Source organism: Caenimonas terrae (assembly GCF_042655405.1).
GTDB classification, from domain to species: Bacteria; Pseudomonadota; Gammaproteobacteria; order Burkholderiales; family Burkholderiaceae_C; genus Ramlibacter; species Ramlibacter terrae_A.
In genome coordinates this window covers 383,578-441,248 of the sequence record NZ_JBHSMF010000002.1, presented here as the reverse complement: position 1 = coordinate 441,248, position 57,671 = coordinate 383,578, and the positions used below count along the sequence as shown (strand labels likewise).

Annotated in this window: 42 protein-coding genes and 1 tRNA gene (1 of these 43 running past the window's edge); 24 read left to right on the top strand and 19 right to left on the bottom strand. The window is 61.8% G+C overall.

Annotation, left to right across the window (positions count from 1 at the left end; translation table 11 throughout):
• The 13 genes from rplA to ACFPOE_RS02050 form a co-directional block, all read left to right on the top strand.
• Positions 1 to 557 carry the 3' portion of a 50S ribosomal protein L1 gene (gene rplA / locus ACFPOE_RS02110; protein WP_376848343.1) on the top strand. The gene continues 139 nt to the left of window position 1, outside the view, so only the last 557 of its 696 coding nucleotides appear in the window; its start codon lies off the left edge, out of view; it ends in the stop codon at positions 555 to 557.
• Positions 558 to 798: 241 nt separating this feature from the next.
• Positions 799 to 1,326, top strand: a complete 528-nt coding sequence (gene rplJ / locus ACFPOE_RS02105) for a 50S ribosomal protein L10 (RefSeq protein WP_376848342.1) — start codon at positions 799 to 801, stop codon at positions 1,324 to 1,326.
• A gap of 80 nt (positions 1,327 to 1,406) precedes the next feature.
• Positions 1,407 to 1,784, top strand: a complete 378-nt coding sequence (gene rplL / locus ACFPOE_RS02100) for a 50S ribosomal protein L7/L12 (RefSeq protein WP_376848341.1) — start codon at positions 1,407 to 1,409, stop codon at positions 1,782 to 1,784.
• Positions 1,785 to 2,064: 280 nt separating this feature from the next.
• Positions 2,065 to 6,177 (top strand): DNA-directed RNA polymerase subunit beta, encoded by a 4,113-nt coding sequence (gene rpoB, locus ACFPOE_RS02095; protein WP_376848340.1) that lies wholly within the window; start codon positions 2,065 to 2,067, stop codon positions 6,175 to 6,177.
• A 60-nt stretch (positions 6,178 to 6,237) separates the two neighbouring features.
• On the top strand, positions 6,238 to 10,461 hold the full coding sequence (rpoC, locus tag ACFPOE_RS02090; protein ID WP_376848339.1) for a DNA-directed RNA polymerase subunit beta': 4,224 nt from the start codon (positions 6,238 to 6,240) through the stop codon (positions 10,459 to 10,461).
• Between the two features lie 86 nt (positions 10,462 to 10,547).
• Positions 10,548 to 11,120 carry a LemA family protein gene (locus ACFPOE_RS02085; protein WP_376848338.1) on the top strand — a complete coding sequence of 191 codons (573 nt, stop codon included), beginning with the start codon at positions 10,548 to 10,550 and terminating at the stop codon, positions 11,118 to 11,120.
• 17 nt (positions 11,121 to 11,137) lie between these two features.
• Entirely contained in the window at positions 11,138 to 12,487 is a 1,350-nt protein-coding gene (gene rsmB / locus ACFPOE_RS02080; protein WP_376848337.1) for a 16S rRNA (cytosine(967)-C(5))-methyltransferase RsmB, read from the top strand.
• Positions 12,441 to 13,073: a DUF4390 domain-containing protein gene (locus ACFPOE_RS02075; RefSeq protein WP_376848336.1), complete on the top strand. Its 633-nt coding sequence runs from the start codon at positions 12,441 to 12,443 to the stop codon at positions 13,071 to 13,073. Before rsmB ends, ACFPOE_RS02075 begins: the two co-directional genes overlap by 47 nt.
• Positions 13,074 to 13,084: 11 nt before the next feature.
• Positions 13,085 to 15,361, top strand: coding sequence for an ATP-binding protein (locus tag ACFPOE_RS02070; RefSeq protein ID WP_376848335.1), 2,277 nt, complete (start codon positions 13,085 to 13,087; stop codon positions 15,359 to 15,361).
• 39 nt (positions 15,362 to 15,400) lie between these two features.
• Entirely contained in the window at positions 15,401 to 16,087 is a 687-nt protein-coding gene (locus tag ACFPOE_RS02065) for a response regulator (protein WP_376848334.1), read from the top strand.
• A 17-nt stretch (positions 16,088 to 16,104) separates the two neighbouring features.
• Positions 16,105 to 16,180: transfer RNA gene (locus ACFPOE_RS02060), tRNA-Phe, on the top strand.
• A gap of 500 nt (positions 16,181 to 16,680) precedes the next feature.
• A complete protein-coding gene (locus ACFPOE_RS02055; RefSeq protein ID WP_376848333.1) occupies positions 16,681 to 18,306 on the top strand; it encodes an integrase in 1,626 nt (541 codons plus the stop codon).
• A gap of 129 nt (positions 18,307 to 18,435) precedes the next feature.
• Complete coding sequence (locus ACFPOE_RS02050) at positions 18,436 to 19,074, top strand: hypothetical protein (RefSeq protein ID WP_376848332.1); 639 nt, start codon at positions 18,436 to 18,438, stop codon at positions 19,072 to 19,074.
• Positions 19,075 to 19,293: 219 nt separating this feature from the next.
• Here the strand turns inward: ACFPOE_RS02050 and ACFPOE_RS02045 are convergent, their stop codons facing one another.
• From ACFPOE_RS02045 to ACFPOE_RS02035, 3 genes are all read right to left on the bottom strand, one after another.
• Positions 19,294 to 19,533: a helix-turn-helix transcriptional regulator gene (locus tag ACFPOE_RS02045; RefSeq protein ID WP_376848331.1), complete on the bottom strand. Its 240-nt coding sequence runs from the start codon at positions 19,531 to 19,533 to the stop codon at positions 19,294 to 19,296.
• A gap of 415 nt (positions 19,534 to 19,948) precedes the next feature.
• Positions 19,949 to 20,587: a plasmid replication initiator TrfA gene (gene trfA, locus ACFPOE_RS02040; protein WP_376848330.1), complete on the bottom strand. Its 639-nt coding sequence runs from the start codon at positions 20,585 to 20,587 to the stop codon at positions 19,949 to 19,951.
• A 42-nt stretch (positions 20,588 to 20,629) separates the two neighbouring features.
• The gene (locus ACFPOE_RS02035) at positions 20,630 to 20,971 is read right to left on the bottom strand and encodes a hypothetical protein (RefSeq protein ID WP_376848329.1); all 342 of its coding nucleotides are present in this window, start codon (positions 20,969 to 20,971) and stop codon (positions 20,630 to 20,632) included.
• 201 nt (positions 20,972 to 21,172) lie between these two features.
• Between ACFPOE_RS02035 and ACFPOE_RS02030 the strand changes: the two genes are divergently transcribed.
• Positions 21,173 to 21,334, top strand: coding sequence for a type II toxin -antitoxin system TacA 1-like antitoxin (locus tag ACFPOE_RS02030; RefSeq protein ID WP_376848328.1), 162 nt, complete (start codon positions 21,173 to 21,175; stop codon positions 21,332 to 21,334).
• Positions 21,335 to 21,814: 480 nt separating this feature from the next.
• On the opposite strand, the gene ACFPOE_RS02025 is transcribed toward ACFPOE_RS02030, so the two are convergent.
• Positions 21,815 to 22,081, bottom strand: coding sequence for a BPSL0761 family protein (locus ACFPOE_RS02025; protein ID WP_376848327.1), 267 nt, complete (start codon positions 22,079 to 22,081; stop codon positions 21,815 to 21,817).
• Positions 22,082 to 22,213: 132 nt separating this feature from the next.
• Positions 22,214 to 22,753 (bottom strand): HAD domain-containing protein, encoded by a 540-nt coding sequence (locus ACFPOE_RS02020; protein WP_376848326.1) that lies wholly within the window; start codon positions 22,751 to 22,753, stop codon positions 22,214 to 22,216.
• An 831-nt stretch (positions 22,754 to 23,584) separates the two neighbouring features.
• On the opposite strand from ACFPOE_RS02020, the gene ACFPOE_RS02015 reads away from it, so the two are divergent.
• Complete coding sequence (locus tag ACFPOE_RS02015) at positions 23,585 to 23,782, top strand: DNA-binding protein (RefSeq protein WP_376848325.1); 198 nt, start codon at positions 23,585 to 23,587, stop codon at positions 23,780 to 23,782.
• Positions 23,783 to 23,918: 136 nt separating this feature from the next.
• Here the strand turns inward: ACFPOE_RS02015 and ACFPOE_RS02010 are convergent, their stop codons facing one another.
• A complete protein-coding gene (locus tag ACFPOE_RS02010) occupies positions 23,919 to 25,901 on the bottom strand; it encodes a hypothetical protein (protein WP_376848324.1) in 1,983 nt (660 codons plus the stop codon).
• Positions 25,902 to 26,933: 1,032 nt separating this feature from the next.
• On the opposite strand from ACFPOE_RS02010, the gene dndB reads away from it, so the two are divergent.
• The 4 genes from dndB to dndE are packed head-to-tail and all read left to right on the top strand — an operon-like array spanning position 26,934 to position 31,969.
• Positions 26,934 to 28,037 carry a DNA sulfur modification protein DndB gene (gene dndB, locus ACFPOE_RS02005; RefSeq protein ID WP_376848323.1) on the top strand — a complete coding sequence of 368 codons (1,104 nt, stop codon included), beginning with the start codon at positions 26,934 to 26,936 and terminating at the stop codon, positions 28,035 to 28,037.
• A 16-nt stretch (positions 28,038 to 28,053) separates the two neighbouring features.
• Positions 28,054 to 29,643 carry a DNA phosphorothioation system sulfurtransferase DndC gene (gene dndC / locus ACFPOE_RS02000; protein WP_376848322.1) on the top strand — a complete coding sequence of 530 codons (1,590 nt, stop codon included), beginning with the start codon at positions 28,054 to 28,056 and terminating at the stop codon, positions 29,641 to 29,643.
• A gap of 2 nt (positions 29,644 to 29,645) precedes the next feature.
• Positions 29,646 to 31,622, top strand: coding sequence for a DNA sulfur modification protein DndD (gene dndD / locus ACFPOE_RS01995; protein WP_376848321.1), 1,977 nt, complete (start codon positions 29,646 to 29,648; stop codon positions 31,620 to 31,622).
• Positions 31,619 to 31,969, top strand: coding sequence for a DNA sulfur modification protein DndE (gene dndE, locus ACFPOE_RS01990; protein ID WP_376848320.1), 351 nt, complete (start codon positions 31,619 to 31,621; stop codon positions 31,967 to 31,969). The genes dndD and dndE overlap by 4 nt, the downstream gene beginning before the upstream one ends.
• Here the strand turns inward: dndE and ACFPOE_RS01985 are convergent.
• The 4 genes from ACFPOE_RS01985 to ACFPOE_RS01970 form a co-directional block, all read right to left on the bottom strand.
• Positions 31,929 to 32,579, bottom strand: coding sequence for an HNH endonuclease (locus ACFPOE_RS01985; protein WP_376848319.1), 651 nt, complete (start codon positions 32,577 to 32,579; stop codon positions 31,929 to 31,931). The genes dndE and ACFPOE_RS01985 overlap by 41 nt on opposite strands.
• Positions 32,580 to 32,688: 109 nt before the next feature.
• The gene (locus ACFPOE_RS01980; RefSeq protein WP_376848318.1) at positions 32,689 to 33,972 is read right to left on the bottom strand and encodes a hypothetical protein; all 1,284 of its coding nucleotides are present in this window, start codon (positions 33,970 to 33,972) and stop codon (positions 32,689 to 32,691) included.
• On the bottom strand, positions 33,947 to 36,046 hold the full coding sequence (locus ACFPOE_RS01975) for a DEAD/DEAH box helicase (RefSeq protein ID WP_376848317.1): 2,100 nt from the start codon (positions 36,044 to 36,046) through the stop codon (positions 33,947 to 33,949). The genes ACFPOE_RS01980 and ACFPOE_RS01975 overlap by 26 nt, the downstream gene beginning before the upstream one ends.
• 477 nt (positions 36,047 to 36,523) lie before the next feature.
• A complete protein-coding gene (locus ACFPOE_RS01970) occupies positions 36,524 to 39,142 on the bottom strand; it encodes a DNA phosphorothioation-associated putative methyltransferase (protein ID WP_376848316.1) in 2,619 nt (872 codons plus the stop codon).
• A 413-nt stretch (positions 39,143 to 39,555) separates the two neighbouring features.
• Between ACFPOE_RS01970 and ACFPOE_RS01965 the strand changes: the two genes are divergently transcribed.
• The 3 genes from ACFPOE_RS01965 (at position 39,556) to ACFPOE_RS01955 (ending at position 47,210) form a co-directional block, all read left to right on the top strand.
• Positions 39,556 to 45,048 carry a sacsin N-terminal ATP-binding-like domain-containing protein gene (locus ACFPOE_RS01965; protein WP_376848315.1) on the top strand — a complete coding sequence of 1,831 codons (5,493 nt, stop codon included), beginning with the start codon at positions 39,556 to 39,558 and terminating at the stop codon, positions 45,046 to 45,048.
• Between the two features lie 541 nt (positions 45,049 to 45,589).
• Positions 45,590 to 46,792 (top strand): hypothetical protein, encoded by a 1,203-nt coding sequence (locus tag ACFPOE_RS01960; RefSeq protein WP_376848314.1) that lies wholly within the window; start codon positions 45,590 to 45,592, stop codon positions 46,790 to 46,792.
• Between the two features lie 97 nt (positions 46,793 to 46,889).
• A complete protein-coding gene (locus tag ACFPOE_RS01955; RefSeq protein WP_376848313.1) occupies positions 46,890 to 47,210 on the top strand; it encodes a hypothetical protein in 321 nt (106 codons plus the stop codon).
• A gap of 783 nt (positions 47,211 to 47,993) precedes the next feature.
• Here the strand turns inward: ACFPOE_RS01955 and ACFPOE_RS01950 are convergent.
• Genes ACFPOE_RS01950 through ACFPOE_RS01940 form a run of 3 tightly spaced genes read right to left on the bottom strand, consistent with a single transcriptional unit; the run spans position 47,994 to position 49,133 of the window.
• Positions 47,994 to 48,206: a hypothetical protein gene (locus ACFPOE_RS01950; RefSeq protein ID WP_376848312.1), complete on the bottom strand. Its 213-nt coding sequence runs from the start codon at positions 48,204 to 48,206 to the stop codon at positions 47,994 to 47,996.
• A gap of 47 nt (positions 48,207 to 48,253) precedes the next feature.
• Entirely contained in the window at positions 48,254 to 48,490 is a 237-nt protein-coding gene (locus ACFPOE_RS01945) for a hypothetical protein (protein WP_376848311.1), read from the bottom strand.
• A gap of 43 nt (positions 48,491 to 48,533) precedes the next feature.
• Positions 48,534 to 49,133, bottom strand: coding sequence for a hypothetical protein (locus tag ACFPOE_RS01940; RefSeq protein WP_376848310.1), 600 nt, complete (start codon positions 49,131 to 49,133; stop codon positions 48,534 to 48,536).
• 177 nt (positions 49,134 to 49,310) lie between these two features.
• Between ACFPOE_RS01940 and ACFPOE_RS01935 the strand changes: the two genes are divergently transcribed.
• Positions 49,311 to 50,462 (top strand): hypothetical protein, encoded by a 1,152-nt coding sequence (locus ACFPOE_RS01935; RefSeq protein ID WP_376848309.1) that lies wholly within the window; start codon positions 49,311 to 49,313, stop codon positions 50,460 to 50,462.
• A 149-nt stretch (positions 50,463 to 50,611) separates the two neighbouring features.
• Complete coding sequence (locus ACFPOE_RS01930; RefSeq protein ID WP_376848308.1) at positions 50,612 to 51,445, top strand: DUF2971 domain-containing protein; 834 nt, start codon at positions 50,612 to 50,614, stop codon at positions 51,443 to 51,445.
• Positions 51,446 to 51,888: 443 nt separating this feature from the next.
• On the opposite strand, the gene ACFPOE_RS01925 is transcribed toward ACFPOE_RS01930, so the two are convergent.
• From ACFPOE_RS01925 to ACFPOE_RS01900, 6 genes are all read right to left on the bottom strand, one after another.
• Positions 51,889 to 53,046, bottom strand: coding sequence for a hypothetical protein (locus tag ACFPOE_RS01925; protein WP_376848307.1), 1,158 nt, complete (start codon positions 53,044 to 53,046; stop codon positions 51,889 to 51,891).
• Positions 53,047 to 54,005: 959 nt separating this feature from the next.
• Positions 54,006 to 54,368, bottom strand: a complete 363-nt coding sequence (locus ACFPOE_RS01920) for a tyrosine-type recombinase/integrase (RefSeq protein WP_376848787.1) — start codon at positions 54,366 to 54,368, stop codon at positions 54,006 to 54,008.
• On the bottom strand, positions 54,268 to 54,786 hold the full coding sequence (locus ACFPOE_RS01915; protein WP_376848306.1) for a hypothetical protein: 519 nt from the start codon (positions 54,784 to 54,786) through the stop codon (positions 54,268 to 54,270). The genes ACFPOE_RS01920 and ACFPOE_RS01915 overlap by 101 nt, the downstream gene beginning before the upstream one ends.
• 414 nt (positions 54,787 to 55,200) lie before the next feature.
• Positions 55,201 to 55,512 (bottom strand): hypothetical protein, encoded by a 312-nt coding sequence (locus ACFPOE_RS01910; protein ID WP_376848305.1) that lies wholly within the window; start codon positions 55,510 to 55,512, stop codon positions 55,201 to 55,203.
• 181 nt (positions 55,513 to 55,693) lie between these two features.
• Positions 55,694 to 56,647 carry a DUF3037 domain-containing protein gene (locus ACFPOE_RS01905; protein ID WP_376848304.1) on the bottom strand — a complete coding sequence of 318 codons (954 nt, stop codon included), beginning with the start codon at positions 56,645 to 56,647 and terminating at the stop codon, positions 55,694 to 55,696.
• Positions 56,644 to 57,360 carry a HipA family kinase gene (locus ACFPOE_RS01900; RefSeq protein ID WP_376848303.1) on the bottom strand — a complete coding sequence of 239 codons (717 nt, stop codon included), beginning with the start codon at positions 57,358 to 57,360 and terminating at the stop codon, positions 56,644 to 56,646. The genes ACFPOE_RS01905 and ACFPOE_RS01900 overlap by 4 nt, the downstream gene beginning before the upstream one ends.
• Positions 57,361 to 57,671 lie beyond the last annotated feature (311 nt).

Genomic DNA, 57,671 nt, shown 5'->3' with positions numbered 1-57,671 from the left:
AGCTGGGCATCGACCCGAAGAAGTCGGACCAGGTGGTCCGCGGCGCCGTCGTGATGCCCAACGGCACCGGCAAGACCAAGCGCGTGGCCGTGTTCGCCCAGGGCGCCAAGGCTGAAGAAGCCAAGGCCGCCGGCGCCGACATCGTCGGCATGGACGACCTGGCTGCCCGCGTGAAGGCCGGCGACATGCCCTTCGACGTGGTGATCGCCGCGCCGGACGCCATGCGCGTGGTCGGTACGCTGGGCCAGATCCTGGGCCCGCGCGGCCTGATGCCCAACCCGAAGGTCGGCACCGTGACGCCGGACGTGGCCCAGGCAGTTCGCAATGCGAAGGCCGGCCAGGTCCAGTTCCGCGCCGACAAGGCCGGGATCATCCACGCCACGCTGGGCCGCCGCTCGTTCGATGCGGACAAGCTGCAAGGCAACCTGGTCGCCCTGATCGACGCGCTGACCAAGGCCAAGCCGGCTACCAGCAAGGGTGTGTACCTCAGGAAAGTGGCGGTTTCGTCGACGATGGGTCTGGGTGTCCGGGTGGACACGCAAACCATCTCGGCGTAATCGCGAAAGAATCGGCCGGCCCGCAAGGGACGGCCGGCGTGGTGGGCTGGCGGAGCCGCAAGGATCCGCCAGGCCATCCAAGACCGTTGGTGCGCAGGCGACTGCGCTTAATAGCGAAAAACCAACGCAGATGGCGATCCCGCTGCAGATGGAATTGAGAGATTTCTGATGACAGTTGGTCGCTGCAGGTAAGGCGAGCTGGAAGGGTCCCCGGACCCCAAGGCTCTTTAAGGAGTAGACCTTGAGTCTGAATCGCAGTGAGAAGGAAGCGGTCGTTACCGAAGTGACCGGCCTCGCAGCAAAAGCTCAAACGCTGGTGATGGCGGAATACCGCGGCATCACGGTCGCCGACATGACCAAACTGCGCAACGATGCGCGCAGCAAGGGCGTCAGCCTGAGTGTTCTGAAGAACACCCTGGCCCGCCGTGCTGTCGCAGGCAGCGCGTTTGACATCGTCGCCGACCAGATGACCGGCCCGCTGATCTATGGCTTCTCCGTGGATGCCGTCTCCGCCGCGAAAGTGGTGGCAGATTTCGCGAAAACCAACGACAAGCTGGTGATTCGCGGCGGCGCCTACGGCGGCAAGGCCCTGGACGTCAACGGCGTGAAGCAGCTGGCAAGCATTCCCACCAAGGAAGTGCTGCTGGCCCAGCTTTGCGGCTTGCTGATGTCGCCGATCTCGCGCACCGCAGTGGTGCTCGGAGCGCTGGCAGCAAAACGAGGTGGTGGTGCCGAAGAGGCAGCGCCCGCAGAAGCAGCCGCGGCTTAAAGCCGTGAAACCTTGCGGGACAGACCAGATGCGCAGCGCTGCTCTGTCCTCAACTAACTAGACATCTGATTGGAATCAAAATGGCATTCGATAAAGACGCATTTCTGACCTCGCTGGACAGCATGACGGTCATGGAACTCAACGAGCTGGTGAAAGCCATCGAAGAGAAGTTCGGCGTGAGCGCCGCGGCCATGGCCGCTCCCGCAGCCGGTGGCGGCGGCGCCGCTGCCGCGGTCGCCGAAGAGAAGACCGAATTCACCGTGCAGCTGCTGGAAGCCGGTGCCCAGAAGGTCTCCGTCATCAAGGCCGTGCGCGAAATCACCGGCCTGGGCCTGAAGGAAGCCAAGGACCTGGTCGACGGCGCCCCGAAGGCCGTCAAGGAAGGCCTGAACAAGGCTGACGCCGACGCCGCCATGAAGAAGCTGGTTGACGCCGGCGCCAAGGTCGAGCTGAAGTAATTCGGCCCCGTTCCGAGGCTGGAGTGTCCGAAAGGGCCTCCAGCCTTTGGTGCTTCTAGGAAGCGCCCGAGAACACACCCGGAAAAGCTGGTCCAATCCAAGGTTCCCCAGTTTTTCCGAGTGTCTTCTGACCCCGACTGCAGAAGACGCCTTGGTTCGGGCGATGTGCAATGCATCGCCGTCCGCCATGGTTGGTAGTGGCCAACCCACCAAGAACGCCCCAGCCCGGCCCGGCTGCGGGTCAGACAGTTGCGCAAGAGCTCATTAGCCCGGAGATCTCATGGCCTATTCCTATACCGAACGCAAACGCATCCGCAAAAGCTTCGGCAGCCGCGACAGCGTGCTTGAAGTTCCCTACCTGCTGCAGATGCAGAAGGACGCGTACACCGCGTTCCTGCAGGCAGACATCGGCCCCCAGAAGCGGACCATCGAGGGTCTGCAGGCCGCGTTCGACGCCGCCTTCCCGATCGTCTCGCACAACGGCTTCGTGGAGATGAAGTTCATCGAGTACAACCTGGCCAAGCCGGCGTTCGACGTGCGCGAGTGCCAGACCCGCGGGCTGACCTACGCCTCGGCGGTGCGCGCCAAGGTCCAGCTGATCATCTATGACCGCGAGTCGTCGACCGCGCAGTCCAAGGTGGTCAAGGAAGTCAAGGAGCAGGAGGTCTACATGGGCGAAGTGCCCCTGATGACCGACAAGGGCTCCTTCATCATCAACGGCACCGAGCGCGTGATCGTCTCGCAGCTGCACCGCTCTCCCGGCGTGTTCTTCGAGCACGACAAGGGCAAGACCCACAGCTCGGGCAAGCTGCTGTTCTCGGCCCGGATCATCCCGTACCGCGGCTCCTGGCTGGACTTCGAGTTCGACCCGAAGGACGTGCTGTACTTCCGCGTCGACCGCCGCCGCAAGATGCCGGTCACGATCCTGCTCAAGGCCATCGGCCTGACGCCCGAATCGATCCTGGCGAATTTCTTCGTCAACGACAACTTCCGCCTGATGGACAGCGGCGCCCAGATGGAGTTCGTCTCCGAGCGCCTGCGCGGCGAAGTGGCCCGCTTCGACATCACGGACAAGTCCGGCAAGGTGGTCGTGGCCAAGGACAAGCGCGTCACCGCCCGCCACACCCGTGAGCTGGAAACGACCAACACCACGCACATCAGCGTGCCGGAAGACTTCCTGGTGGGCCGCGTGGTCGCACGCAACATCGTCGACCAGGACACCGGCGAGATCATCGCCAAGGCCAACGACGAACTGACCGAAGCGCTGCTCAAGAAGCTTCGCACGGCCGGCGTGCAGGACCTGCAGGTGATCTACACCAACGAGCTGGACCAGGGCGCGTACATGTCGCAGACCCTGCGCAGCGACGAGACGGTGGACGAATTCGCCGCCCGCGTCGCCATCTACCGCATGATGCGCCCCGGCGAGCCGCCGACCGAAGACGCGGTGCAGGCCCTGTTCCAGCGCCTGTTCTACAACCCGGACACGTACGACCTGTCGCGCGTCGGCCGGATGAAGTTCAACGCCAAGGTCGGCCGCGACGAGTCGACCGGCCCGATGGTGCTGACCAACGAGGACATCCTGGCCGTGGTCAAGATCCTGGTGGACCTGCGCAACGGCAACGGCGAAGTCGACGACATCGACCACCTGGGCAACCGCCGCGTGCGTTGCGTCGGCGAACTGGCCGAGAACCAGTACCGCACCGGCCTGGCCCGGATCGAGAAGGCGGTCAAGGAGCGCCTCGGCCAGGCCGAGCAAGAGCCGCTGATGCCGCACGACCTGATCAACTCCAAGCCGATTTCCGCGGCCCTGAAGGAGTTCTTCGGCGCCTCCCAGCTGTCGCAGTTCATGGACCAGACCAACCCGCTGTCCGAGATCACGCACAAGCGCCGCGTCTCGGCCCTCGGCCCGGGCGGCCTGACCCGCGAGCGCGCCGGCTTCGAAGTGCGCGACGTGCACGTCACCCACTACGGCCGCGTGTGCCCGATCGAAACGCCGGAAGGCCCGAACATCGGCCTGATCAACTCGCTGGCCCTGTACGCCCGCCTGAACGAATACGGCTTCATCGAGACGCCGTACCGCCGGGTGATCGACGGCAAGGTGACGATGCAGATCGATTACCTGTCGGCCATCGAGGAAGGCAAGTACGTCATCGCCCAGGCCAATGCGACGCTGGACAAGGACGGCAAGCTGACCGACGAACTGGTTTCCGCCCGTGAACGCGGCGAGTCCATCCTGTGCGGCGCCGACCGCGTCCAGTACATGGACGTGTCGCCGGCGCAGATCGTCTCGGTGGCGGCATCGCTGGTGCCGTTCCTGGAGCACGACGACGCCAACCGCGCGCTGATGGGCGCCAACATGCAGCGCCAGGCCGTGCCCGTGCTGCGTCCGGAAAAGGCCTTCGTCGGCACCGGCATCGAGCGCGTCTCCGCGATCGACTCCGGCACCGTGGTCACCGCCACCCGCGGCGGCGTGGTCGACTACGTGGACGCCACCCGCATCGTGGTGCGCGTGAACGACGCCGAAGCGCAAGCCGGCGAAGTGGGCGTGGACATCTACAACCTGATCAAGTACCAGCGTTCCAACCAGAACACCAACATCCACCAGCGTCCCATCGTCAAGAAGGGCGACAAGCTGTCCAAGGGCGACGTGATCGCCGACGGCGCCTCCACCGACATCGGTGAGCTGGCGCTGGGCCAGAACATGCTGGTGGCGTTCATGCCCTGGAACGGCTACAACTTCGAGGACTCGATCCTGATCAGCGAACGGGTCGTCGCCGACGACCGCTACACCTCGATCCACATCGAGGAGCTGGTGGTGATGGCCCGCGACACCAAGCTGGGCGCCGAGGAAATCACCCGCGACATCCCGAACCTGAGCGAGCAGCAGCTCAATCGGCTGGACGAGTCCGGCATCATCTACGTCGGCGCCGAGGTGCAACCCGGCGACACGCTGGTGGGCAAGGTCACGCCCAAGGGCGAGACCACGCTGACGCCGGAAGAAAAGCTGCTGCGCGCGATCTTCGGCGAGAAGGCCTCCGACGTGAAGGACACCTCGCTGCGCGTCGACCAGGGCTCGCAGGGCACAGTGATCGACGTGCAGGTCTTCACCCGTGAAGGCATCCAGCGCGACAAGCGGGCCCAGCAGATCATCGACGACGAGCTCAAGCGCTTCCGGCTGGACCTGAACGACCAGCTGCGCATCGTCGAAGCCGACGCGTTCGACCGGATCGAGAAGCTCCTGAACAACAAGGTCGCCAACGGCGGACCGCAGAAGCTGGCCAAGGGCACCAAGATCGACAAGGCCTACCTGGCGTCGGTCGAGAAGTTCCACTGGTTCGACATCCGCCCGGCAGATGACGAAGTGGCATCGCAGCTCGAATCGATCAAGAACTCGATCGAGCAGCAGCGCCACAGTTTCGACCTGGCGTTCGAGGAAAAGCGCAAGAAGCTGACGCAGGGCGACGAACTGCCGGCCGGCGTGCTCAAGATGGTCAAGGTCTACCTGGCCGTCAAGCGCCGCCTGCAACCCGGCGACAAGATGGCCGGCCGCCACGGCAACAAGGGTGTCGTGTCCAAGATCGTTCCGGTCGAAGACATGCCCTACATGGCGGACGGCACGCCGTGCGACATCGTGCTGAACCCGCTGGGCGTGCCGTCGCGCATGAACGTGGGCCAGGTGCTGGAAGTGCACCTGGGCTGGGCTGCCAAGGGCATCGGCCAGCGCATCGGCGACATGCTGCAGCAGGAGGCCAAGGTGGCCGAGCTGCGCAAGTTCATGGACGAGCTCTACAACGGCTCCGGCCGCAAGGAAGACCTCGCCAAGCTGGCCGACGAAGACGTGCTGGAAATGGCGGAGAACCTGTCCAAGGGCGTTCCGTTCGCCACCCCGGTGTTCGACGGCGCCTCGGAAGAGGAAATCCGCGGCATGCTCAGGCTGGCCTATCCGGAAGCCGCTGCCAAGGCCAAGGGCCTGACCGCAACGCGCACCCAGGCGATGCTGTACGACGGCCGCTCCGGCGACCAGTTCGAGCGTCCCGTCACGGTCGGCTACATGCACGTGCTGAAGTTGCACCACCTGGTGGACGACAAGATGCACGCCCGCTCCACTGGCCCGTACTCGCTGGTCACGCAGCAGCCGCTGGGCGGCAAGGCGCAGTTCGGCGGACAGCGTTTCGGCGAGATGGAAGTGTGGGCACTGGAGGCGTATGGCGCCGCCTACACGCTGCAGGAAATGCTGACCGTCAAGTCCGACGACGTGCAGGGCCGCACCAAGGTGTACGAGTCCATCGTCAAGGGCGAGCACGCCATCGAAGCCGGCATGCCGGAATCGTTCAATGTCCTGGTCAAGGAAATCCGTTCCTTGGGCATCGACATGGAACTCGAGCGCAGCTAACGTCCAAGTGAATTTGTGGGACAGATCTTCAGCTCTGTCCCCAACTGATTAGGAAGACACATGAAATCACTACTCGACCTGTTCAAGCAGTTCACGCCGGACGAGCATTTCGATGCCATCCGCATCGGCATGGCTTCGCCCGAGAAGATCCGCTCCTGGTCTTTCGGCGAGGTCAAGAAGCCGGAAACCATCAACTACCGCACCTTCAAGCCCGAGCGCGACGGCCTGTTCTGCGCCAAGATCTTCGGCCCCATCAAGGACTACGAGTGCCTGTGCGGCAAGTACAAGCGCCTGAAGCACCGCGGCGTGATCTGCGAGAAGTGCGGCGTCGAAGTCACGCAGACCAAGGTGCGCCGCGAGCGCATGGGCCACATCGACCTGGCCGCGCCCTGCGCCCACATCTGGTTCCTCAAGTCGCTGCCGTCGCGGCTGGGCCTGGTGCTGGACATGACGCTGCGCGACATCGAGCGCGTGCTGTACTTCGAAGCCTACGTCGTCACCGACCCCGGCATGACGCCGCTGAAGAAGTTCAGCATCATGTCCGAGGACGACTATGACGCCAAGCGCAAGGAATACGGCGACGAGTTCATCGCCAAGATGGGCGCCGAAGGCATCAAGGACCTGCTCGAAGGCATCGACATCGACATCGAGATCGAGAAGCTGCGCGGCGACCTGACCGGCTCCGAAGTCAAGGTCAAGAAGAACGCCAAGCGCCTGAAGGTGCTGGAAGCCTTCAAGAAGTCGGGCATCAAGCCGGGCTGGATGGTGATGGACGTGCTGCCCGTGCTGCCGCCGGACCTGCGTCCGCTGGTGCCGCTGGACGGCGGCCGCTTCGCCACCTCCGACCTGAACGACCTGTACCGCCGCGTCATCAACCGCAACTCGCGGCTGCGCCGCCTGCTGGAGCTCAAGGCCCCGGAAATCATCGCGCGCAACGAAAAGCGGATGCTGCAGGAAGCGGTCGACTCGCTGCTGGACAACGGCCGCCGCGGCAAGGCCATGACGGGCGCCAACAAGCGCGCGCTCAAGTCGCTGGCCGACATGATCAAGGGCAAGAGCGGCCGGTTCCGCCAGAACTTGCTGGGCAAGCGCGTCGACTACTCGGGCCGCTCGGTCATCGTGGTCGGCCCGACGCTCAAGCTGCACCAGTGCGGCCTGCCCAAGCTGATGGCGCTGGAGCTGTTCAAGCCCTTCATCTTCTCGCGCCTGGAAGCCATGGGCATCGCCACCACCATCAAGGCGGCGAAGAAGGAAGTGGAATCGGGCACGCCGGTGGTCTGGGACATCCTGGAAGAGGTCATCAAGGAGCACCCGGTCATGCTGAACCGGGCTCCCACGCTGCACCGCCTGGGCATCCAGGCCTTCGAGCCGATCCTGATCGAAGGCAAGGCGATCCAGCTGCACCCGCTGGTCTGCGCCGCCTTCAACGCCGACTTCGACGGCGACCAGATGGCCGTCCACGTGCCGCTGTCGGTGGAAGCGCAGATGGAATGCCGCACGCTGATGCTGGCCTCCAACAACGTGCTGTTCCCCGCCAACGGCGAGCCCTCCATCGTTCCCTCGCAGGACGTGGTGCTGGGCCTGTACTACACGACCCGCGAGCGCATCAACGCCAAGGGCGAGGGCCTGATCTTTGCCGACACCGGTGAAGTGCAGCGCGCGCTCGACGCCGGCGAAGTGGACCTCACCGCCAAGGTGACGGTGCGCCTGACCGAGTGGGCGAAGGACAAGGAAACCGGCGAGTTCACCTCGTCGACGTCGCTGGTGGAAACCACCGCCGGCCGCGCCCTGCTGTCCGAGATCCTGCCGCGCGGGCTGCCCTTCTCCAATATCAACAAGGCGTTGAAGAAGAAGGAAATCTCCAAGCTGATCAACGTCAGCTTCCGCAAGTGCGGCCTGAAGGAGACGGTGGTGTTCGCCGACAAGCTGCTGCAGAACGGCTTCCGGCTGGCGACCAAGGCCGGCATCTCGATCTGCGTGGACGACATGCTGGTGCCGCCGCAGAAGGCCGACATCATCGCCCGCTCCGAGAAGGAAGTGAAGGAGATCGAGCAGCAGTACGTCTCGGGCCTGGTGACTTCCGGCGAGCGCTACAACAAGGTGGTGGACATCTGGGGCAAGGCCGGCGACGAAGTGTCCAAGGTCATGATGGCCCAGCTGGGCAAGGAAAAGACCACCGACCGCCACGGCAAGGAAGTGGAGCAGGAGTCGTTCAACTCCATCTACATGATGGCCGACTCGGGCGCCCGCGGTTCCGCCGCGCAGATCCGCCAGCTGGCGGGCATGCGGGGCCTGATGGCCAAGCCGGACGGCTCGATCATCGAGACCCCGATCACGGCCAACTTCCGCGAAGGCCTGAACGTTCTGCAGTACTTCATCTCCACCCACGGCGCCCGCAAGGGCCTGGCGGACACGGCGCTGAAGACAGCGAACTCGGGCTACCTCACGCGCCGGCTGGTGGACGTGACGCAGGACCTGGTGGTGATCGAGCAGGATTGCGACACCCACGACGGCTCGCTGATGCGCGCCATCGTCGAGGGCGGCGAAGTGATCGAATCGCTGCGCGACCGGATCCTGGGCCGCACCGCCGCCGAAGACGTGCTGCATCCTGAAACCCGCGCGGTGCTGGTCAAGTCCGGCGAGATGCTGGACGAAGACCTGATCGACGTGCTGGAGGCAGTGGGCGTCGACGAGGTGAAGGTGCGCACCGCGCTGACCTGCGCCACCCGCTTCGGCATCTGCGCCAAGTGCTACGGCCGCGACCTGGGCCGCGGCGGCCTGATCAACATCGGCGAAGCGGTCGGCGTGATCGCCGCCCAGTCGATCGGCGAGCCGGGCACGCAGCTGACGATGCGGACCTTCCACATCGGCGGCGCCGCATCCCGCGCCGCCATCGCTTCGAGCGTGGAAGCCAAGTCCAACGGCGTGATCGGCTTCAACGCCACGATGCGCTACGTGACCAACGGCAAGGGCGAGCTGGTGGTGATCGCCCGCTCCGGCGAGATCGTCATCCATGACGAGCACGGCCGCGAGCGCGAGCGCCACAAGGTGCCGTACGGCGCCACCCTGGCCGTCAAGGCCGACCAGCAGATCAAGGCCGGCACGGTGCTGGCCAACTGGGATCCGCTGACCCGCCCGGTGATCACGGAATTCGCCGGCAAGGCGAAGTTCGAGAACGTCGAGGAAGGGCTGACCGTCGCCAAGCAGGTGGACGAAGTCACCGGCCTGTCGACGCTGGTGGTGATCGACCCGAAGCGCCGCGGCGCCGCCAAGGTGATCCGTCCCCAGGTCAAGCTGATCGACGCCTCCGGCAACGAGGTGAAGATCCCCGGCACCGACCACTCGGTGACGATCGGCTTCCAGGTCGGCTCGCTGGTGCAGGTGCGCGACGGCCAGGACGTGGGTCCCGGCGAAGTGCTGGCCCGCATCCCGATCGAAGGCCAGAAGACGCGCGACATCACCGGCGGCCTGCCGCGGGTGGCCGAGCTGTTCGAGGCCCGCTCGCCCAAGGACAAGGGCGTGCTGGCCGAGATGACCGGCACGGTGTCGTTCGGCAAGGAGACCAAGGGCAAGATCCGCCTGCAGATCACCGATCCGGAAGGCGGCGTGCACGAGGAGCTGGTGCCCAAGGAGAAGAACATCCTGGTGCACGAAGGCCAGGTCGTCAACAAGGGCGAGTCGGTGGTGGACGGTCCGGCCGATCCGCAGGACATCCTGCGCCTGCTGGGCATGGAAGAACTGGCGCGCTACATCGTCGACGAAGTGCAGGACGTGTACCGGCTGCAGGGCGTGAAGATCAACGACAAGCACATCGAGGTGATCGTTCGCCAGATGCTGCGCCGGGTCGTGGTCGAGAACGTCGGCGACTCGGGCTACATCGCCGGCGAGCAGGTCGAGCGTTCCGAGATCCTGGACACCAACGACAGGCTGCGCGGGGAAGGCAAGATCCCGCCGACCTACAGCAACCTGCTGCTCGGTATCACCAAGGCCTCGCTGTCGACCGACTCGTTCATCTCCGCGGCTTCCTTCCAGGAAACCACGCGGGTGCTGACCGAGGCGGCGATCATGGGCAAGCGCGACGAGCTGCGCGGCCTGAAGGAAAACGTGATCGTCGGCCGCCTGATCCCCGCCGGCACCGGCATGGCGTACCACCAGGCGCGCAAGGCCAAGGACATGATGGACGAGGCCGAGCGCCGCGCCATCGCCGAGTCCGAAGCCGCGGAACTGGCCAGCATCGGTGAGGCGACGGCGCCGGAAACCAGCGAAGGCACGCCGGCCGAGTAATCGCCCGCCGTTGCCCCGGCAACGACCAAGCCCCGGTCCGCAACGCGCGGGCCGGGGCTTTTTTCTTTCCCGTGGACAATACCCGCATGCCGAATTCGCTTGTACTCTGGGCGGTGGCCGCCGTGCTGCTGTTCTGGTCCGTCGGGGCCTACAACCGTCTGGTGCGGCTGCGCTCGGACGCGAACGCCGCTTTCACCGCGCTCGCGCACGACCTCACCCAGCAGGCGGAGCTGGTGCACGCCAGCCTGCCCGCCTCCATGATCCACACCGGCCTGACCCAGCCGGGCGACCTGCTCGATGAAGTGACCGAACTCTGGTCGGGCCTGCGGGCGGCGGCGACCCAGCTGACCGTCTCGCTGGCCGCGATGCGGCCGCGCCCGCTCGACCCCGAGGCGGCCGCTGCCTTGTCCGAGGCGCGCGACGTGCTCCTGAGCGCGTGGGCCCGCGTCTCGCAGGAAGCCAACGACCTGGCCGGTTCCTCGATCCCCGAGGGGCTGGAGCAGCAGTGGCGGCAGCTCACGCTGCAATCGCGCTCGGCGGCGGAGCGCTTCAACCAGGCCGTGCTGCGCTACAACGACGCCATCCGGCAATTCCCGGCGCTGCTGCTGGCCGGCTTGTTCGGCTTCAAGCCGGCGCGCGGCATCCGCGCCGGCGCCTGAACGACGGACTCCCCCGCTTGAACCCTCCTGTCATCCCCCTCTGGCGCCAGCTGCAGGCCGCCGCCAGCGTCGTCGCCGCCGTGCGCCAGGGCGAATCGACCACGCCGGCGCTGGCCCGCCTGGACCCGGCGTTGCGGCCGGCGGCGCAGGCGCTGGCGTTCCACGCGCTGCGCAACCTGGGGCGGGCCGAGGCGCTGCGCCACCAGCTGGCCAGGCGCTCGCCGCCGCCGGCCGCCGATGCGCTGCTGTGCACCGCACTGGCGCTGTCCTGGAACCCGCAGGACACGCCCTACGAGGCATTCACGCTGGTGGACCAGGCGGTGGAGGCGGCCAAGCGGGAGCCGGCCACCCGCGGCCAGGCCAACTTCATCAATGCCTGCCTGCGCCGCTTCCTGCGCGAGCGCGACGCGCTGCTGGCGGCCACGGACCGCGATCCCGTGGCGCGCTGGAACCATCCGCTGTGGTGGATCAAGCGGCTGCAGGCCGACCATCCGCAGCACTGGCAGGACATCCTGCGCGCCAGCAATGCGCAGGCGCCGATGACGCTGCGCGTCTTCGAGCGCAAGCTGCCGCGTGCCGAGTACCTCAAGATGCTGGAAGAAGCGCAGATGCCGGCCTCGCCGGTCGGCCGCTACGGCGTCATGCTGCACCGGCCGCGGCCGGTGCACGACATCCCGGGCTTCGACACCGGGCTGGTCTCGGTGCAGGACGCCGCGGCGCAGCTGGCGGCGCCCCTGCTGCTCGATGGCCTGGCCAGCCCCGGCCGGCGGCTGCGCGTGCTGGACGCCTGCGCCGCCCCGGGCGGCAAGACCGCGCACCTGCTGGAGATCGCCGACGCCGAGGTGACGGCGCTGGACGTCGACCCTGCCCGCTGCGAGCGCATCCACGACACGCTGCGCCGCATCGAGCTGGACGCCAACGTGGTGGCCGCCGATGCGGCGCAGCCGGCCGCCTGGTGGGACGGCAAGCCCTTCGACGCGATCCTGCTGGATGCGCCCTGCACCGCCTCCGGCATCGTGCGGCGGCACCCCGATGTGCGCTGGTTGCGGCGCGAAAGCGACATCGCGCAACTGGCGGCGCAGCAGGCCCGCCTGCTCGATGCGCTGTGGCCCCTGCTGGCGCCCGGCGGGCGGCTGTTGTTCTGCACCTGCTCGGTCTTCAGGGCCGAGGGCGAGGCCCAGATGCAAACGTTTGTTGCGCACAACAAAGACGCCTTTTTGCGGCCGGCGCCGGGTCATTTCCTGCCCCAAAGCGGGGCAAAGGGCAATGGCGTCCCGGACAATCCAGAGAGTGACCACGACGGCTTTTTCTACGCCTTGCTTGAAAAAGACTCCGCCCCACCTGGGCAAGCTCCGCAAACAGCTTGAGCGGACGGCGCGGCTGCTGGCCGCCTGCGTTTTCCTGGCGCTGGCCTGGCCGGCGCTGGCCCAGGGCCAGGGTGCCGAGATCACGCAGGCCCAGCTGGAACGGACGGAAGAGGGGCTGTTCCTGTCGGCGGCGGTGCGCTTCGACCTGCCGGCGGTGATCGAGGACGCGCTGCTCAAGGGCATCCCGATGTTCTTCGTCGCCGAGGCGGTTCTGTACCGCGACCGCTGGTACTGGTACGACCGCGAGCTCTCGCACGTGCAACGCCACATGCGCCTGTCTTACCAGCCGCTGACGCGGCGCTGGCGGCTGACCATCGCGCCCACCGTGATCGGCAATTCCGGCGTCGCGCTGGGCCAGAGCTTCGACAGCGAGGAGGAAGCGCTGGCCGCAGTGCAGCGCGTCTCGCGGTGGAAGATCGCCGATGCCGCCGACATCAGCCCGCACGAGCGCTACAACGTCGATTTCCGCTTCCGGCTGGACGTGTCGCAGCTGCCGCGGCCGTTCCAGATCGGCGCCGTCGGCCAGGCCGACTGGAACATCTCGGTGTTCCGCAACCAGCGCGTGCCTGCGGACATCACGCGCTAGCAGCGCCAGCCATGTCACCCGCCGACCAGCTCCACGCCTCGCAGCGCACCTCGCGCGCCTTCCGCTGGGCGATCGCGATCGCGGCGACGGTGATCGTCGCGATCGGCATCGTGCTGCTGTTCCTGCTGACCCAGGCCACCAACAACCGCGAGCTGTACGAGCGCAACTACGGCCGGCTGTTCGCCATCAACGTGGTGGTGGCCGCCATGCTGCTGCTGGTGATCGGCTGGATCGTCGTGCGGCTGGCGTCGCGGCTGCGGCGCGGCCGCTTCGGCAGCCGGCTGCTGGTCAAGCTGGCGGCCATCTTCGCGCTGGTGGGATTCATCCCGGGCATGCTGATCTACGTCGTGTCCTACCAGTTCGTCTCGCGCTCGATCGAGAGCTGGTTCGACGTCAAGGTGGAAGGCGCGCTGGATGCCGGCCTGAGCCTGGGGCGGGCGACGCTGGACACGCTGGCCAACGACCTGGCCAACAAGACGCGCGCCGCCGCGGGGCAACTGGGCGACACGCCCGACGCCTCGGCCGGCCTGACGCTGGAGCGCATCCGCGACCAGCTGGCGGCCACCGACGTGGTCCTGTGGAGCGGCAGCGGCCAACTGGTCGCCAGCGCCGGCATGTCGCGCTTCCAGCTCAACCCGGAACGCCCGACCCCGCAGCAGCTGCGCAACACCCGCCAGCAGCGCTCCATCGCCATCGTCGAGGGGCTGGACGACCCGACGCTGGCCTCGGTCTCCAATGCCCGCATCAAGGCCATGGCGGTGGTGACCTCGGGCGGCGTCGGCCTGCTGGCGGAGCCGCGCTTCCTGCAGGTGACCCAGAACCTGCCGGCAACGCTGGTAGCGAACGCCATCGCCGTGCAGGAGGCCTACCGCGAGTACCAGGAGCGGGCGCTGGGGCGCCAGGGGCTGCGCCGGATGTACATCGGCACGCTCACGCTCAGCCTGTTCCTGGCGATCTTCGGCGCCGTGCTGCTGGCCATCCTGCTGGGCAACCAGCTGGCCAAGCCCCTGCTGCTGCTGGCCGCCGGCGTGCGCGAGGTGGCGGCGGGCGACCTCAGTCCCAAGCCGATCCTGACGGGCAAGGACGAACTGGGCGGCCTGACCCGCTCGTTCGCCGACATGACGCAGCAGCTGGCCGATGCCCGCGACGCCGTGGACCGCAGCATGGTGCAGGTGAGCGCGGCGCGGGCCAACCTGCAGACCATCCTGGACAACCTCACCGCCGGCGTGATCGTGCTGGATTCGCAGGGGCGGATCATGACCTCCAACCCGGGCGCGACCCGCATCCTGCGCGTGCCGCTGGCCGCCTTCGAAGGCCAGCCGCTGGCGCAGGTGCCCGGGCTGGAACCGTTCGGCGCCGGCGTGCAGTCGCAGTTCGACGACTTCCTGAGCGAGCGCAAGCAGCACGGCCTGGACCACTGGCAGCAGTCCTACGAGCTCAATGCGGCGCAGCCCGGCTCGCCGCAGAACGCGATCACGGTGGTGGCGCGCGGCGCCGAGATGCCGCCCAATTCCGCCGGCGAATCGGCCCGGCTGCTGGTGTTCGACGACATCTCGGAGATCGTGTCGGCGCAGCGGGCCCAGGCCTGGGGCGAGGTGGCGCGCCGGCTGGCGCATGAAATCAAGAACCCGCTGACGCCGATCCAGCTGTCGGCCGAACGGCTGGAGATGAAGCTGGCCGGCAAGGTGGCGGAGCCGGAGCGGGCGCTGCTGGAAAAGTCGGTGCGCACCATCGTCGACCAGGTCGATGCGATGAAGCGGCTGGTCAACGAGTTCCGCGACTATGCCCGGCTGCCCGCGGCCGAACTCAAGCCGGTGGACCTCAACGGGCTGGTCGCCGACGTGCTGCAGCTCTATGCCCGCGAAGGCAGCGAGCGCACGGATGCCGCCAGCCAGGTGCCGATCAGGATGGAGCTGGAGCCGGACTGCCCGAGGATCCTCGGCGACGCGCAGCAGGTGCGGCAGGTGATCCACAACCTGCTGCAGAACGCACAGGACGCCACCGAGGGCGCCGCGACCCGCGAGGTCACCATCCGCACCCAGTACAACGCGCCCGCCAGGCGGGTGCGGCTGATCGTGCAGGACACCGGCACCGGCTTCCCGGAACACATCCTCAAGCGGGCCTTCGAGCCCTACGTCACCACCAAGGCCAAGGGGACCGGACTGGGGCTGGCGGTGGTCAAGAAAATCGCCGACGAGCACGGCGCCAGGATCGACCTGAAAAACCGGGTGGTGGACGATGCGGTCGTCGGCGCCCAAGTATCGTTATCATTCGGAGTTGCGGCCTAGCAACAGTGCTCCATTGCCGCAGAGGGCCCGCAACGAATCATGGCAAATATATTGGTGGTCGACGACGAGCTCGGCATTCGCGATCTGCTCTCGGAAATCCTGAACGACGAGGGGCACAACGTCGAGCTGGCCGAGAACGCGGCACAGGCGCGCGCGGCGCGCGGGCGCATACGCCCCGATCTGGTGCTGCTGGACATCTGGATGCCGGACACCGACGGCGTCACCCTGCTCAAGGAGTGGTCCACCACAGGGCTGCTCACCATGCCGGTGATCATGATGAGCGGCCACGCGACGATCGAGACCGCGGTGGAGGCCACCAAGATCGGCGCGCAGTCGTTCCTGGAAAAGCCGATCACGCTGCAGAAGCTGCTCAAGGCGGTGGAGGCGGGGCTGGCCCGCACCAGCGCCGCGGCCGTGCGCAAGCCGGGCATGGTGGCACCGATGCCGGTCGTCGAACTGACGGTGGAGTCGGCCATGACCGGCGGCCAGAGCCTGCCGCCGGCGGTGGAGCTCGGGCCGCAGCCGCGCCAGCTGTTCGAACTGGACAAGCCCCTGCGCGACGCCCGCGACGAATTCGAGAAGTCTTACTTCGAGTTCCACCTGGCCAAGGAAGGCGGGTCGATGACCCGCGTGGCCGAGAAAACCGGGCTCGAACGCACCCACCTCTATCGCAAGCTCAAGCAGCTTGGCGTGGACCTCTCGCGCGGCAAGCGCGGGAGCAGCTGATATATAATCACAGGCTCGGCCCGGTAGCTCAGTTGGTAGAGCAGCGGATTGAAAATCCGCGTGTCGGTGGTTCGATTCCGCCCCAGGCCACCAGTTGAAAGTCCTTGTGAATCAAGGGCTTGCAAAAATCGAAACGGCCTCCTCGTGAGGCCGTTGTCGTTTCTGAGGCTCGCCAGGTGGGTTTTCTGGCGCAGTTTCTGGCAATCGACCGTGGCCTGATTGCGCGCGAGTGCGCGTGGGTGCGCCCCAAGGGCACTTCACCGTCGTTGCTTGAGCGCTCGGGCTGAATCGCGCCAGCGGCCCAGGGTTCGTGTTTGCACGCAGCTTCCACCAAGGAGTTGCAGATGCGAAAACCTCTACCTGACTTTCTTCGGTACCGCTTGCGCCACGCCGCAGCGGCCAGCGCACGCGAGCGCCGTAATGCCCCGGCGCCAGCGAACGACCTGCTTGACGCAGCCGACGCCGAGGCGCGATGCGATGGGGCGGCCATCGAAGGCCCCCACCACGGTGTGCATCTAAACAGCCGCAGCGCGTCTGCGTCTAAAGAAGTGCGCCCCCTACACGCAGCTCCATCAACGCATCCGGAGCTGCACATGCACCCCAACGAGTCCAATCTCCATCAACCGGTGACCGACATTGCCGACCCGGCCGACGGCGTCGCCCAGACGCGGGCCGATGCGCACGCGCCGCCCGAGGTCCCCGCCCGCGGCAAGCAGCCCAAGGTGCGAACGACCGGCCAGGAGGGAGCAAGCGAGAAGGCAGCCAAAAAGCGCAAGCCGGGCCGCCCCCGCGTTGCACCCTACAAAGAGGGCAAGGTCTGGAGCTTCCGCGTGCGCCGCGGCGGCCTGGACATCTACGAGAGCGGCTTCGCCTCGCAGGAAGTGGCGTACGAAGCGATGAACGAGCTGGTCAAGCAGCTTGGCACCGGCAAGGCGCCCATGTACGGCGGGCCTGGCAAGAACAGCCTGGGCAAGTCGCTGCAACGCTTCGGCCTGGACCACCTGCCGGGCCTCAAGGGCGCTCCGCAAGCGGTACGCCGCTTCAACCGCTGGCTCAAGGCGCTTGGACTGCCGACGCTGGCCATCCTGCCCGTGGCTCAAGCGGACCAGGCGCCCAAGAACACCACCGTCCGAAAGGGCCGTTATTGGGCCGTGCACCTCGTGCCGGACAGCGCACAGGTCAGGATTCCGCGCGGGCTTAATGCCCACCGGGCAGCGCTGATGTCCAAGTCGGCCGACTCTGCACGCGTGCGGCAGGTGCTCGCGGCCAAGGACATCGCCAAAGTCGGGCGGGATGACCTGCAGCGCTATATCCAGGCGCTCGAAGCGGAGGGCTTGGCGCGCGCGACGGTCGGTCAGGAGCAGTCGCTGCTGAGCGGCCTGTTCAACCATGCCAAGGAGTTTTGGCACTGGAACAACATGGGCGGGAACGCAGCCAGCGGCCTGAACCTCACGGGCGAGCTGGTCAAGCGTGAGCGTGTCCTGTCAGAAGGAGAACAGACACGCTTCGATGAAGCCGTCATGGAGTGCCGCGTGCAGACTTCCAAGCCGGCGTTCCAACTGCTGCTTGAAACCGCGATGCGCGCCGGCGAGCCGCGCAACGCCACCTGGGGCGACGTGGACTGGGACAACTGCGTCATCGCGCTTCGCGAAACCAAGAATGGCAAGGCACGCAAGGTGCCGCTGTCGCCTGCGGCCCTGGACGCGCTGCGCGAGCTCGGACCGAGCCAGGAGAAGCAAGAGCCTATTTTCCGCATGACGTACGAGTCGCTGAAGGCGGCCTGGCGACGCATCTGCGAGCGCGCCGGCCTCGAGGACCTGCACATCCAGGACCTGCGCCACACCGCCGCGACCCGCATGGCCTTGAAGACCGGCAATGTCTTCCTGGTAAAGGCCTTGACCGGGCACGAGACATTCGAAATGGTGGAACGGTACGTGAACGTCACTGCGCTCGACGTCGTCAAGGTCATGCACGCTGCGCAGACACCGGCGCCCGCAACGCCGCCCGCACTGCCGCCTTTGCAGGCCGAGCAGCAGTCAAGCGCGCCGGCAGACGCCCTGGCGCTGATGGCGCAGCTCGCGGCCCTTTCGGCGCAGCTGTCGGCGCAACTCGCAGCCGGCGGCGGGCAGCAGCGGCCCGCACCGGGCCCCGAACATGCCCGTGCTCGTGGTCCCGCGGCCAACGAGCCCGCAACTGGCTCGCAAGCTCAGGGCGCCTGAGCGAACGACGCGACGGCCGGCCAGCACCTTGGCGGTTGCTGGCCGGCGCTTTCTTTGGGCCACAACGCAGCCGGCTATTGCCGGGGTCTCTACACAAGGAGCCCATTTCTTCGGGCTTGAAAGGAACCTATGTTGCATATCGCCGAATACGGCGCCCAGGTTGTCTCCCACATCGCCATGGCGGCTGACCGGCTCTCGCTGGGCGTTCTCATGGACCCTGCCGAAGTGGCGCGCGCAGCCCGTGCACACCACTGCGACGCAGATAGCGGTCGCTGGTGGTTGTGCGGGAACATCCATCCCCGGATGTTCGCCGCCGCGCAGACGCTCCCGCTACGCCACCTGGGCAAGGTCATCATGACGGACCAGGGAACGAAATACCTCGTTCTGGCGCAGCAGGTCGGAGCATGGCAGCACCGAGTGCTGCTGCAGGTCGCCGGACGCCAGGTGCTGGATTTCCTCGCCGTCAGCGCGCAGGCGGGGTTTGACCTGTCCCTGGGACTGGCCGGAGGCGACGAAAGCCTGCTCGTTCAGGACTGCAGGTTTGTGCAGTCGCTCGTCGGGGAGATTGACGCGTGTGGCGACGCGACAGCCAAGAACATGTCGCCGCACAAGCTGCGCGTGGAAGCCTGCTTGCTGGCGAGCAGCTTGCTGTCGCCCGCAGAGGTCACTGTGGAGGAGCTGCCTGTGCCGCAGCGCGTCTGCGTCACCATCGTCGCATCCAGGGAGCTCGTCTCCGCAGTGATGAAGCAGGACACCCATTCCCGCTGAGCGTGCAGGAACCCAGGCCCAGGCGACCGCCCGCGGCAGCTCCTGATTCGTCCCCGCAAGCTGACATCGCTTGCGGGGATTTTTTTGCCGCGAGGCAACTTGGCAGCGCCGCACGCGGTTGCCTCCTGGAACAGAAGCGCCCCGCGTTCGAGCGGGGCGTTCCTGGGGAGGGGCTATGAAAAACGAGTTGGGTAAGTCCAGCCCGGTGCCCTTCGGGCTTCAGCTCGGAATCCAGGCGCGCTGTGCGGCGAACAGTTCGTCATGCCACTTGCACACCACGTTGGCGTCCCAGAAGAGGAACCGTCCGCGGCGAACGCCGGCAGGAAGGTCCCCCGCCTTGAGCAGGCCTTCGAGACTGCGCACGGACATATGCAGGGCGCCCGCGAGTTCGGGCTTGGTCAAGACGCGGGACGGCGTCGGTTCGGACAGGGAAGCGGTGTGAGAGATGACCTGATTCATGAGATGCTCTTTGAAAAGTAGTTGCTGGAGCCTTGTGTACGCACCGCGCCTTTTTAGGTGAGGTCCTAAAACCGCCCGCACGTTTTAGGGCGAGGAAGCTGCTGCCTGCGTCAGGTCGTCGGCCGCGATGCGCGCGGCTATAGAAGTAAGGAGACGGCAGCCCGGAAAGCCAGAGCCAGCAAGGCTTTGCGGGCGGTCCGGGCACGGCAAGTGACATCCGGGCATGTCAAACGACATGAAAGGAAGCCGTTCCACGGGGTCCATGACGCTGCGAAATGGGCATCTCATTGCGCAATTGCAACGGCCAGCATCTCAAATGACACGCCAGGCACGTCAAATGACACGGCGTGACGGGCCGGCGGCAGCACCGGCTGCACGACAGCATGTCAGATGACATGCCCGGCGAAGCGGCTCGCTAGCCGTTGGGACCCTTCAGCCAGCGTACCCAGCCGGCGCCGAGCGACCAGCCTGGCGCGACCACACCCTCTAGGGCGAGCTGCTGCAGCGCGAGCCGCATGCCGTTCATGAAGGCCTTGGGCGATGCCTCGGAGCCGCATTGCTGTCGCAGCGTCTCCAGCTTCATCGGAATGAGCCTGCTCTGGCTGCGCACGTAGCCGTACAACCAGCTTGCGAGACCTTCAGGAAGCCGGATACGGGTCGCCACGTCCAGCCAGACATGCGTGTTGCCCTGAAACAGCGCCACGATGTGCGGGTCCAGGGCGACGCTCCAGCGACCCCGATTGGGGTAGTCGAAGCGAAGGCACAACTGGATGCTGAAGGTATCGAACGCGACGACGCCGCTTTGCAGCCGCTGGATATGGTCGCGAAGCTGCCGCCGGGTGTTGCCGTCGTAGCGGCCGAACAGGGTGCGGCAGACATCCTCCGCATGAAAACTGACTCCCACGTCCAGCGTAACGTCTCGCGCCATATGCACAAGGCTGGCGAACACCAGACCGTCGGGTTGCCGCAGCTCCGGGCCTCGGTAGGTGACCTGAGGCTGCGCAACAAGGACCAGATTGGTTGCGCCTTGTCGCGCGCGCTGCTTGCCTGCCACACGGAACAGGGGTGTCTGCAGGAAGGCCCTTGGCCCAATGAACTAGGTCGGGCCGTGCTGCGGCAGGAGCTGGGTCTTTAGCACCTCCTCGATGTGGTGCTCCTGCTCCGTGCAGGCACGGATTCTCCGATACAGGTCCGACTTCTCCACGCTGTCTGGTGATGCCCTTCTCAATTGCGAGGCAGCATCGTTGCGAGCGACCTCGCAGATTTCCTTTTCGGCGAGAAGACCACGGCGGACGAGCCGACTCGGGCTCAGCGTTTCAGAAAGGATGCGGACATCGGCGATGGCGCCGGTAAGCAGCCCCAATTCGGGACTTGGCGCCGCCCCCGCAGCCGCAGCCGCGGAACTCGGTTGCGCGGGCGCGATGAGTGTGTTCTCCATCCATGTGAGTAGCGGCGCGGGTTTATCCCGCCGGAGTCTGCGCGCACAGCGGCACCCGTGCATGCTGCAACCGAACGAAGTGACAGCGCCGCAGCATGTCAAGCGACGAGGACAGCCGGGCATGCTGCTTGAGGACGAAGCCTAGTCAGTACGTCGCGGGCCGGGGAGGACAGGGACGGTGTTCGGTGCCAAAATCCGCGCATGGACTTGGACCAGATACTCTTCAGCCTCGACGCAGCACGGTTCGAGCAGTTCACGGCGTTGCTCAATGCGCCGCCTGGGCCGGATGCCGGCCTGGAGAGACTACGGGCCGTCCGGCCGCCGTGGGCTGCCGACAGCGAGTCAGCCCTGGTCGACGGTTAGCCCCCTGCGGACGGATTGGCGACCGGGCCTCAGCCTCAGCAAGTCATCGGGGCCGCTTCATCGAGCTCGCGGCAGGCGGCTATCTTTCAAGCCCCTTGAGCGCAGGGATTTATTCGGCAGGTTCAGTCCGGTTGGGGTAATGCATCAACAAGCGACCTTCTGCCAAGGAGAGCCAGGACGACTCATAGCAGCCGCTGCGGTGTCCATGCATCAGGTGGACCGGTATTCTGTCCCCACGCTGAAGCGCCTCGAGTAGAGCTCGGACCTCTGCGCCGGGCAGCGCACTGACATACTGGCCGCTGTATGTCCCGGACATCAGACGGCCGTACCGTCTAAGAAGAGCCCAACCAGTTGGGCCTAGAAGCGCCTCCCCTGCCTGCGTCAGTCGCTCCCAGTCACGGGCGACAGCCATCGCCGAGCCAGGAAATGCTGCGCGTGCGAAGAGCTCTTTTAACTTTGATAGCACGCGCACCACCGGACTCATGGCTTCCCCTTGGTCGCGTCGATGACACTCTGGACATCGGCAGTTCCACTCAGCCGGCTAAACGGGGGTACCGGTCCGAAGAGGTCCGGAAGCGCCTTGTGTGCTTGTTCGATGTCGCCGTAGGACGGGTAGTGCTTAAGCAGCGCTTTGGCGTGACCGCGCAACCACCGGGGCACGCGGGGTGTTTCCTTCGGGTCCTGCAGACGTTTGAGCAGCTCGTAGGAGTGAATCAAAGCGCGAGTGCGCTCAAACGGGATGGTCACAGTTCTTCTCATTCGGGTAGGACGCACTATTTGGTGTCGGCTCCGTCGTTGAACCGGCGGTCGAAGACTGAGGCCGCTCGGTCGTCCAGGTCCGCCGGCTCTTTCGGAGGGCACCTTGGGTGGCTGGAAGTCTCATCCGTAATTCACCTCAAGTCTGGTCGCCAGAGCCAACTGCGCAGCGACGGTCCCGAGTGCGTCGAGCATGTCAGTGATGACGACGTGCCCCTCGCGCACTTCGGGCGCCCAGTCGCAGTCCTCGGAAGTGATGGCCACCCACGCGTGCGGCTTCGACCAAGCCACGTGCGCCGAGACAGCTTGCGCCTTGCTCATGCGCCTGAAATCCTCGACGGAGTAGCCCACCTCCCGTTCGTCGCCTGACCGAAGCGGAATCGTTCGCCGCACCTCGGTGATTACGTCATCGAAAAGGGTGCCGACGACGCGCGCGGCAAGCCTTCCGAGATGCTCCTTGACGCTGTCAATTCCATGAACGACGGGGGTCCAATCACTCAAGATAATGCGCACGTCAGAGTACGGGTCCAAGAGCATCTCGAGCACGGGCAGGTTCTCATATTCGCTGTGACCGTCTGCCCATGGGGACCTGCCGTGAACAAGCTGGTACGTGCTGACAGAGGGGTGAAGCACGTGGGAGACGTCGAGATAGAGGAGCTTCATGGGCGAACCTGCTTGCTACTGACTCTCGCGTGCTAACAGAGCCAATGAGGGTCTGACCGCATACCAGAACCCCAAGGTGCGACGGTCACGTTCCGAACAGGGCGCCATCGGGCCCCACGAGTTCTGTCGGTAGCACTGCGGTAACGGAAACAGACGTCGGGGGACGTCTGGGGTTCGCTGGTTTTAAGGCGTCGGGGTCAAGGAGGCTGGCCGCAGTGAGAACCACGTCGCGCAAAACGACTTCCCTGTCGAATGCCGGTTGATGCATGTTCGCGAGCGTCGCGCGCAGATGCCTCGTAACCGGAACGTGCGAATCGAGGACTGGAATGGACGGGCCCGCATCCATCAACAGATGAAGGTCCTCGCGCGACATGTCGGCTACGAGCACGGCCACGGAAGGCGCCACCAAGGGCAAAAAGAATCGGTGCTGAACCGCACGGACTTGGAACGCCAAAACCCAAAAGGTGAATCTTGGCCCTATGCCGATAGCGTCAGAAGTCATGACGGCTGAAGTCCGCTCTGCTTGAAAGAGCTCAAGCACATCGGGGGCAACCTTCGAACAGAAGTACCAGCCTGGGGCAGGCGAGTTCCCGCTTGACGCGCTGCGTACGATGTGACCATCCCAGAGCCGCTGCTGGTCTAACGCGGCATGTATGCGTTCGCTCAACCCGTTTGTGTCCGCCATAGAAACCAGTGCGCTGAAGACCCGAAAGCCTCTGATGGTCCCTGACTCAATCGCGCAGGGCAAGAAGATTCAATTACCAAATTCGTTGCGTCCGTAGCAGGTCCCTACACGGTGTGCCGGAGTTTCCCGGTGACCTCAAGGACCTTATGGGAACGCAGCGCAAGAGAGGGCGTCCGGGCGTGACGCTTGAAGACGTTCGTGAGGCATGCAAACGCCTGGCCGCTCAAGGAAGGCGCATCGGACCAACAAACGTGCGCCTTGAGCTTGGACGTGGGAGCTTTCGCACCATCGTCAAGCACCTTCGTACGCTAGGACACACGGGCACTCGCAGCAAGCGAACATGATTCACGGCGGCCACAGGCCGCCGCTTTTCTTGCCTGATGGCAGCGGTTTTAGGTAGGTCATGAAGCCTGCAGCCAAGGCGGTAGTAGCTGAGCACCTCCGCTCGGTGAAGAGCGCAGCCCTATTTGTGCTGGCCAATCAGAGCCGCGCCGCCTCCAGCTCCGAGGTAAACGCCTCGAAATGCCTGTCAAGTCCGTCCTGCACCTCTAAATGCCCGTAGTCCCGTAGGACTGTGGTCAGCTTGTCGTGCAGCAGCTTGGCCACTAACGCATATGCGCCGGGAAATCGCTTCAAGAAGTCAGTGGCGCAGATATGTCGGAAGCTGTGCGGTCCGAAGCCGGGGCGCCCTGGTCTTAAAACCGCCGTCATCTGTCGGATACGGCCGGTCATGCCTTCGCTACGCCACATGCCGTACCGTTCAGTCGCATCGCAGCCAAAAACTGAGTCGTCGGCGGAAGCCGGACCGCACGGGGCGCGTAGGAAAAAGTAGGGTGAATCAGCCGCAGCAAGATTGGGTCGGCCAACGTTCAGGTATCTCTCGATGTCAGGCCAAAGTGCTTGCGGAACGTTGGCGTTGTACGCTTCTTGTGATGCAAATCTTTCGTTCTTGAAATCTGAGGGGTCGTATCTAAGTCCCCAACCGCCTTCTGCCTTGCGGTAGATATTTCCCTTGTTGTCTCGCGTGTACTTCATGACTGCGAAGTGCTGGACGCGCAGCGGGTTCGACGAGAGCATCTTCAGGAGCAGCACGTCTCGGGTCCAGGTGGAATGCTCCATGCGCGCTGAGGAAAGCGGCTCCATGCGTTCTAACTGCGCAATCATGCGTGCCACCTCCTGCAGCGGCCGCTTTGAGCTCACGATGTCTTGAATGGCCTCCCATTTGTCTCTCGAAGGCTTGATGCTTCCCGTGCTCTCAAGCCTCGCCACACGTTCAGCGTAAGCAGAGTGAAGCTCGGCACACTTGGCACGCCAAGCGTTCTGGCGCGCTCCAGCGGTCAGGCCTATGACGTCGATGACGGCATCGCGTTCGTCCACGGACCCAATGAGCTCGTCATTAAGCCAAATCCAACCGGTTTCTGGCCGCAGCAACATGCAGCACGCGTTCAGGGTCTGCAGCAACCCCTTGTGAATGAGTCCTGCCCGACGCTGCTGCCAATTGAAGTACTCAAAGACCTTCTCCTTCCGTAACAACCATGCAAGGGAGTCGACCCTCTCCCGCTCGATGCCAGCACCACCCTTGACCTTTTCTAGGGATAACCAACCGAAGTAGCCGCCCAGAAACCCCCAGCAGGCGTCGGCAGCGGAGCACACTTTCCCCTCCCATACATTGGAATTGTTCAATCGACAACCACTTGATTTCAACGCTTTGAGACGCCATACATCGTGCCCCCGCACACCATCCCGAAGAACGTCTACTTTGTAAGCGATGAGGTCGCGCCACTGCTCAAGCAACTTGCCGTCCGGCTGTCGCGAGTACTTCAGGCATGCCAGGCTGATGGTCTTCATGCGCGCACCAAAGGCGGTACTGCAGGTTGTGCCTTCCTCGGCCATCGCCCTTAGTGCGGCCCTAATGCTCGTTGCTCGCGGGAGCCTGGAAGACAGAGTGCCGGCTTTGAGACCAAGGCCGCTCTCAAGGGCTGCAACGTCGGCGAGAGAGCCGGATGTCGGACGTTGTTTGCCGGTTTGCCAGTGGCGGATGCGTCGAAGCAGGACTCCCGTGCACCGCTCTAAGTCTCCAGTGGTCATGCCGACCCGGCGCATGCACTCGGCAAGAGCCGCTGAGAAGTCCTGTGGCAGGTTGTCTTCGCTTGCCATGTCCTTCAGCATGGTCTGCCACCGCAGCATCAGCTCGCATCTGTCCTGAATAGTGCGCGGGCTCTTGCCCTGAAGCCGAAGCTCATCCATGACGCGAGTCCAAGAACCGTCGAATGAGAGTTCCATCTCCTCGCCAACGCGCGTACCTGCGGCGAGGCCCAGCGCTTTCATCCAAGAGTTGAGGGCGGTTTGGTAGTTGTTGCGGACTCCTTTGGAGACACCGTTCTCTTCGAGTTTTTGTAGGCCAATAGACTTTAGGTCGGCGTACGAGTACGCGAATGCCGGGGAGATGTTTGTAGGATTCATGACAATGCTGCTAGTAACGCGGTGGACTCACGGGCGCGTGAAAGGCACGCTCACGGAGGAATCGCGCAAAGCCAGGTGTTTCCCCAGGAAGTCGACCTGTCGCCACTCTGGCTTCTCGTCCACGAACCCCTAGTTATCCCCGTGAGCTACCCCAACCGCGGAAGGAGTCGCACACACAGCTATGCGCTTACTTCGTATAGCAACGGCTCTTCTAAAACGGTTGGCGGCACGCGATTGCGCTTTAGGGGCGGGCTGTCGTGCCCGGGGCAGGCGGTGGTCGCAACTAGGCGAGCTAGGCACGAACTTGGTTAATGAAGTACGGCACTCAAGCCGTGAACCTCCCCGTGGACCATCAAGCAGCGCCGCTCGAGATAAGCGGCGCACTACCTTGAGTCCACTGCGTGTAGCGACGGCCGATTCCCTCTGGGTCTAAAAAGGGCTAGCACCCGTTTTAGAGTCGGGTGCTCCGTCAACAGTCCGCGCCGTATAGAGACAGGTGCTGTCCGTCGGGGCTTGGGAGAGGGCTCAAGACCGCGGTCGCCGGCCAGATGGCGCCGCCTCGAGGTGATGACGCCCTCGCTCACTCGCCTTCAGGCAGCCCTCGTGGCGACGCCGACCATCCGAGAGCTCCGCGGGCCCCGCACGCGCGAAAGGGTGCGTAGGTCGGAGTAGTCTGGGTAGGGCGATGAACGCTGTGGCTTGACCATTCGGGCTGCTGCGCCCCCCAAGCCCAGCGCTGGAATGCTTTGAATCGGCCTCACGACACGAGGCTCGGCTTCTGTTGCGGCGCGCGACGGGACTAGGGAGCCCGTGACCCGCATTCCTGGCGAGTGACTTGCAGCCCCATGGGCCGCCTAACGGGTCAGTGCCGGTCGCCCTGCGGTCGGACGATTCCCAGAACAGAGCCGTCGGCAAGTGGATTTCTTAGGGAGCTGAGCAGCGAGCAAGCGTGGCAAGAGCTCTTCCGTTTTTCACGCGTTGTGCTAGGATGACAAACGTTTGCATGTAAACAGACAAACGTTGCAGAAACAAGTGGCCAACGTCGATACAAGCTTCAGGTACGTGTTCCCAGCTATACGCGGGGTCCAGGCTGGGCGCGAGTACTACGTGTCAATGTGCCCGCTTCGGTTGTTGTCTAAGCTATTTCACTTCGACGACGAAGAGTTGCTGCCCGAGCTTCGGGCGCAGCGGTCGCTGAACAAGAGTCGAGTTCCGGAAATCGCGCGCTACATACTGGCGAACAAGACGGACTACACGTTTTCCGCCATTACGGCATCTATCGACGGGCCGATTGAGTTTTCCCCCGTAAATCCAGAGCCAGGCGTGCCGGCACGTGTCGGCTCGCTGAAAGTTGCAATGGATGCAAAGTTCATCGTCAATGATGGTCAGCATCGGCGGGCGGCCATCGAGGCAGCTTTGCTCGAGGCGCCGGAACTCGCTGATGAGACCATCGCAGTCGTGTTCTTCGTGGACCGCGGACTTGAGCGATGCCAGCAGATGTTCGCGGACCTAAATCGTCATGCCGTCAAACCTTCTGCTTCGATTGGCGTTCTGTACGACCAGCGCAGCGCTGCTGGTCGTGTCGCGAAGCATTTGAGTTTGACGTCGCCAGTCTTCAAGAACTTGGTGGAATCGGAGCGCTCGACGTTGTCGCCGAGGTCGCGGAAGTTATTCACGCTCAGCGCACTGAACTTTGCAACGTTGGAGCTCCTCCCAGAAAAAGTCTTGGTTGACTTTCCACGTGCTGCGCAGCAGTCGCAGGATTTCTGGAGCGCGGTTAGCGAACAAATACCTGAATGGACGTACGTACGCGAGGCGAAGATGACTTCAGGTGAGGTGCGACAGGACTTCATTCACTGCCACGCCATCGTTCTCCAGGCGCTGGGAAGGGCTGGTCGCTCGCTCCTCACTCATTCGCCTTCAGAAGTTCGCCGCCGTATCAAGAAGCTACGGACGCTCGATTGGGCTAGGAGCAACGCTCAGACTTGGGAAGGGCGGGCGATGGTTGGTGGCTCCATGGCAAAGTCAGGCCAAAACGTAACGCTTACGTGCAATGAAATTAAGAAGACGCTCGGATTGAGCCTAGAGCCGGATGAACAGGCTGCAGAGAATGCTTGGGCGTCCGCGCGCCGCTGACACTTAGAAGGACTACATGCCAGCAAGCGTTGAACACATTACTCGCGAGATTCAGGACTTGTACATGTCCGACTCGATGCCATGGATAGTTGGCTACAGCGGTGGCAAGGACTCCACTGCTTCCTTGCAACTGATTTGGAATGCAATTTCCAGTTTGCCTTCAGACCGTCGAAGATTCAAGCCGGTCCACGTTATAAGTACAGACACTTTGGTCGAGAACCCGGTCATCGCAGCATGGGTGGACGTATCGCTAAAGAGTATGAACCTGGCCGCCACGCGGCAAGGGCTACCGATTCAGGCGCATCGGCTCACTCCTGCGCTTGAGCATAGGTTCTGGGTAAATCTGATTGGGAAGGGATACCCGGCCCCTCGACCCAAGTTTCGTTGGTGCACTGACCGTCTCAAAATCTCCGCTTCCACCGCATTTATTCAGAGTCTGTCAGACCAATGTGGAGAGGCGATTCTTGTTCTGGGCCAGCGCCGCGGCGAGAGTTCGGCCCGTGACAAGGTTATGGATACGTATGCTTCCAGTACACGGGAAAGGCTTAGCCGTAACAAGGACCCAAAACTGTCGCGCGTTTGGGTGTATCTGCCAATCGAAACATGGTCGAGTGATGACGTGTGGGAATACATCATCTCTAACAAAAACCCGTGGGGCGTCGACAACCAGGACTTGTTCGACATCTACAGAGGCGCTACACCTGACTCCGAGTGCCCCATCGTCGTAGATAAATCGACGCCAAGCTGCGGCGATAGTCGGTTTGGTTGCTACGTGTGCACCATGGTTACTCAGGACAAGTCCATGCACGCGATGATTCAAAACGACAAGGAAAAGGCATGGATGCAGCCCATACTACATTTCAGAAACACGTATCTAGCTGTCGACGACCGTGACTTTCGCGACTTCAGGCGAATGAACGGACAGTTGATACTAATGAACGACCGGTTGGTGCACGGGCCTTACTCCCAGGAAAGGCGGAGGGAGCTACTCGAGCAACTTCTCCTCACGCAACAACAAGTGCGTGAAGCAGGGCGGGCTCAAGGGTTTGGCGACATTGAACTAATATCGTTAGAAGAGCTGGACGCAATTCGTAGTTTATGGGTAGTAGAAAAGGGTGAAATTGAGGACTGGGTTCCTGAGATTTACACCCGCGTCATGGGAGTGCCTTATCCTGGACGCGAGCTTGAGCCGATGCCACTTGAGCGAACTGACCTCGGCTTGTTGCGGACTGCGGCTACCGGCTGGGTAAATTCAGCGAAAACTAGCGCTACTGAGTCTGAGCCTCTATCTGCTGCGCGGGTTGACGAGCTATACAAAATGACTCGTTCTCTCCTTGCTGTAGGGTTTCGCGGATTGCAGAGTCGACGCCGTTCCGAGCAATTGAACGAGCTTGAGAACGTCCTTAAAGCCTACGCTTTCCTGGACGAAGCTGATGCGCTGCAATATGCGCGACAGCACTTAGTCGAGTCGGGCGACAACCCGGACCGCGGCCAGCTCAAAGAAAACGTGGACGAGGGCCAAGTTCTCGACGCACTTCTGGAGGGACACTCTGCGCAAAAAGTGATTCCAATCCGGAGCATACAAGTCTTGCCGAACGCGGATTAACGATGGCGAAAGTAACTTTTTCCCACATCGCGATTTCCAATCTTGGGCCATTCCGAGACAGGCAAGTCTTGAACTTGGCCGTTGGAAGCGGGAAACCCATCGTGTTGGTCCGTGCGCTAAACGGAAGCGGAAAGACAACACTTCTGACCTGCATTCAAGTTGCGCTATATGGAAGCCGTGCATTTTCTGCTTCGCGGGCAGGCGAGTATGAACAACTGATTTCGGGGCTACACCGAGCGGACGCAACAGGGCCGGCAGAGGTCGAACTTGGGATTCGCGTCGAAATCGAAGGCGTCGCAGAGGAACTGACACTCGTTCGAACCTGGGAGGCTCGCGGGCGCACCAGTGAACGTTTTGAAATTCTCCGAGATAAGTCTCCAGACTTTGAGCTCGCTTCCGAATGGGAGGACTTCATCGACTCTATTCTCCCAGCCGAGCTCGCCCAGCTGTTTTTGTTCGATGGGGAGCGCATAGAGTCGTTAGCTAGCCCTCGAACCCTCCCGGACATGCTGAGACGTGCGACGGAAGCGTTCTTGGGCATTGGTGGAATTGAAGCTCTAGGCAAAGACTTGATTGCCGTTGAGCGTCGCTCGATGCTCCGCTCGCGGGAACAGATGTCCAAGTATGCTGAGGCAAAGGACGAACTTGAACTGCTGGACGGTCAGCATGTTCAGGCACTTCAACGGGTCTGTACTGCAAGAGACGAGCTTGCGCGCGCACGTACTGAGCTCGACGTTGCACAAATCAACTTCCGTCGATTCAGCCAAAAGGCGAAACGGTCTGGGTTAGATGCTTACCAAAATGCGGCTGCGCTGCAGGCAAATGTGGATGCTGCAGACGCGGCGGTTAAGGAAGCACTCGCCGCGGTTCGGGAGTCTTTGGCGGACCCCTATGTACCATTCGCGAAACTCGGCGAGTTGTGGAAAACGTATACGGCGCAATGGGAACAGGAGCGAGAGACGGCAGTTGCCGAACACGTTTCACGAGAGATGGTCCGCCGTGACGAGCGCGTCCTTGCCTCTATGAAGGATGTGCTTCCTTCTAAAGCGATGGCTCACCTTCGCGGCGTACTTGATGAAGAAGGAGAGAAGTACCGAGTGCTGGGTGCATTACCGCGGCTTCTCTGTTCCAAGTCCGACCCACGTACGCTCAAGCTGCGCGTCGAACAAGCGGCAGCTAGTCATCAGGCCGCCGTTGAGGAGTTGGCGCTGGCGCGAACGAAGCTTCAAAAGGCGCAGAAGCGCGTCTCGGCAGTTCCAGAAGAGGACCGTCTCCGAGACATCCTCAGCCAGATGCAGCAAGAATCAAAGGCCTTGGCGAAGGCAGAGTCCGAGGTGAATCGCCTAGAGAAGGAACATGGGGAATGCGACGCTATTTTGAAGCGCTTGGACCTACGTCTTGAGGCATCGAGAGAGCGCCTGGGTAAGCAGTTTCGAGGCCAGGCGTTGGAAGAACGAGCTATTGCCGGAAGCCAGCGGGCACGAGTGGTTCTTTCTCAGTTCAAGGAGAACTTGTTGGCCGCCAAAGCTGAGTGGCTTTCGGACATGATTACAGCTGAGTTTAAGGCGCTCATGAGGAAGCAGCGGCTTTTCTCCCGCGTTTCCGTCCACCCTCTGACCTATCAGGTCACCATTACGGGCACCCAAGGACGCGAGCTGCCGATGGAGCGACTCTCAGCAGGCGAGCGGCAATTGCTGGCCATAGCTGTGCTTAGCGCCCTCATTCGGGAGCGGAAAGGAATGTTTCCCGTCGTAGTCGACACGCCGCTTGCGAGACTGGACAAGCAGCATCGAAAAAGTCTTGTTCAGAGATTTTTCTCCAGAATTTCACATCAGGTTATCGTTCTGTCCACAGACGAAGAAGTCGACGAAGAGCTTTTGGCGGACATGCGCCGTCATATGACTGGCGCTTACACGTTGTCCTACTCAGATGAGCAGCACAGCAGTCAAGCTCGGGTTATGGAGGAACTTGCAGCATGAGTGGTATCGACCGAGTTCGGCTGAGCGGAGCTGCCAAGCAGCAGCTCAGCACCCTTAAGCGGCGAACTGGCATTGAGCACTACAACGTCCTATGCCGCCACGCGATTTGCGCTTCGCTCGCACAATCCTTGGACATTCCAGACGAGGCACTCAGTTTCGTAGGTGGTCTGGAGATTGATTGGGATACGCTTGCGGGCGACGCGGGTCCGGTTTACGTGGACTTAATCTGCACAAAGCATTCAATTCCGAGCACTAGCCCGGAGCTCCGCAAGCTCGTGAGTCTTCACGTGCATCGTGGTTTGTCTTTCATGCTTGCCAATTCCGACGCACTTGTGCCGGCACCGTAGCTCTCCTCATCCGCGCGCTGTTAGGAGGCGCGCTCATATGGCGGGGCAAACGAACTTCCAAGCCCTCGTACTGGGAGTAGTGGGCCCGAGCCGCTGTAGACAGGCGCACCCGCCCGCACCGGTCGAAACATAGCATTCCGCAGTCGTACAGCGCATGCAAGTCCCGGCGGAGCAACACGCCATCGTCCGCTGTATTGAACCCTGACCTCCAGCTGCGTCCCGTGAGATGAGCTGCCTCCAATGCATCAGGAACGTCGCAACCAGTTATGACGCACCTGCCAGCGCATGCTTCGAAGACAGCCGACCGAAAAGCGGATTGGTGAGGGCGAGTGGCGGACCAGGCAAATCCTGACCAGGGACTTGGGCTGTGAAGCAAGTGCCGCCCCGTTGCAAGAGGTGCCGACCGATTTTCCCAGAACGCATAGCAGCTAGTTCTTTCCGAGTCTTCGTCATCAACTCGGAATCGATATCTAATCTCCTTCAACGAACGTCTCGTGCGAGTTCCTACAACAAGGCAAGGCAAGAGAGGCTCGTTGTTGGTGCGGCATTCAAGCGCGATTGCGCGGAGAGCAGACCGCGCGTCCGCAAACGTCAGCTCGAAGCGCGCCATCAGTTCCCCGTAAGTCGCGCTTGTCCGGCGTTGACTCAGTCCGATGAGCCAGCGCCGCACCGCTCCTGCCATCTGGATGCTATACGCGCTCGACACAACTCAGCTCCAGTTAGGACGTGACGGCTTTCATCATCTTCACGTACTTGCTGGCGACTGACACGATTTCTTCGAGCATAGGCTCAAGATGCTCCTGCTGCGACAATAACGCGTCGCCTTTAAGTTCCTGCAACGCCGTCCGGAGCGAATCCAGTGTGTCCACCGCTGACCGACGCGCCTTATGTGCAAGATACTGCGCTTCCACCACACGAATTGACGGGGCCTCTTCTGGAGCGTCGACATTCAGCATCTTGGAGAACGGCGTGCCCTTGCGTACGTCGTAGTTGTTCATTTTGCTCCACAACCCGACGCTCTCAGCCTTGTAAAAGACGTTTTCGTCGGCGTCGTCATCGGTGCCTGACCTGTCTCGAGGCTTGGAAAAGGCCCACTGAAAAAGCACTTCTGCACGCTCGTCAGGCAGGTCAAGAGCATCTTTTCCGAATTCAAACTGGTCTTGCGTGAACCGAGACTGAAGTATCTGCTCGAAGTAGTACTGGTCTGCATCCTGGAAGCTCTCGCCTTCGGGCAACCGGTGTTCAAACTTCCGCTTGAAGTCCGTAAACGCAGCGGCGGCCTGCATATTTCTTCGCGTAGTCAGCTCCTTTCTTGAGACCATGTCTGCGACACGTTTGACCAGTTGAGGCTCGAGCGTGAGCTTGCGACCGTCGCTGTAAGTTTCCCGATATAGCTTCTCGTACAGTGAGAGGATGTACAGGTTTGTGGCATATGGCTGCCATTGCTGTGCATGGGCAATGTGGCGTACGCCGAGTAAGCGCGGAAGCTTCTGCTGCAGTTCCTCTACGGACCCGGCTGCGAGAGGAAAGACTTTCAGGTTGTCTGTCGCCGCCCGCACAGCCTCTAAAGAGCGGACCACCTCCTCTTGCGCCTGCACAATATGTTGGGCAGGTGACGAGGACTTCTTCAGCTTCTCCAACGCCTTTTTCTCTTGGTCGAGACGCTCGCCTCTCAGGTAGCGCAGTGCAACAGTTCGTGTGTTGCCCTCGACCACTACGTAAAACCCTTTTCGTTTGGGGTGCTCCCAAACAATTATTGGGTCAATGGGAATCCAGCCCTGCTTAATTATTGAATCTTGAAGGGCGTCGACGCCCGTATAAGCTGCTCGGACTCGTTTTTCGAGATGAGCCTGATGTTCAATATCGAACAGACCAGTCGGGTCGTCGTAGCCTGGGGGATGCTCCTGAGCGATTCTTGGGTTATTCGGGTCAAGAAACAACTTCTCAAACGGGACTGGTTTTTGTTCCATGAGGTCGTCAGTGGGTGCGAGTGGTTTGGTCATGCTGGTCCTCTTTCAGAGAGATGGTCGATTCGTCAAGTGCTAGCGTCCGCTCCTTCCAAGAGGCGGGACTCACAAGGAATTCAATGCGGCGAAATAGTCGATACGGAATGAGGTCGTACGAAGAGCCCTCCAGAAAATGCGCGAGCACAGACACTTGGTCGGCAGGGGCGCAAGAACCCAGCCTAGCCTTGAGTTCCTGCATAGCGAGAACGAGTTGTTGCCACGCAGCTGAGCTTAGAAGAAAGCCCTCGGCCCCGCTTGCTGGCAAAGGTGTCTTGGCTAGTGCACACCACCTTGAGGGTTCAACGACGTACGTGTGTTGAACAGCTTCCCTGTTATGACAGTCTTGGAGGAACTCAGCGAGTTCACTGGGAACCGAGCGATGAAGTGTGAAGGTTACATATTTCAGCCAGCTTGAGGCGCCGCATTTCTTGTACTGTCGATGGCTCTCGTGCCCCGCCGTGTCCCCGCTCATCTCCCGCTTTGCCAAGTAGCTTGAGGTCAGGAGACCAGTCAACTCGCGCCATGGACTGCCGGCGGAAAGGTCGCGGCTAATGCCTAGACTCGGACCGTCGCGCAGCAAGTAGTCAGATGGGTCAGATAGGTCCGCTCCGAGTGCACAGAAGCCGTTGAAGAGCGTTCGCACGCGAGTAGAGGTTTCGTCTGTTTCGAGAGCCCCGCCCCACCTACTATCCGCCTGGAAGTCTTCTTTTGGTCCGAAATACGGGAGCCCATAAAGAAACAGACGACACGTTTCGCCCGGTTGGACGTGCCGAACCTGCTCTAGGATTCGCGCGCAAGCACCTTCATCTACGTGGTGCGCATCCAGAATCTCAGTAGCCCTTCGCACGAGGTCTTCTGAGCTTGCGTATTCGACGTCAATGAGTTGTGGCCGAAGATAGTCATCGATGTCTTGGTACAGCCACCGCTGGTCGAAGTGGTACGCAACGTCGGCATTTTTTGCCTGGATGACATAGGCGGAGGTCTTGCCAGGCGAGTACCGGACACACCGTCCGGCAGCCTGCATAAGCCGGATAACGCTTGACGACGGGTACGTCAAAATGACCGTGTCTATTCCTGGGTCATCAAAGCCTTCTAGGAGAATCTGAGCGGATACAAGAATTGCACGGGGTTGGGAGGCGAAACGATTGAGAAAATCTTCGTTGTCAATTCCAAGCGAATTACCCTCGCCCACCACGTAGCCAATATCATCCAAACTCAGAGGATTGTCGCCCGCCTGGCTGAGCCGCGAACACAGAGCCTCATAAAACTCCTGCACGCGGTCCACGCGCGGCGCTAATACGAGCGTCTTTCTACCCTTAGTTCGAGCGTGCTCAAGTACGTACTCCGCTAGTTCCTCAACGGCGTCCTGCGACCAATCGAAATCCTCCACCGGAAAATCCAGGAAGGTGGGCCGGAGAATGGCGCCCTTCTCGGCAAGCTCCCGATACGTCGTAGTAAAAGCAATTTCGTCAATTCCAATTGGGAGTCGGTCCGGTCTGTTCGGAGTGGCTGTTAAAAGCAGAGCGGGTGTTCCTCCCAACATTCCTAGCAGCCGTTGGTAGGTTGGGGCCGCACCGTGATGCGCCTCGTCAATAACCACCAAAGCAATGGCACGCTCGGATGACCACCCTGTCGTGGCTGCCTCCCCCAGCATCACGAATTGGAGACGGTCCTCCAGCTCCGCTGCACTGGACATCAGAGTTTCTGGCTGCCGCGCCGCCATCATCTTCAGGAGCTCCCGATGCGCTTGCTGCCTGAGGTTCTTCCGGTGCGTGACCCAAACTACGACGGAGTCATTCTTTGGGTGGCCCGCCAGCATCCGAAGGGCGACGCGGAGGGCGGTCCGGGTTTTGCCGGCCCCCGTCGGCAACACCAGTCCGATTCGACCGAAAGGCCGCCGACCTAGTGCGTCTAGGCAGCGCTGAACGGCGGTGTCCTGAAAGCTCCAGTCAGGCTCACCTCGCCCCGGCTTTGGCGATTGAATGCGTTCGCCTGCGCTAAGGGTGGTTAGTTGAGGCTTAAGGAGAAGTCTCGCAATGGCCGGTGGCACAGACAGCTGCTCAGACAGCATAGTCGTGTCCCCACCCATGAGCTTCAGTGTTCTTGCGCGAGTAGCCAACGCCTCTGAGGCCACCGCAGCACGAGGCGTGAGCTCTGGATTGTCCTGGAGTGCTAGATGGGCGCCCAACTCGATAAGTTGGAGAGTGGCTTCATTTAGCCCTCGAGAGGCATCATCAGACAGAAGGCCGTGGAGCCTATTCGCGTGCACCGACCGGTGCCCTCTTAAGGCGAGAGCGTCATTCAGCACCTTCGCAGTCGCGCCAACGCTCCCAGTCGCCAGCCATAAAGGTTGGACCTGTGTCGAAATGAGCTCCTGGACGCGCTCGGCGTGAACATTCAGTCGGGCCATGGGTTCCTCTAAAGTGCCCCGACAATAGTCTAAAATTTCGGAATCGGCAATCTAAAATGCCGTTATTTTAGAATCCAAAGGGTAAACCCTTACTCCCATGTCCTGAGCTCTGACCCGACGCGTGTATCGACACGCCCATCAAGTGTCCTGTCCGACGTCCCCGAACCGCAGCTTCTTGGGTATTCGGCGCCCGCTCGGCAGAGCTAGCATCTCAAACGCCTCTGCTGCTGGTGTCCGGGACCAGCTCACATGAATGGGCCTGGTCACTCCATAGAAGTACAGGCGGTCTACCGGTGTGTTGGCCACCATCCACCGGGCAACCTCAAGCATGTCTTCGTTCTCGACCAGAAAATCGCAGGCCGCTCCGCCGCGAGAGCAGATGAGCTTGCCGGACGTGTTTGTCTCTTCAGATGCGTGCTGGTCAATCGAATGAGCAACCCGATGCGAAATGTGTCTCTGGAGACTCAGTGAGCAAAACCCATAAGTCAGCTTGATACCGCCAAACCACTCGATTACGGGGTCAAGGATTTGCGTAGCAAGGCCATACAGAGCGTTATAGGTTTCGGAGCGCATCGGCCGATTCTCAATAAGCGAAGCTTGCTGAGTCTCACCGCACTCCACAAAATCTCGAAAACTGAAGTGCGCTCCGCAAGGCGCGTCCAAATCAGGCAAAGTTGAACTCGGCAGGAGCTCCATGCCGCGGATTTCAAGCCGGCGCAGCGCGAGATGTCTGGCGAGAACCTCTGGAGGCGGACCGAAGGGCGAATCATCTAGTGCGCCTGTTGCCTCGAGAGCTTCGTCAAAGGCAAGCTGCTCGGCATACCCAGGCGAGTCTTCGTGCATATACCGGCTTTTCCAATACAGGTTGGGCGCCGGGTACGCATCGCCATACTCAAAGACGTCATACCGGAGCCTGCGAAGGTTCACCTTTATGCGTCGCTTTACTGAAGGCACGGGCGTGCAGTGATAGTCCCCGCATTCAATCAGCGTTAGCTTGGCGGAACTAAGATGAATCTTGAGCACTGAAGCATCGTGCCCACCCCCTGTGAGAAGCAGACCGCAAGACACGAAGGCACGCATTACTATCGGCAACCTGTCCACCAAATCCGCCTCAACCTGCAGGGAATGCTCCGCGTCCAGCCAGCCAAGTCCTTCTTCGGCTGACGTCTTAGCGGCGGCCAATAGGAGTGACAGGTCGCTTGACTGGGTCAGAAGAGACCGCGCGGCAGTAATGGCGCTGGAGTAATCCCCGAAAAAGCAGCGAATGTCCGTTTGCAGGCGCGGCTCCAGCGCTTTGTAGCGAGGGCGCTTGGCGAACTGCTGCATTGCAAGATACAACGTCAAGTCGTCGATGCGTGCCTTTCGAGCGCGGTACAGCAATGACTGGTCATATCCGTGCCGTAGTAATCGAATTGCGCTCGAGAGGGACGGAACTATTGGGCGGAGACTCAGGTCGGGTGGGAGCTCGGCGGCCTCTGGAAATCGGCCCAGTTCAAGCGCAATGTGCCAGAGTGTGTCAAGAACAGGCTGCGCCTCCACTATGCGGCGCTCTAGCGAGGTCCTCGCTTGGGGTCTGTGTCGCGACTTTTTGCGAATCTTGGTCTGCTTCGGATTCGCCGGCCCAACTATCGAAGCCTTCTCCCGTCGACTTATCAAAAGAAGGCGTTCGGAAACCGCTTTAGTTCGGTAGCGGTCCGAGAGAAAGCGCTGCTCCATGCCTTTGTCCGCAAATACAAGCGCTATGCCCGGAGCCGCCATGACAACTTCCTGGCTCAAAACCTGCTCTATGTAGTCCTTTATTTCATCCTGCGAGAAGTACTTTTGGAATGTCCCTCTGGAGGTGAGAACTCCATCCTGAAATGGCCGCCCCAGGGTGTCCGACGTTCGCAGCATTACACCGACTGTCATCACGCCGCTGCAGATACTGAACGCACGCGACAGAGCTTCGACCCGCTCCGCTGCATCCTCGATGACATTGATAACGAAGCCGAGATTCACCACATCAGCACGCGGAGGAATGCTGTTGTGCGGAGCAAAGTGAGGGTCCCAGCCCGCGCTGGTGTAACCCAGTGCCCTCAGGGTCTCGACGTCATTACCCTTGCCGCAGCCGTAGTCAAAAAATTGAATCGTCGATGTGATGAGGCCATGGCGCAGAAGCAGCTGCACAGGCGCGGAGAGATTCGTCCTGGCTAAGGCGGTCAGGTGCCTCTGAACCTCCGCATGCGCACGCACGCTAGGCTGCCCATCAGAAGTGTCGATGACGTTGCCGAGCGGCTCGAACTGCTCGCCAACCAATCTGTAGCCACGCCCTTCAATTAGACGCTCCCAATTCAGCCGAAATCCAATGGTTCTTGTGTCGTCGAACAACCCCAGCCCCTCAGCAATCTCCGTAATTTGGGCCCATGCTTTCCGATACGGATGGTCAGGAGCGACCAGCAGCTCCTTTCGGTGGAGGATTGGCGGGTTGAGAGCTTGTGCGTACGACCTAAAGGCGAAATTGGAATTACTTGCGTCCTGAGATGTCCAAGCGGCCCTCAACACAGGGAATGGCTCGCTGTCAAAGTTGGAGTACTCGAGAAATGAGAGTCTTCGGGTCGACTTACTCACTTTGGCCACATTCACCTTGCCGCGAGCGTCCGGCTGGAGAGTGGCAAGACCTTGCTCAATGAGCGCACGCCAAGCTTCGTTCGTTACCAGCATGCGAGCGCTGAGGTGGACATAAAGGCTGTCGCCGACTGACTTGCCGATATCTGCCATGGACACCCTCCCCGAGAAACTAGAACGAGCGCAGCAATTCTGCTCGTGTCAGGCCGCTAGTCGCGCGTGAGGCGGCTGGGGCAGAGCCAACGGATGGGAGCGTGCGGTGCTCCTTCAAAAGCCTAACCGAGCCATCCGGAGAACTGGGTAAGCCCACTTCCTACCTAATTCTGCTGCCCTCCTTGCTCAGGCACAGGTGATTGCCAACATAGTCCTCAGAAACGTGGCGGTCGAGTCCCCGTTGCTGAGCGAACGTCCTTACGGCTATCGTTTGGTGGGCTGGCCTCGGTAGGCCACACAGCGCCCGCGGCCGGCACTTGGCGCGTCCAGCACGCTGAGCCTTCTGCCGTATCGCAGTAGCCGGCCTCCAGTGCTAGTCTTGCAGAGCTAAGAACAGGCTGGAGGAGAGCAAAGTGCTTGAAGCTGCAGAAACAGTAGGGGGAACGCCGGCTGCCGTCGACCACATCACGGAACACCTTTGTGCAAAGGTGAGGGTGTTCCTGAACGAGGTCGCCGAGGGAGTCTCGAATTATCGAAGCATGCACAACCTGACCGAGCAGGTTGAGCATCAGTACCACGGTCGCTTTCTCATCGAGCTCATTCAGAACGCCCACGATGCCCTCGGAGAAAGCGCAAGCGGCGGAAGAATTCATATCCGGTTCGAGAAGAACGACTCTGAGCATGGGAGCCTCCTCGTCGCCAACGATGGAGAGCCCTTCAGCCGGTCGAACTTCGAAAGAATTTCGGCACTCGGGCAAAGCGACAAGGACCCGGAAAAGAGCATCGGAAACAAGGGCATCGGTTTCCGAAGCGTTTTGGAGCTTACCGACTCCCCGGAAATCTACTCTCGCCGCAGTGCCAGCAGTCCGTGTTGGGACGGCTACTGCTTTGCGTTTAGGCCATCGACGGTTGCCTCCCTGGTCCCTCCGATGACGGAGCTGGCCTTTGGCCAGGAAATTCCCGTATGGGAAATGTCCGGGAGGCCGCTGGTGCAGCACTGGTCGCCCGAAATGCTCGCCCAGTACCGAACCCGCGTGGCGACGATGGGCCGCGAATGGCTCGCGCAGGAGGTCCGTTGCCTTTCCCCTTATCTGCTTCCCTTTGCTCTGAGCAACTGCGAAAGTGCGGCCCTTCAGGAGCTAGAGCAAGCCGGCTTTGCGACGGTGGTCCGTCTCCCGTTGAAGTCGGCAGGTGCGGCGAAAAAAGTACAGCAGCAGATGGCATCCCTTGAGCCGTCTACATGCCTGTTCCTGTGGAACCTGCGTGAACTTACGATTCACCAAGGCGCGGCGGGGTTGCGCTCATTCCACCGGACAGTTACGCAAGACACCTGCGGCGGCACGCATCTGGCACTGACCGAGCCGAACGGAGCGCGACGTGACTATCTTCTCTGGCGTACGAGTGTCCGGATTGCGGACGCGCCTGAGCCCGTCAGAGCGGCGGTTAAGGAACTCCCAGGTCAATGGCCAGAAATGCAGGAAGCGGAAGTCAGCATCGCGATACGTAGCGGGGGCGAACTTGAGCCCGGACGCTTCAGCATCTACCTGCCGACCCGCGAACCAACTGGCAGCGCAGTGCACGTGAATGCGCCGTTCTACGGCGACATGAGTCGCACGTCCATCGCCTTCGAGAATGCGTACAACCGTCACCTCGTAGATGTGGCCGTCGACCTTGCCTTGGCTGCCGCGATGGGCCAAACGGCAGAACTCACAACAGATGCGGGGCGCGCGGTCCTTGACCTTCTGTGCCCCCTTGGAAGGGATGAATCTGGCGACGCATGGGCAGAGCGCATGAAGCATGCCGTCTCGCGGGCAAGGGTCGACCTCAATTTGACCCCCCTCGTGCTCACCGAACAGGGTTGGGCAGCCCTGCGTGATACTTACCAGGTCCCAGAGCTCTCGACGTGCAGGTTCTTTACCGAGGACCTGGTAAGACAGCTTGCAGCGGTCGCGCTTCTGCATCCGGACTTGTCGCGCAGGCGCCTGAAGCAGTTCGAGCTTCTGAAAGAGCAGTTTTCTGGCCTGGGAACCGCTCGAATGTCTGTGAAGGTCCTCGCGGCGCTAATTGCTTCGGTCGCCGAAGCAACTCGTCGAGAGAGCGGGGATTGGAACGCGTTCTGGCGCGACGTGCTTACGCTGCTGCCGAATGGGCAGCGGGAACTCTCTCGCTTGAAGGTGCTGCTTGGCGCGGATGGCGAGCTCCACCAAGTGGAAGGAGGGACGAAAGTCTTCTTCCCGCCCCGTCAAGGAACGCCCGATGCGGGAGACGTAGACTCGGACGGCTCCACGAGCGAGGTCCCGGCTACGCTAAGAACGAGCGTTGCGTTCCTGAGTGACCAAATCGAGCTGTACGACGCCCGGAGAGGAAACGCTCAAAACCCCGTGCGGGAGTACTTGGGTGGTCAGGGTCTTGTCGCACCCTTCCGTGTCGAGACCATATTCACAGACATCCTGCGCCGACTGACTCCGCAGCTGCCCGCGGCGCATGAAAGCGACGAGGCGACGAGGTGTCGCGACATCTTTTCCTGGGGTATGCGTCTGATGCGCAATATCGTGGCGAGAGGCCGTGGCGCGCCAGAAACATTCAAGCTCCTGCGTGACTTGCCGGCGCCATGTCTTGGCGGCTGGTACAAGCTTAAAGACAGTATGTTCGGTGCGGGTTGGTCCGACCCGATGGGCGATGTGCTGGAGCGCTATTTGGGCGGGCTGTCTTCCCCTATCGGGCAGGCGGCTTACGGCCGACTCCTTCTCCCAGCGAGGGACTCTGCATTCGCGGAGCTGGGTGCCGCAGCGGACAAGGACCTGTTGCTCAGAGGCGGCGCATCGGACTTCCTTGGCTTGCATGAGGTCGCGTCTGCAGACTGGGCCAGCTCGTTCTACAGCTCCGGCGCTTTGAGCCTACCTTCGACGCCGCCTCCAGGCATCGGTTCTGCACTTTGGAGCGAGATTGTCACGGCGCACCGACAGGTGCAGCTGCCGTACAACGGCACTTTCCAATACCGGGTTGAAGCGATGTGGACCTTCGCCGGCCTCGAGGAGTTCGAATCGCTCTCCGAAAGCCAAAAGGAGCAACTTTCGAACTTGCTGCTGGAGGCGCTGCCGAGGTGGGCAGGGGTCAAGTGGAAGATTGGCATCGTCTCCAAGATAGGCGGCTGGACCGGCAAAGCCAAATTCGAAACTCCCTTGTCACTGTTCCTGCGGACCAGCCTTTGGCTGGCCATCCAGGACGACCGCCTTACCTGGAACCGCCCTCGAGAGCGCTGGCTCGTTCCGGCGGACACATTGGCGAGCCGAGCCAGGCATTACGCGCACCTGCGAGCGCTGCCGGCTGCGGCCGCTGCGCAGATTGCCGCCCGGGCTGGTCTCATTGACGAGTTGCGCTCACTTGGCATGAAGGTCTTCAACGGTCGGGATGAGACCCCCAGCGTGGCACTGTTGGAAGCGCTCACAAGCGCGATTGGTACGGAGGCAGTGGCCGACGCAAACGTGCTGCTTGGGCAACTGCGCGATGCCTGGGAACAGTTCCGACCGGACGCCACCACAGGACGCTTGGAATTCCTGCCTGTAAGGAGCCGAGAGCGCGGCCTCCAACGGGTTCAGCCCAGTGCCAAAGAACCGGTTGTTCTCCCTGACCAAGCAGCACTTTCGGGGATTCTCGAAGACTTGGGAATGCCGGTACTCGCCATGCTGCCCAGGCCCGCCCAGAGACTGCGCGATTGGTTCCGGGCCGGCTACCCGGGCACCGTGCAATTCGCCTCTGAAATGTCGATTCTTCCGACCATAGACGGCGCGCCGTGGAGTGGCGATGGGAGTGCACTGCTGTCGGACAGCGCGCTCTCTTGGCTCGCTACACCCCTGCTGGTGCTCGTCAGCCAGGGGCGCTCTGTGCACGCAACGGCATTCCGCGAGCGTCATGAAACGCTGGCGTCGGCCAGGGTCGCCTGGGTGGAGGGGCTTGAATTGTCGATTGTGCGACCGGATGGCCAAGCTCTGTCGAAACGAGTGCCGAGCCTATGGGACGCCACCTCGAGAACACTGCTCCTCGATAATTCGTGCAGGACACGATTGGCTGAACTGAGTCCTGCACTCGCTCACGCGCTTGAGCGCGAGGACTTGCAGCTTCCCATACGCTTCGTGCTCAGCGCCGTGGGTAAGCTTCCAGACGCTTCCCCGGACATCTTCGAGCTCCTCAAGCCGCTTGGCACGGTTGGCGAGGAAGAGATTCACCACGTCCTTGAGCATCTACGGGGTGACGTCGGATACGCAGTTCGGTACGCACGAGTGCTTGCCCGAGCTGTCGGTCCGCATCCGGATGTTACGGACATTGAGGCAGCAGCCTCCGAGGAGCAACTGCTGACCGCGTTGCAGCACCGAGGATTCGACGCATCAAAGTGCGCAGAGTTTCTCCAGCTGGCGCGCGAGACCAACGACATGTTTGAGTTCGGCGCCACTCTGGCGGAACGCTGGCCCTCATTCCCAACGCTTGCGCAATGGAACGAGGCTCTCCTCTCCTTTCAACTTAACGGTGTGGAAAACAAGGCGTGGCGCTCGCAGTTCGATGCCGTGCTCGAAGAACTTGCTTGGATTTCAAAGCGAGTTGCGCGTCATGCCATTGCTTGCGGCAAGAACGGGGATGCGGCGTACGCAACGCTCTCTTCTGCATACATGTCCCTTGGGCAAACCCAGGCACTCGCCGAAGCGGGCTGGCGAGTCGCATTCACCGATGTGGCTGCCGCCATGGGGCACCTCTTTGGCGGATGGCTCGCAGACGCCGAATTGCAGGGGTTGCTTGCCTTGGCGGAAAGCGCAGAAGAATTCACTTGGGGCCTCGAGCAAGCGGGTATTGACCTCAAGGTAGACCCTGATGAACTGGGGCGCTCGAACGCTGCTCTCGCGCAGGGCGCGGCGAAGCAGCTTGACCGAATCAGGCTCGCGTGGCTGCTGAAACGTACTTCACGCGCGCCCCAGTGGGAGAGCTGCGTGGACCGCCTGCTGCAGGGCTTTACCAAGGAACTCGGGAGCGGCGCTTTTGTTGCTGCTTGGAGCCCTGAGCAGGTCTTCATCATGCTGAAGAAATCGTTTTCGGCAGCGTTCCCCGGTGGTGGCGACTTCGCCCTTGCGGTGGACGGCGTGGGGTCCTTCGCGGACCTTCGCACGAGACTTGAGGTGTCGGAGCAAGAGCTGGAGGAGTCCGAAGCCAGGCTCCGCGCCGCGCGAGATGCGGCGGCTCGGCGACAGAGTGTCATTGAGGTCTGCGGGAAGGAGTTCGATGCGTCGGAAGGCAACCTGAAGAACCTCTGGGACCTTCTCACGACGGAGCTGCCGGACTCTGCACTGCAGTCGGCCTCGCCCCTCAATCTCGATGAAACAGCGCCACTGGAAAAGCCCCGAGCCAGGCCGCCGGGAGCCCGAGACAGGGCGCTAACTCCCGCCAAGCGTCCCCGTCGCCAGCCGAAGACCGTCGACGAGGCCGTCGGCTTGGCTGGGGAGATATTCGTGTTCCGCATGCTGCGTCAGCGCTACGGAGAGGAATCAGTGTCCGCATCGGCTTGGATTTCAGAGAACAGCCGGTACGTGTACGAGTCGAACTTGGCGGACGATGGCTTTGGCTGTGACTTCAGGTTTGTCGTCAAAGGCCGTCAATATCGGGTGGAGGTCAAGGCAACGCAGGGGGATGCTGACGTCTTCAGCATGGGGTCCTCGGAAATCGAATTGGCAATGCAAATTGCCGGCAAGACAAAGCGCCGAAAGGAGACGTTCCTGATTGTGCATGTCAAAGACGCCCTGAGCACGTCGCCCAAGGCTGTGGTCCTGCCGAACCCATATGACGCCGCGAGCGAGGGTCTATTCCGAATTGAGGAGGCGGAAGCTCGCGTTAGGTACCGTCCTCATGGGGCGTCTCCGTAGGGCGGCGACGGGTGCCGGCATCGTCCGACGTCACTTCATGAGGAGCATCGCGAGCACGGACGCAATGAAGCAGACGGTCACCACCGCCGCAAGGCCACCTATCACCACGGCCCCTGCACGCTCTTCGTCAGCCAGGAGCCGTCGGAGGGCAGGCGGCAGGTGGATACGCATAGGAGTCCCTTCTTCTTGTCTACAGCTGCGGCGGCTCTTTAGGTCTTGTACTCCAACCGCCACTGGGTAAGCACGCGGGCCTGGCTTACTGTGATGTCATCTTCGGAGATGTGCCCGCAGCCACGCAGGGCACCCAAGCTGTCCATAGGAACGCGCAATCGGCCGGAACAGACCTGTGACGCGTGGCCCAAAGGCCTGGCTATCCGCATCTCTGCGACTGCAGACATGGGGGGCTGGTTGCAAGTGGAAGCGCTCACCGCCAAGCCGTGATTGCCACCGGAGAACCTAAAAGGAAACTCTCTAAAGCGCATGTGCGCTCGCCTTAAGTTCGTCGCTGACTACACGCAGTACCACAAACCAAGGAACTGCAATGAGCAAGAGTCAACAGGTCGCCGCCGGCGCCACCGCTTCCACCCAGTCGGACGCCGCCCCGAAGTCCGTCACCCATCCCAAGAGCGTGTACCGTCCGATGGGCGTGCCTTACCAACTTGCCTCCGGGCTTTGGGCTATTCGCGCACGCCACCGCAATCAGACGTTTTGCCTCAGTGGGTTCGCCGACAAATCGCAAGCGCGGACAGCGCTGGTGCAACGGCTGCGAGGGCTCCAGGAGGGCCAGCGCCTGAAGCCCGCAACCGTGGCACTGGCCCTGCAGCACTACGGCCTTGCGCACCTGCCACGCCTTCGCGGTGCACTCCAGGAGGCGCGCATCATCAACACCTACCTGCGCGCCGCGGGCGAACGCACCATTGAGGTCCGCACGTCGCCGGCGGCTGTGGCGCCGTATCAGACGACATTGTTTGGCCGCGCGGTCGTTTCGCTTGTCGCCACCTACGTCGGTCGGGATGCCGCCCGTGAAGGCGGTGTGCCGGCCATCCAGGTGACCCGTTCGGCGCGTCTGCGCGCCGAACTGGCAGTGACCCGCATGGACCAGGTCACGAGCGGGCAAATCCACGCGCTGCTCCAGGCGCTTGAAGCCGAGGGCCGCGCGCGCGCCACGGTGCTCAAAGAGCGCAGCCTGCTTGCCAGGTTGTTCAAGGATGAACGCCGGTTCGGCGGGGAATCCTGGGGCGCAAGGAATCCGGTCGACGATGTCCGGCTTCATGGGCATGGACGCCGCCGCACCAGGGCGATGACCGCGTCCGAGCACGAGCGCCTGGAAACAGCGTTCAAGACGGCCGGAGACGCCAACACAGCGCGCATGTTCGTATTGCTCTCCGAAAGCGGCATGGACGCCAAGTACTGCGTCGACCATGCCTCATGGGACGAGATTCTCTGGGGCCACCGCCTTTTTTGTCGGCGCGGTCTGAACAACCCGTCATCGCTCACCCTTCTGTCAGACAAGGCCATGGGGATTCTTGAAGAGATGCGCCCGGCCGCGGGGCCTTCCCCGCGAATCTTCAGCACGCCCTATGCATCGTTCAAGCACGCCTGGCGCAGTGCCTGCCGGACTGCAGGAGTCGAGGACCTGCGCATCCAGGACCTGCGTCGCAGTGGGCGCTCGGGCTGGAACTTCGTGTCGCACGACACGCTCCAGGTGCTGCATGCGTATTCTGGACGCGTCAAGCGTCTTTGACCCGGGCATGTGAGGCCTTGACCCGCGCCGAGACTGCCCTGGAAATGCCGGACGACTTGGTCGAGCATTCACCGAAACTGAAGCATGGAGGTGAAGCATGTCGACCAAGCAAACCGTCCTTTCCAGGCGGTCGGCGTGGGCTGCCGGCGCCGGACTCGCGCTGGATGCCAATGGGTACCTGCCTTCCTGGCAGGAGAACTTCTTCCGCCCGCTGTCCCCGCATGCATTGGCGAGTTTTGAGGGCGGCAGCGGCAACGAACTGAAGGACACTGGGCGGCGCTCTGCAAAGATGCGGGCCACCCACTCTTCATCCGCCCTGGTCGCCAACGTCTTCGACTACTGGACGGGGCGTTCGGACCGCGTGCTGGCGTCCCTGGGGCTGCCCCTGGGGGCAGACTCGTTTTCTTTCGAGGTCTAGTTCCCACGTTGTGAAATAGCGTGCGTCCAGGTATGCGAGATAGCCTGCATCACTCTCGCCGGCCTGCTGCCGGATTCGCTGGTACACGTCCTGGTAAGTCCCCACATGAAATGGAAAATCACCGGTCACGGCCTGCGCAAACTCTCGAATCTCCGCGCGGTGAACGTCAGCCTCCCGGCCATCCGAAGGCCGGGCTTTCGCCTTAGGCTAGCGCAAACGCGACAGCGGCTCCTGGGCCAGGCCTACACCTGAAGCGTCCCCATTTGTCGGGACGCGCCCCTTTTACGGGGCGCTTTTCTCCGCTCCTATAGGTCCGAGCGAAGAGGTCGATACGAGGACCACCAAGCGCACTGCGACGATGCCGGCTGTGTGGAAAGGGTGAGACGGTGGGAGGGGCGGTTCATGACAGGTTCTTTCAGTTAGTGGAACTTTGTCTAGCGGCGTTGGCAATTTACGCAAGCGGTATCGGGGCGGTGTGCCCGCAACCGCGTTCTGCCGATACGGCGCAGTTGATACTTCGTCGTCTGTCCGTGCATGTCACTCCTGGCCCTTGCGTCCGTCGAACGGTTGGCAAGGTCAATTTAGGGTTGACATGAAACAAGGGGCGCGGAAAGACCGACGTTGGTTTCGATTCGAATCACTCAGAACGAAAGCGCTCCATTCAATGAATGGAGCGCTTGAACTTCTATCGAGGGCGCCTTACCTTCTTCAGGAGGGCACATGGTCGGCTTCTGGACTCTCAGTGCAAGGCTGAATGATTGTGCGGTGCTCCCGCAGATGCGGTCATCGCTTGACCCTCGGGTCTCCATGAAACTGGAAAAGTCCGGGGAACTCCCGGTCCATCACATTGAGCAGGTCGATATAGGTGCCCGCCCGCATGTCCGAAAGAATGTCTTTCGCAGCCTTCTCGCTCAGCCCGCACTGTCGCGCAACCCGGTAGGTGATGCCCCCCAGTTCGATGGCGTTGCCCTCAGGGGCGCCAAGGTCGATTTTCATTTTCGTTTCCGTTGAAGTGTGTTGGTAGCTCGCATAGGTCGCCGGGTTTAGACGGCAAGGGACGTCTTCTCTGGCCGCGGGTCACCCACGAACTCGAACGTCCCAGGAAACTCGTCATCCAGCACGTTCAACAGGTCGTCATACGTGCCTATCTGCATCGCGTGCATGATGTCCTGCGCCGCTTCTTCGCCAAGTCCAGCCTGGTGGCACAGACGCTGCACGAGTGCCATCAGGGCATAGGCGTTGCCTGCAAGGGTGTTCAGGTCGATGTGAATCTTCTTCATGTCAGTTTCCTTTGATGTGGGTGAAGGGTGTAGCGGCCGACTTTTAAATTTGTTGTTGGCCGGCGGGTGCTTCTCCTGCAAAGCTGGCCCGGGTCGGCAAATCCTGCTTGCGGCGTTGCAGGAGGCGAACGGGCACCAGACCTGCTTTGATGAACATGCGAGCCCACGCCTTGTCCACTTGCAGCTCGGCCGGGTCAAAAACCTTCTTGCCATATTGCGCAGGCAGGGAGTCCAGGTGCAATTCAAGTTCGGGCGACATGACTTGCCATCCGGTGCGAGCGCTTCTCAGTTGATGGGTCTCGAAATCCAGGTCATCCCATTCAAGCGCGGCCAGCCGGTAGCACGGCTGGCCCGTTTCCAGAGCCATCAGGGTCATCGCTTCGAACCAACCCGCCGACATGTGCCGGCGCACTTTCTCAAACTCGGGGTGCATACGGTGGACGCCCAGCCTGGCGGCGATGGCCATGTTTTTGCGCAGGACCTTGATGTCCTCTTTGACGGCGGCTGCAAGGAGTGCCGCACGTTGCCCGGCGTTGACCACGGGGATGGTCGTCTGCGCGTACGAACGCACGGCCCGCTGTTGTGAGGGGGTCAGGTTTGTCAGGCTGGGCTGACGGGACTGGGGTGGGGTGGCCCTGTGCATGGTTGCTCCGAAAAGCTGTTGATGAAGCTTTGTGTAGAGCGGGTACTTCTTTAGGGTGCATCGGCCTGTACGCTTTAGCATCCGGCGCGACGTCAGCCAGCGGCCAACCGGGGGCGTGCTTGGCGCTCGGGGAAGATGCCCGCTGCCGCGCGCATCAACGGCTACACAGGAAGGGGAATGAGGATGGACATCGCGCGCAAAAACCTGTTCGAGCGGGTGTGGAGCACCCCCTTGAGGAAGCTGGCCGCCGAATTCGGCGTCTCCGATGTGGCCCTCGCCAAGGCGTGTCGGCGCCATCAGATTCCGAAGCCGCCCATGGGGCACTGGACGCGCGTCGAGTACGGGAGGGGCAGTCCGAAGCCCGCGCTCCCGCCAGCGCCGCATGGTGAGGTGGTGAGCTTCTCCGAGGAACAAAGTCGCGTGCAGAAGGCGGCCAAGCTGCCGCCGCCCAAGCTTGGAGTGGCGGTGACGGTGTCAGCGGCGCCCCGGCAAACCGCTCCTTTCGCCTTGGCCACCGTGGCCTTTTTGCGTAAAGCGCGGCCGACCCCCATTGGCCTGGTCTTTTGCGGCGGTTCGGCGCACTACGACTGCAAGCTGGGCCCGGCAAGCATCGAGCGCGCGCAAGGTCTTCTATCGGCATTAGAAGATGCGTTGCCTAAGGTGGGGGGACAGGTCAAACGCGGGGCCGAGGGCGAGCCCCTGGCCTTGGACTTCGATGGTCAACGCGTGCGATTTGCCATCGCTGAACGCTATACACGTACGGAGCTGCCGCCCAATCCGAAACGGGAAGGGATGTATGCGCTCAAGGAGTACAGCTACCAGCTCACCGGCGAACTCAAGATTGCCATCGACGGGTACTTCGACGGGCGCAAGAGCTGGGCAGACGGGGTGCATGCCAAGCTGGAAGCCAAGCTGGAGGAAGTCCTCGCGGGCTTGGTGGCTGCCGCGACGGCACTGCGCAACCGAGCGCGGGAGCATGAGGAGCAGCGCAAGCTGTGGGCGCAGCAGGCCCGGGAGCGTGAAGAGAGGGAGGCGCAATTGCGCCGCCGTGCTCAATTCAGGGAGTCCTTTGCGTCGGAGGCGGCCGGCTGGCGCCGACACCAGGAGGCGGCAGCCTACCTGGCTCATCTCAAAGCACAGGTGCCTGGAGAGCCACTGCCGCAAGTCAGCCAGGAGTGGCTACAACTCGCCGAGCAGGCCGTCAGCGATTTGGACCCCAGCGGCAAGCGCCTGGACCTCCTGGTGCAGGGTGTGGAGCCCGGCTACCAAGGTCCATTCGGCAAGAAGTTGGTCACCGAAATGCGCTCCGACCAACATCCATATCTATAAGGTTGCGCGGATACCGAGGCCAGCTTGAGACATCAGTGATGACAAGCGAAGGCCGTGAGAAGATGTTCTTGAGAACGGAGAGGCTATAGTGGTTGACACAGCGCTGGGTTGGTGCATCCCCGCTGGCGTCAGCTCGCAGGATGGAGGTTATGACTCATACAGCGCGACAGCTCGGGCACCGCTCCCTCTACCACTGGCAGCGCTTCAACCCCGACGCTCCGGCGTTGAAACACGTCGAACGCCTCGAAGCATTTCTTCGCTCCGGGAAACTGTTCTGCTCGAGCCCAAGTGCGTTCAACGACCCTTGGGACTGCAAGCCGCACTTCAACACGGAGCTCCTGAACGATGCACGCGAGCTTCAGCGTCACGCTGACTGGGCCGTCGAAATAACCAATCGACGTGCACCGATGTCCGTGTGCGATACCGAGGCCATGCGACGCCGGTTGCTCGCCGATATACCGTTCGCGGTGGGGCTGTTGGAGGAGATGTCCGTCGCCCTTGGCGTGGCCATCGCGGAGAAGTACCGCGTCTACTGCTTAGGTCCAACTCCTTCCAACACCTTGATGTGGTCTCACTATGCAGATGACCACAAGGGAATATGCCTTGAGTACAGCGTCGACAACGACGTGTTCTGCTGCGCGCTTGAATGCGAGTACCTCGAAGAGTTTCCCATGCTGCGGCCATATGACGTCACCGAGGAAGAGGACCTAAGAGTCCTGCTGGCTAAGAGCGACGTGTGGCGTTACGAGAACGAGTTCCGGCTAATTGTCGAGGAGCGCGCCCATGCGCCGGCAACGAGCTCCGCACTACTCGCGGACGACTGCATGCTGCAACTGCCCCAAGGAGCGCTGACCGGCATCATCGTCGGTTGCCAGGGCCCACTTGATACGGTTCGTGGCATCGTCGAATCGGTGGCGCCGCATGTAAGAGTACGCCGAGCCACGCGAGTACCCAACCGCTATGAATTGCACATCGAGACATGACATCGTGCGTCGACCGTGACCCGCCACCCCGACAGCCGATGAATTGGCATGACAGGTTCTTCGGTTGTTGGAACCTTGTCTAGCGTCGTAGTCAATGTAGGCGCGCGGCCGGGTACGGCTTGTTTAGGACCCTCGCGCAGTGCCAATGCCCGCCGAAATCTTTTCCCAAAATGCGCACAGGTTGGCGACCCCAGGGCGGAACACTTGTGGTGTGCGCTGCGTGTTGCGGCGCATCTTCAAAGGAGTATTCGATGAAACCAGCCAAGCCCACGCCGACCACTCTTGACGCCGTCCGTCGCGTTGCGAAGGTCATCGCCGGACAGAACAACGGGCGCATTCCTTCCGACAGCCCTGCGAGCCGTCTGGACGCTGCCTACCAAAGGCGCGTTGCCGGGCAGGGCGGCCCAAGGGGTAAGAAGCCCTGAGGTAGCGGTCTCGGACCTCTATTCCGACGAGTGCAACACCTGGAGCCGGTACGCCTGCGCGTACCGGCTTCTCACCTGGGCCTGAACCTCCTCCCACGATGGGCGTGGTTCTCCCACGGTTGCGGCGCGCAGCAAGTCGCATAGGAACGTGAAGAAACGCGCCACGTCGTAGCGGCTCTCGAGTCGGCGGACCTGCGTTTGCAGGTCGACACCCGCCAGGACGGGCAACACCGCAACTCGCGGCATGACCCCGCTCTTCGGACTCGACCATCTGCGCAACAGCCCGTGCGAGATAGGCCGCTTCAGATGCCGGCTCCCCCGGCGCAAAAGCTCTTGGCTCAACCGACCCAGGTCGCGGCAGCCCGATGCCTCGCAGACCTCAAACAGCCAGTTGCCCATTGGTCTGCCGTCGGGCGCCAGCAGGCCGTCGACTCCTGAGCGCTGCCGGTCACGTCCTGCCGGACCAGGCTCCAGTCGACACTCCAGCCAGGCGAGTGTCTTCAGCGCGACCTCCACCAACACGATGACGTGCGTCAGGAGCCGGGGGTTCAGGGCTTGCCAGGCGCTGCGTTCCTCACCAAAGAGTGCATCGAGATGGGCGCCAGCCGCCTCACGACCGCTCTGTAGCGCCAAGGGCGCGACGAACTCCAGAACATGGGCATCGCAGGCGGCCAGACAGGACGCAATCTGCGCCAGAACGCCACCATCCCCCTGCAATCCCTTCAGAAGCGTCAACCAGTCTGACGCCGCAGCAGCCGGCACGCTTTCACCGGCCAGGGCGCGCTCCAGGTCCTGCCTGTCCAGAATGCCTTCGAACTGCAGGGCGAGTAGCTTCTTGGTCGTTGACGTTGGTGTGTGCTCGCCCCGGGCGATGTACAAGAGCTTCCTGAGGCTCTGGTAATGAAGAGGCAGACCATCCCGAATGGCCGCAGCAAGCCCCTTGTCCAGAACGGCCCTCGCCAATGTGTCAGGGCTGAAGGTGACCCCCGTGGACAGATGAACCTTGAATCCGTCCCCAAAGAGCTCCATGGGGTGCGGCAGCGCCAGGGCAGGGCGACTGCTCACGGGAATTGCGGCGCCGGCGCGCGGTCGCCGGAACTTGCGGGCCTGTCCCGCCTGCTGGGCCGGTTCGGCAGTATCTATATGAGCAGACTTGGTGTTCGCCTCGGACTTCATTGGGACCCACTGTAGCGGGCGAGCGCAGTCGTCGCGGCGAGCGTGCTGGCGCGGAAAACCGGTCGTCGCTACAATGAATCTCGCTCGGTTTTTCTGGCGCAGTTTCTGGCAAGACCGAGTGATAGTGGGTGCGAATCAGTGCGTTTGACTGCGTTTTGATGCGGGCGACTGCGCTGTAAGTGCTTGATTTTGTTAGATTTGCGTGTGGAACGCGGGTCACTGCGCAGCGGATTTTGGATTGAAAATCCGCGTGTCGGTGGTTCGATTCCGCCCCAGGCCACCAGTCTTGTAGCGCCCCAGCGCCCGTTTCGGGTCCTGGGGCGTTTCTACAAAGCGCAGGCTTTTTCTACAAACCAGGGTGCTCGAACATGGTGACCGGGGCCGAACTCGCAGGAATCGCAAAAGCAGCAGAGCCGTTGCTTAAGAGAGTCACGCAGTTCCTAGACAGTCGGAAGGCGAAGGACGAGCAAGCCCGTAGAACTGAATTGGCCGTTGAAGTGGGGCTGGTCATCGTTCGGTGCATCCTCGCCGGTGGCTCCGTCGAAGATTTGTTCCTTGCGGATCTGGTCGACCAGTATGAAAGGCTCGTGAACAAAGGCGCCGAGCCCGCCGACCTCAGGCACGTGAGGACTCTCGTTGTTCGCGCAACACGCCCGAAGGCTTCTTTCCCTAGCATGGCATGGGCAGATGACCCATCTAGCGAGCCTGTCTGGCCGCAAGGGTGGGTGCGTCCACCCGCTGCCAAGACGTCACCAAGTTCGAAAGCACGCGGCAGCGCCACAAAGCGAGCCGCCGCAAAGAAGACTGTAGCGAAGCGTGCGGCTACAAAGCAGCCTGCGTCGAAGAAGGAGGCGGCGAAGCGTCCGGCTGTGAATACGCCTGCGAAGAAGGCCGCGAAGAAGAGCACGCCAAAGAAGCCTAGCCATCGTCCAAAGGGCCAGCCGATAGTGAGGTGAAACTCAGCGAAGTGGCCTGACTCGTTCCCCAGTCCGGCTCCGGACATAGTGCTCGGTCATGTCCCGGTTTTTGTGTGCCAGGAGCTTCTGTGAGTGTGCTAGATCGCCGGTGTCGGTTGCAGCCTTCGCTCGGATGTCCCGAAATTGAAAGCTGACCGTTGCGTGCTTCCGAGCCTTGTCGAAGCGTGAGCGCAATGCAAAGTAGGTCAGCGGCTGGCCGTTCTCGTCTTGAATGAGAAAGAGGCTGATCGCACGCCTTGGGCGCTCACTGATGCGGGCGATAACGGCGGCGAGTTCGCCAGTTACCTCGATGCCCAGTCTCGCCCCGGTCTTGTTTTGGGTGACCCAGAGCGCGCCGTCCCGAATGTCGGCGCATCGAATCTTGAGAACGTCGCTGGCCGGTTAGTAGGGCTAGGTCCATTGCGTCCACTACCGTGAAATGGGCGTGGGCCTTGACTTGCCCAAATTCGACGTCCGTGATGTACCTAGAACGCCCGCGTTCCTTGAACCCCTTAACCCCTTGGCATGGGTTCTGCGCCGCCGTGTAGCCCCATTCGCGGGCCTTGTTGAAGATGTGGGAGAACAGCGCTTTTTCGCGATTGGCACGAGCCGGCGCAACTTGACCGCGTAGGTCCATGTACTGCCGGATGTGCATTGGAAGGATCGCATCAATTGGCATCTGACCGAAGACCCGCAGCAGATGAATCAGTTCCTTGTCGTTGTCGGCCCGCGTGCGGATTGCCTTCGTGGGGTAGACCTCGCGCACGTAGCGGCGGGCGATCACCGATAGCAGTTTGCCCGAATCGTCGTCCTTGACGCCTTCACGCTGGGCCCAGAGGCGAAGAGCTTCAGAGCGATCGTTTGAAAGTTTCGTCCAGACACGAGGAGGGCTCCCGAAAGCCACGGGGGTCTGACAGCCTTTGCAGGTGTCCGCAGGCCCAAACGGTCCGCCTTAGCCTGCGGATGCGGCGCTTCTGGACGGACTCGGAATCGAATCCGATTTCTATGTGGTCTGGGCCACTTGTTTTAGATGGGACAAGCCCAGAGGGCGGCTGCGGCGCCCGGATCCCCCCGGACGGCGGGGGCCCCCCGGGCCACGCACCGCCAGGTGCAGCTTGGTTCGGAAATGTAGAAGGAAACGTCATATTCCCGCAAGGTACGGGAATATGGCGTCCCTGTCAAGGGACTTAGTGTTCCCTTATTTAAGGATCTCGCGCCAGTTGGTGCGGTCTACCTTCTCCTCGCCTGAAACGACTTTCCAGAAGTTGGAGAAGGTCTTGGCGATGGAGTAGCCGACGGAGCGCATCGACTCCGGCCCTTCTTCTTCGAATTCCTCGCGCACGCTGATGCCGAGGATTTCTTCGTATTTCTTGATGGTCTTCTTGCTGTGAAGGATGAAGAGCACTTTCCACCCAACGTGACGGCCAAGGACGTACATCCCCAAAGCCGACTCAAGTTCGTCGAAATTGCCGCTGAACCTGTGGACGGCCTTGTCGAACAGGTCGGCCATTCGCTGCGCCTGTTCTGCGGTTAGGGGAGGCGCTGAGACAGACTTGAACTTGGGAGCCTTTGCCATCTACTGAGGATAGCAGCTAAGGGAACCTGGGCAACCCTTCTCCGACCCGAGTTGCCCACCGCGTCGGTACGTCGCAAGCGCCGCCCACCGCCGTGGACAACTCTACAGCCGCTACTTATCGCTTGGGACGATGCGGCAAGGCCAGGAGCTTAAGAAGCTCCTCATGCTCGAGAACCGGCCGTTCGTAGCGCTTTAGAGGCGCGTCACTTTTCAGGTCAATGAGCGGGGTAAGAGATGAGGCGAAAGATTGCACGGCGAGCTTGTCTTGGATTGACGCAACTGTCACGTCAAGAGCGTTGAAATCCCCGATGACGTCACGTCTCGCCTCTCCAAGCTTTGAGTCTTCATTGGCATCGCCGGCAACAGTAACGAGGACGGACTCGGGCAGAAAGCCCTTCTTTCTAAGCGTCGCCATCTTGTGCGTCCACGCCGCTCCGTGATCGAGAACCTTTGTCGGCTCTGTATGGCCCAAATTCAGCGGCTTAATGATCTGGAGTGGCGTTTCATCGAGCGCAGTCGCAACAAACGGGAAGGCAGCATTGTACTCATCGTTGCCCACTCGCAAGTGTTGGTAGCGATCCGCCACCCCAAGGCCTTTCAGCACACCGCGCACAGTGCGCTCCATCAGAGCTTCTTGGTACTCACGAGTCACGAAGTTTCGTTCGACGTAGTACTTGAATAGTCCTTCGAGCTTTGCGACCGGATCATCCGCCATGACCAAGCGAGGCTCACCCATCCTCAGGATCGACGAAAGAGGCTTTGTCAGCTCCGTCCAAAGAGCGAATGCACCGACCTTATCGAATGATTTGAAGCGGCGGTCCGTGCCGAGCGGTTTGAATTCCGAGGCGACTCGTTGAAACTCTTCGTGAGCCTGTCGCATCACGGTTCGGAAGACCTTTCCGTCAAGTTCCTCAAAGAAACTTGTAATCCGCGCATAACGCGCTTTCATCAAACGAAAGCCGAAAAAGCGTGCAGACGGCGACAGCAACACTACTCCAACGTTCGCGAACTCACCAGTTTCGACGAACGGCACAAAACGGACAATTGCGTAGTGGCAGGCGATGGTCATGGAATTTGCCAGAACTCTTCGTTCAGACAGTCTTGGAGTTTGGCACGGATATCTTCCAAATTTAGATTTGAGGGTATGGTTTGCTCTTGGTCAATGAAGCCCCACTCCATGGGCACGTAAGAGCAAGCCTCGTCCCAGCAGTTCAACGCGGCCGTGAGCTTCCCGGCCCAGTATTGACGTCGTTCGAAGTCTGCACTTACTTCTGCCAACTTTTCTGCAAATACGTGAGTCTGCATGAAGGCGACGCGATCGATCTCGCCGAAGGCCAAGTTGTGATCAATGACTACCAGTCCTTCGTGCGGCGGGACTTCCCACAACAGATTCGGGTTGCCCCCAAGCTCCGTTAGCGTGCGATCTTCGTTTCGAATCCACCAATCAAATACCGCCAACGCTTCCGCAAGCTCCGGCGAAACGTCATGCACCCTGGCGAACACAAACTCGGTCGCTTGGACCACCAAGGATCCGAAGGCAGGGCCAGAACCAAGATCCGCTAGTTCGGGGTTGAGCACAAGGCCAGCCTCAATTAGTTCGATGGGAACCTCGGCGATGATTCCCTCGGGGACGGGAAGCCCCAGCTCGCGTGCAAGACAGAACCCCAAGACCTCCGCCGCTAACCCCATCCGACCGGCCGTCTTGCCTTTAACCCAGTAGGTGCGGTCATCGTCTCCGCGGCATAGGAATGGTCGCGTCCGACCTTGTTCGGAGCGCTCCAACACTTCAGTGATGCCTATCCGCTGCATTGGGGGGCAAGGCTAGCACAACCATTGCCAGTCACCTTCTACAATTCCGGCCCATTCGCGTCGCTTCCCAATGGAGAACCAAGTGCAGGCACCTGGGTATTTGTAGAAACCAGTAGCGCGAACTTGGCGGGAAGACACGACTTGCTAGAAGATTGAAAATCCGCGTGTCGGTGGTTCGATTCCGCCCCAGGCCACCACCATTGCAACCCGCATGAAATCTCGGTTTCATGCGGGTTTTGTCATTCTGGCGGCGCAGCGTCTCCTTCAGCCGTGAAGCGCCCTGC

Bases quoted from the DNA above. Each gene is read 5' to 3' on its own strand.
- ACFPOE_RS02070 (WP_376848335.1), top strand. From the start codon at position 13,085: ATGTCACCCGCCGACCAGCTCCACGCCTCGCAGCGCACCTCGCGCGCC.
- dndE (WP_376848320.1), top strand. From the start codon at position 31,619: ATGAGTGGTATCGACCGAGTTCGGCTGAGCGGAGCTGCCAAGCAGCAG.
- ACFPOE_RS02030 (WP_376848328.1), top strand. From the start codon at position 21,173: ATGGACTTGGACCAGATACTCTTCAGCCTCGACGCAGCACGGTTCGAG.
- rplL (WP_376848341.1), top strand. From the start codon at position 1,407: ATGGCATTCGATAAAGACGCATTTCTGACCTCGCTGGACAGCATGACG.
- ACFPOE_RS02065 (WP_376848334.1), top strand. From the start codon at position 15,401: ATGGCAAATATATTGGTGGTCGACGACGAGCTCGGCATTCGCGATCTG.
- ACFPOE_RS02035 (WP_376848329.1), bottom strand. From the start codon at position 20,971: ATGGAGAACACACTCATCGCGCCCGCGCAACCGAGTTCCGCGGCTGCG.
- ACFPOE_RS01975 (WP_376848317.1), bottom strand. From the start codon at position 36,046: ATGCTGTCTGAGCAGCTGTCTGTGCCACCGGCCATTGCGAGACTTCTC.
- ACFPOE_RS02050 (WP_376848332.1), top strand. From the start codon at position 18,436: ATGTTGCATATCGCCGAATACGGCGCCCAGGTTGTCTCCCACATCGCC.
- ACFPOE_RS02015 (WP_376848325.1), top strand. From the start codon at position 23,585: ATGGGAACGCAGCGCAAGAGAGGGCGTCCGGGCGTGACGCTTGAAGAC.
- ACFPOE_RS01910 (WP_376848305.1), bottom strand. From the start codon at position 55,512: ATGGCCGACCTGTTCGACAAGGCCGTCCACAGGTTCAGCGGCAATTTC.
- rpoB (WP_376848340.1), top strand. From the start codon at position 2,065: ATGGCCTATTCCTATACCGAACGCAAACGCATCCGCAAAAGCTTCGGC.
- rpoC (WP_376848339.1), top strand. From the start codon at position 6,238: ATGAAATCACTACTCGACCTGTTCAAGCAGTTCACGCCGGACGAGCAT.
- ACFPOE_RS02010 (WP_376848324.1), bottom strand. From the start codon at position 25,901: ATGAATCCTACAAACATCTCCCCGGCATTCGCGTACTCGTACGCCGAC.
- ACFPOE_RS01945 (WP_376848311.1), bottom strand. From the start codon at position 48,490: ATGAAGAAGATTCACATCGACCTGAACACCCTTGCAGGCAACGCCTAT.
- ACFPOE_RS01970 (WP_376848316.1), bottom strand. From the start codon at position 39,142: ATGGCAGATATCGGCAAGTCAGTCGGCGACAGCCTTTATGTCCACCTC.
- ACFPOE_RS01950 (WP_376848312.1), bottom strand. From the start codon at position 48,206: ATGAAAATCGACCTTGGCGCCCCTGAGGGCAACGCCATCGAACTGGGG.
- ACFPOE_RS01935 (WP_376848309.1), top strand. From the start codon at position 49,311: ATGAGGATGGACATCGCGCGCAAAAACCTGTTCGAGCGGGTGTGGAGC.
- ACFPOE_RS01925 (WP_376848307.1), bottom strand. From the start codon at position 53,046: ATGAAGTCCGAGGCGAACACCAAGTCTGCTCATATAGATACTGCCGAA.
- ACFPOE_RS01940 (WP_376848310.1), bottom strand. From the start codon at position 49,133: ATGCACAGGGCCACCCCACCCCAGTCCCGTCAGCCCAGCCTGACAAAC.
- ACFPOE_RS02020 (WP_376848326.1), bottom strand. From the start codon at position 22,753: ATGAAGCTCCTCTATCTCGACGTCTCCCACGTGCTTCACCCCTCTGTC.
- ACFPOE_RS01930 (WP_376848308.1), top strand. From the start codon at position 50,612: ATGACTCATACAGCGCGACAGCTCGGGCACCGCTCCCTCTACCACTGG.
- dndD (WP_376848321.1), top strand. From the start codon at position 29,646: ATGGCGAAAGTAACTTTTTCCCACATCGCGATTTCCAATCTTGGGCCA.
- dndC (WP_376848322.1), top strand. From the start codon at position 28,054: ATGCCAGCAAGCGTTGAACACATTACTCGCGAGATTCAGGACTTGTAC.
- ACFPOE_RS02055 (WP_376848333.1), top strand. From the start codon at position 16,681: ATGCACCCCAACGAGTCCAATCTCCATCAACCGGTGACCGACATTGCC.
- ACFPOE_RS01905 (WP_376848304.1), bottom strand. From the start codon at position 56,647: ATGACCATCGCCTGCCACTACGCAATTGTCCGTTTTGTGCCGTTCGTC.
- ACFPOE_RS01985 (WP_376848319.1), bottom strand. From the start codon at position 32,579: ATGGCGCGCTTCGAGCTGACGTTTGCGGACGCGCGGTCTGCTCTCCGC.
- ACFPOE_RS01955 (WP_376848313.1), top strand. From the start codon at position 46,890: ATGTCGACCAAGCAAACCGTCCTTTCCAGGCGGTCGGCGTGGGCTGCC.
- ACFPOE_RS02085 (WP_376848338.1), top strand. From the start codon at position 10,548: ATGCCGAATTCGCTTGTACTCTGGGCGGTGGCCGCCGTGCTGCTGTTC.
- ACFPOE_RS02045 (WP_376848331.1), bottom strand. From the start codon at position 19,533: ATGAATCAGGTCATCTCTCACACCGCTTCCCTGTCCGAACCGACGCCG.
- ACFPOE_RS01980 (WP_376848318.1), bottom strand. From the start codon at position 33,972: ATGACCAAACCACTCGCACCCACTGACGACCTCATGGAACAAAAACCA.
- ACFPOE_RS01960 (WP_376848314.1), top strand. From the start codon at position 45,590: ATGAGCAAGAGTCAACAGGTCGCCGCCGGCGCCACCGCTTCCACCCAG.